Here is a 56,252-nt window from a genome sequence, read left to right on the forward strand (position 1 = left end):
CGGTGGTACCGGGCGCTCGGGGCGTGCGAGGGAGACGCCGGCCACCGCCGGACGCTGGGTCGGTATCGGGTCCTCGGCGGGCGGGGCGGGATCGGGGTGGGGTTGAGGGTCGAGTTGGGGTTCGGGGTCCGGATCGTGCACCCGGGGATCTCGTGCCGCCCTGATCACCAACGGTTCCAGGAAGACCGGAGTGGGCGACTCCTGATAGGCCTCGGGTCCCTCCGACCTCTCGGGCTCCTCCACCAACCGCGTTTCCACCGACCCGAGTTTCTCGGCCTCCGTCGGAAACGCGACCGGGGTCAGCGCCTCCTCCACCTCCTCGAGCCCCGGACGGACCGACGGCTCCTTCTCCAGGAGCGCGGCCAGTACCTCCCGCAACGGGCCTGCGGCGGGCGGGAGTTCGGGCTCCTCGTAGAGCACCGCGTGCAGGGTGGCCAGGGTGGTGTCGCGGGAGAACGGTGAGCGGCCGGCCAGCGCCGCGCAGAGGGTCGCGCCGAGGGACCAGATGTCCGAGGGCGGTCCCTGCGGGCGGCCGGAGATCCGCTCGGGTGCCATGTAGTCGGGCGAGCCGACGAGCATGCCGACCATGGTGAGCGCCTTGGCGTCCTGGATCGCGGCGATACCGAAGTCGGTGAGCACGACGCGTCCCGCACGGCTCTCGACGAGTACGTTGCCGGGTTTGATGTCCCGGTGCAGGACGCCTCCCGCGTGCACCTGCCGCAGGGCCGCCACCAGCCCCAGTCCGATGCGGGCGGCCTCGCGCGGGCCGACCGGGCCGTCCTCGGCCATGATCCGCTCCAGCGAGCGGCCGGCCACCAACTCCATGACGATCCACAGGCGTTCGCCCTCGTCCACGACGTCGTAGACCCGTACGACGTTGGGATGGTCGATCCGCGCCGTGGCCCTGGCCTCGCGCAGGGTGCGTTCGCGGCGGGTGCGGGTGTCCTCCGGGTCGAGGCCGTCGATGCGCATCTCCTTGACCGCGATCTGCCGGTCGAGCATTTCGTCGGCGGCCCGCCACACCCGCCCCATTCCCCCCTGGCCGATGCTTTCGACCAGTCGATAACGCCCGGTCACCAATAGCCCCGGAGTTCCGCCGTCCCTCAAGTTCCCCGTATTCCCCGGCAATCCGCTGCACCCCCACAATGGTCACACTTCATGCCGTACCAGCATAGTGCGGAGAAATCTTGTGGTACCTCTTCAAGTACTGCGAATTCAGGCGCAGTCCCAGGGGGACACAGGGGAACACAAGGGGGACGAACATGGGTTCTCGTCGCGCGACGGCCATCGCGACGGCCATCACAGGATCGCTGCTCACGGCATCTTTCTCGGCGGTGATGATCCTTTCCTTCACCGCTGCGGCGGACGACCAGGGACCGGGAAGCAGCAAAGGCGGAAAGGCGATGGACGCGGCACCGGCGGGTGTGAAACTGACCACGCTCCTGCCGGAGAGGATTTCTGTCGACAACAGTTCGAAAAAGACGGCGATCACCGCCACGGTGAAGAACGAGGGGACCAAGGAGAGCGGCGAGCTCAATCTCCTGGTCGTCGGTTTCGACGGCCTCAAGGTCAATGGCGTGCAGGGTTGTTCGGCGATCGCCGCAAAGGATCTACCGCCCGGTTCGAACAGCGGATTCAAGTGCTCCGTCGGCACGCTCGCCGCGGGCAGGTCGAAGTCGTACGCCGTCGACGCGACGTACGACCTGAGCAAGGCCGGGAAGATCTGTCTGCCGGTGATGTCCGCCGACGGCAAGAAGACGTTCTGGCAGCAGGGCCCGGTCCCGTTCGGTACGACGAACCCGTCGCCGAACGCCCCGGCCACCCCGTTGCTGCTCGGCACCGACAACAAGCCGGTGGCGCCGGGCGGCGACACCCTGCCCAAGACCGGCGTCGGCAGTGACGTACTGCCGCTGGGCGCGGCCGGTGCGGCACTGATCGCGGCGGGCGCGGCGGGCCTGTACTGGTCCCAGCGACCGCCGAGGCGGCAGGCCCGGCGGGGCTGAGCGGAACGCGGACAAGGGAGGGCCGGGCGGCGGGAGCACCCGGCCCTTCCTGTTGGCATCCCTCGGAAAGCCTGACGGCACCTGTCAGGTTATGGAGCCAGCATGACCGCATGAGCCAGCACACGCAGCCTCTCACCCTCCACCCCACGGACCCCGGCTACGACGCCGAACTCGCCGGTTTCCAGACCGGGTTCGCCCAGCGCCCCGCCGTGGTCTTCGGCGCGGCCTCGGCCGACGACGTGATCGCCGCCGTACGGTACGCGGCCGGCGCGGGGCTGCCGGTCGGGGTGCAGGCCACCGGGCACGGGCTGCCGGGTGGATCGGAGGGTGGGGTGCTGATCACCACGCGGCGGATGGACGGGGTACGGGTCGATCCCGGGGCGCGGACGGTCCGCGTCCAGGCGGGCGTGCGGTGGGCGCAGGTAGTGGCGGCGGCGGAGCCGTACGGGCTGGCCCCGTTGAACGGGTCGTCGCCCAGCGTGGGTGCCGTGTCGTACACGCTCAGCGGTGGACTCGGCATCCTGGCAAGGGAGTTCGGGTACGCGGCCGACCATGTGCGCTCCCTCGACGTCGTCACCGCCGATGGCCGACTCCGGCGAGTGACACGGAAGTCGGAGCCCGAGCTGTACTGGGCGCTGCTCGGTGCCGGGCATTCCTTCGGTGTCGTCACGGAGTTGGAGATCGACCTCGTCCCGGTGCGGACGCTCTACGGCGGTTCGCTCGCCTTCGACGGGCGGGAGGTGGATCCGGCGGGCCTGCTGCGGGCGTACGAGGAGTGGACGCGGACCGTGCCGGACGGGCTGACCTCGTCCTTCGCCGCCGTACCGTACCCGGACGTCCCGGCGCTGCCGCCGCACCTGCGCGGGCGGTACGTCCTCTCCGTGCGGGTCGCGTACACGGGACCCGACGGTGATCAACTCGTCGCGCCGCTGCGGGAGTTGGGGCCGGTGCTCACCGACTCGTTGCGGGAGATGCCGTACGCCGAGAGCCACACGATCCACAGTGATCCGCCCGAGCCGCACGCGTACTACGGCGACAGCGCGGTACTGAGCGAGCTGGATGCCGAACGGGTGGGCGAGGTGCTGGCCCTCGTCGGGCCTGACGCACCCGGTATGTGTGTCGTCCAGGTCAATCATCTGGGCGGGGCCCTCGCGAAGTCCGCGCCGAACTCGGTGCCGTACCGCGAAGGGCGTTTCCTGGTACGGCTGTTGGCGGTAGGCGACCGTACGACCGCGCGCGCCCGGCTCGACCCGGCCTTCGCGCTGCTCGCGCCGGTGACGCTCGGCCGGGCGCTCAACTTCGCCTTCGGGGCCGGGGATCGGACCGAGGGGCTGTACGACGCGGAGACGCGGAAGAGGCTCGCCGCGTTGAAGTCGGAGTACGACCCGGCGAACCTCTTCCGCAGGAACTACGGTCCCTAGGACCTGTCCGGCGGATCATGCCGCAGACGCGGGGCGTGGCACGCGCTGATCAGGCACCGTCGCTTTTCTGCGACCTGCTCCGCCGGACAGGTCCTACCGCTGCTTGTTGACGAACTTCCACGCGGTCGGGGTCGCGCCCATCGCCAGGGCCGCCTTCAGGGCGTCGCCGAGGAGGAAGGGGGTGAGGCCGGCGGCGATCGCGGCGCTCGTCGAGAGGTCGAGGCTGACCGCGAGGTACGGGACGCCGACGGCGTAGATGATCGCCTCGCCCAGGATCATCGTGCCCGCCATGCGCAGGACCGAGCGGTCGGCGCCGCGGCGGGCCAGGGCGCCGACGGCGGCGGAGGCGAGCAGCATGCCGACGATGTAGCCGAAGGAGGCGCCGCTGCCGTGGGTGCCGCCGGCGAACCACGGCACGCCGGCCAGGCCGAGCAGCGCGTACAGCGCGAGCGAGAGGAAGCCGCGGCCGGCGCCGAGGGAGGTGCCGACGAGCAGCGCGGCGAAGGTCTGGCCGGTGACCGGGACCGGGGAGCCCGGCACGGGCACGGAGAGCTGGGCGGCGAGGCCGGTGAGCGCGGCGCCGCCGAGCACGAGGGTGATGTCCCGGACGCGGGAGGCGGGCAGCAGATCGGCGAGGACCTGTCCGGGGCGGGCGGTGGCGACGGCGGTACTCAAGGGGAACTCCGCAGGTTGACGGGGGGACGGCAGGGGACTCCGTGACGCTATCCCAGGGGCCTCGGGCCGATCACCGTCAGCGCTCGACAAAGGGTTCGGCGCGGACTTGGTGGGCTCCGGACAAAGGATGCCCGTTACACACGCTCGGGCGTGATGACCGTCACGCGGACCCCGTGCCGTCTCGCACACCGGTCACCGTCTGGGCAGCGGTGCACCGTTTTGCTAGCTTCGACCGCATGGTTGCCCAGGCCCGGAACTTCGCGTCGCGTCGCTATGTCGACCTGCGACGCCAGGCCGCGGCGACCTGTTACCGCCCCTGAGGCGGGCGGAGCGGATCCGGTGCGCCTCGACATCCCCACGGCGCACTGTCGGACCCGTTCCCGAGGAAGATCCCCATGCCCCGTAACGCGGCACCTCTTCTACGCTCCCCCGTACCCCGCGCCGCCGACAGCGACCGGCGGCGCACCAACGCGAGTGTCATCCTGCGGTCCGTGCTGGAGCACGGGCCGGTGGCCCGCTCCACCATCGCCCGGCTGACCGGGCTGTCCCCCGCCTCGGTGACCGACTACTGCGCCCACTTCGCCGGACTCGGCCTGATCCATGAGTCGGCCACACCCGAACGATCGCGAGGTGTGGGCCGGCCCCATGTGCCGGTCGACCTGGACGACTCACGGTTCATCGTGGGCGGGGTCCATGTGGCCGTGCCCTATACGACGGTGGCCCTGCTCGATCTGCGGGGCCGGGTGCTGGCCGAGCGACGCATCGGACACGACACCACCGACCCCTCACGCGTGCTGGAGCGGGCCGCCGAAGGGCTGGACGCGCTGCTCGCGGACGCGTCCGGTGCCATTCCGCTCGGTGTCGGCGTGGCCGCCGGCGGCTGGGTCGACCGGGACTCCGGGACCATCGTCGACCATCCCCTGCTCGGCTGGCGGGACGTGCCGGTGCGCGAGATCCTCGGCACCCGCACCGGGCTCCCGGTCCATGTGGACGGCCACGCAAGGGCGTTGGTGAACGGCGAGCGCCTCTTCGGGCGGGCCCGGGGCAGCCGCAGCGTGCTGCATCTCTTCGTCGGCAATGTGGTCGACGCGGCCTTCGCCACCAACGACGAGGTGCACCACGGTCCCCGCTCGCAGGCCGGTGCGATCGCGCATCTGCCGCTGCGCGGCGGCACCGAGCCGTGCGACTGCGGCCGGGTCGGCTGCCTCCAAGTGGAGCTGAGCGAACGGACGTTGTGCCGGAAGGCCCGGGAGGCGGGGATCGTCGACGGGGTGAACCCGACCCATGTCGTGGCCGCGGCCGAGCGCGGAGACCCGGTCGCCGTACGGCTGTTGACGCAGCGGGCGCGGATGGCCGGGCGGGCGGCGGGGCTGCTGCTCGACATCCTCAACCCGGAGACGGTGGTCGTCACCGAACTCGGCGTCATCCACCGCGAGGACTGCCTGCGCGCGCTGCGCGAGGAGGTCGGTGACGCGCGGGCGTCGGCTGTCGTACCGACGAGTTTCCCGGATTCCGTGCTGGCCGTGGCGGGTGGTTCGGTGATGCTGGACGTGCTGTTCCGGGATCCTTTGAGTGTTTCACAGGCGACTATTTAATTCAGAAACTCGGAATGTTGACAGGAGGCGCTCATGACCGAGAACATCCTGTTCATGAGCCTGCAGATGAGTTGTCGCACTTCTTGTTGCTGACCCGTTGACGCGCCCCTGGCGCCGGTCTCATCCTGCCCGCATTTCGTTCTCCGGCTTTCTCCTGCCGTGAATCCCGCGCGCATTCCCGCGTTCCCGTGACTTTTGATCAGGGAGTACTCCCATGCCCAATTCCCGTGCGCCCGGCCTCGACCGGCGGCTCTTCCTCACCTCCGTGCTCGGTGCCGCCGCGGGCATCGCCGGCCTCAGCGGCTGCGCCACGAGCAGTGCCGCGGCCTCGAAGTCGGGGGCAGGTCTGTCCGCCCCGCTCGCCGAGAAGGTGCCGTCCGGCACGAGCCTGAAGATCTCCTCGTACCTCAACACCCAGCAACTCCAGTTCAAGCTGGCGAAGTTGCCCAAGTTGCCGTTCACCGTGTCGAGTTGGGTGAACATCGGGGCCGGTCCCGATGTCATCAACGCGTTCCGCGCCAAGTCCCTGGACCTCGCCAACAACGCGGGCATCCCGCCGATCCAGGCGCACTACCAGGGCTTCGACGCGAAGATCGTCGCGATCAACATCACGCGCAAGCCCAACTATCTCTTCGCCACCAAGCCCGGCAGCGACATCCGCACGGTCGCCGACTTCAAGGGCAAGAAGCTCGCGTTCTCCCAGGGCCAGGCCCAAGGCGTCGTACTGCTGCGGGCGTTGAAGGAAGCGGGCCTGAAGTACGACGAGGTGAAGCTCGTCCCGCTGACCAGCAACCAGTTCCTCACGGCCCTCCAGTCGGGCCAGGTCGACATCGCCCCGCTCGCCAACAGCCAGGCACCGGCGTACCTCAAGCAGTACGAGGCGAAGGGCGCCCACGCCATCACCACCGACGTCGTGGACCTGCTCAACCTGCTGTGGGCGCCGGCCTCCGTGCTGGCCGACTCCGCGAAGGCCGCCGCGATCGCCGCGTACATCCCGCAGTGGGCGCAGGGCCAGGTCTGGCAGTACGAGAACCCGGACACCTGGAACGAGGAGTTCTACGTCAAGACGCAGAACCTGACCCTCGCCCAGGCCAAGTCGGTCACCGCGCTCGCCAACAAGCCCTTGTTCCCGCCGAGTTGGGACGAGGCCGTCAAGTGGGAGCAGGAGACCGCCGATCTGCTGGCGGAGGGCGGCTTCGTGAAGGAGTTCAAGGTGGACTCGCTCTTCGACCGGCGCTTCGAGTCCATCGCGGCGAAGGCCGTCCCGGCGGAGTACCGGAAGTGACGGCCATGACGACCACGACAACGACCGTGCCGGTGACGGCTGTCGAAGAGAAGACGGCTGCTGTACGGCGGCGCGGGCGGCGCCGCGGCCTCTCCCCCGGCAAACGCCTCCCCGCCTCCCGGATCATCGGCCCCGCGCTCTTCTTCGCCCTGTGGGCCGTCGCCTCCGCCGCCGGGCAGCTGGACCCGGCCGCGATCCCGGCGCCCTGGACGGTACTGCGGACAGCCGGCCGGCTGTGGACGTCCGGCACGCTGCCCACCGACGTGCTGACCTCCCTGGAACGCGCCGCCTACGGCTTCGCCCTCGGCCTCACCGCCGGAGTCGTCCTCGCCCTGGCCGCCGGACTCAGCCGGGTCGGCGAGGCCCTGATCGACGGGACCGTGCAGCTCAACCGGGCCATCCCCACCCTCGGCCTCATCCCGCTGTTCATCCTCTGGCTGGGCATCGGCGAGACCTTCAAGATCGCCATCATCGCGATCGTCGTCTACATCCCGATCTACCTCAACCTGCACGCCGCGCTGTCCGGCATCGACCACCGCTATGTCGAACTCGCCGAGGTCCAGGGCCTGTCGAGGCTCCAGTTCATCCGCCAGATCGTCATCCCCGGCGCCCTGCCCGGCTTCTTCGTCGGCCTGCGCCTCGGAGTCACCGGCTCCTGGCTGAGCCTGGTGGTCCTGGAGCAGATCAACGCCACCAGCGGCCTCGGCTACATGATGTTCCAGGCCCAGAACTACGGCCAGTCCGACGTCATCCTCGTCGGCCTGCTGATCTACGGCGTGTTCGGCCTGGTCTCCGACAGCGCGGTCCGTCTCGTCGAACGGAGGGTGCTGTCATGGCGCCGCACACTCAGCAGCTGACCACCGCGCCCGCCGTCCGACTCCGGGGCCTGACACGGTCGTTCGACGGCCGTACGGTCCTCGACGACATCGACCTCGACCTGCCCGCCGGACAGTTCACCGCGCTGCTCGGGCACAGCGGCTCCGGCAAGAGCACATTGCTGCGGGCCATCGCGGGCCTCGACCACGAGGTGGTCGGGAGCGGTCAACTCACCGCCCCCGAACGGGTGTCGGTGGTCTTCCAGGACTCCCGGCTGCTGCCCTGGCGGCGGGTCCTCGACAACGTGCTGCTGGGAACGGACGGCAAGGAGGCCGCCGCGAAGGGCCGCGAGGCCCTCGCCGAGGTGGGCCTCGCCGGCCGCGAGCGGGCCTGGCCCAACGAGTTGTCCGGCGGTGAGGCGCAGCGGGCGGCACTCGCCCGGTCGTTGGTGCGTGAGCCCGAACTCCTGCTGGCCGACGAGCCGTTCGGCGCGCTGGATGCCCTGACCCGGATCCGGATGCACGTGCTGCTGCGCGAGCTGTGGGAGCGGCACCGGCCCTCGGTGTTGCTGGTCACGCATGACGTGGACGAGGCGATCGTGCTCGCGGACCGGGTGCTGGTGCTGGAGGAGGGGCGGATCGGGTTGGACCTGGCGATCGACCCCGAGGTGCCGCGGGCGGAGTACCGGGAGCGGTTGTTGGCGGCGCTCGGTGTGACGTCGGACTCGCGGTGACGGTCGGCTGCGCGGTGACTCCGTCGGCTGCGTAGTGACCGTGCGCTTCGCAGTGACCGTGCGCTGCTCGTGCCGCCCGGGGGCTGCGCCCCCAGACCCCCATCGGCCCTGAAGGGGCCTCGTTCTCAAACGCCGGACGGGCTGGTTTGTGCCGCCCGCATTGAAAGGCACCGGAACACTCACCCAAAGGACCTGGCATGCCCCGCCGTCTCCACCTCAACGCCTTCCTCATGAACACCGGTCACCACGAGGCCTCCTGGCGCCTCCCCGAGAGCAACCCCTACGCCCACGTGGAGCTGGACCACTACATCCACCTCGCCCGGATCGCCGAGCGCGGCACCTTCGACTCGCTCTTCCTCGCCGACGGACCGCAGTTGTGGAGCAACCTGGCCCAACGCCCGGCAGGCGCCCTGGAACCCCTCACCCTCCTCACCGCACTCGCGACGGCGACCGAGCACATAGGTCTGATCGCCACCGCCTCGACCTCCTACAACTCGCCCTACAACCTGGCCCGCAAGTTCGCCTCGCTCGACATCATCAGCGGCGGCAGGGCCGGCTGGAACATCGTCACCACCGCCGGTGCCGAAGCAGCCCGCAACTTCGGGCTCGAGCACGAGCCCGCGCACGCCGAACGCTACGCACGCGCCGCGGAGTTCCTCGATGTGGCGCTGAAGCTCTGGGACAGCTGGGAGGACGACGCGATCGTCGCCGACAAGGCGGCCGGAGTGTGGGGCGACGACGCGAAGATCCATCCCCCGCGCCACCAGGGGACGTACTTCAGTGTCGAGGGAGCGCTCAACGTCCCCCGCTCGCCCCAGGGTTACCCCCTGCTCGTGCAGGCGGGTTCGAGCGAGGACGGCAAGACGTTCGCGGCCCGCTACGCGGAGGCGGTGTTCACCGCGCAGCAGACCCTGGCCGACGCGCAGGCGTTCTACACGGACCTCAAGTCCCGTACGGCGGCGGCCGGTCGGGACCCCGAGCACATCAAGGTGCTGCCCGGCATCGTCCCGGTACTCGGCTCGACGGAGGCCGAGGCACGGGAGAACGAGCGATTGCTCGAGGACCACATCGTGTACACGCACGGCGTGGACCGCCTGGAACACCTGCTTCAACTACCGCCCGGCACCCTGGAGCTGGACGCCCAGCTCCCCGCCGACCTGCCGCCCGAGGACGCCATCGAGGGCGCGAAGAGCCGTTACACCCTCGTCGTCGAACTCGCCCGCCGCGACCGGCTGACCGTACGGCAGCTGATCGGCCGGCTCGGCGGCGGACGTGGGCACCTCACCTTCGCGGGCACACCCGAACAGGTCGCCGACGCGATCGAGACCTGGTTCACCCAGGGCGCCGCCGACGGCTTCAACATCATGCCGGCGGTCCTGCCCTCCGGCCTCGACGCCTTCGTCGACCACGTCGTCCCGCTCCTCCGCTCCCGCAGCCTGCTCCGCACCGAGTACGGCCCCCGCACCACCCTCCGGGAGCGCTACGGCCTCCCCCGCCCCGCCAACCAGTACACCCAACCCGCCTACGCCTGAAGGGACTTCACCATGTCCATCGAGATCCAGAAGGTCACCGCGCACATCGGCGCCCGCGTCTCCGGCGTCGACATCAACAAGCCGCTCGACTCCGAACAAGTCACGGCGATCCGCGAGGCCCTCAACATCCACAAGGCCCTGGTCTTCGACGACGTCCACCTCGACGACGAGGGCCAGGAGGCCTTCGCCCGCCACTTCGGCGACCTGACCACCGCGCACCCCACCGTCCCCGCTGTCGACGGCGCCCCGAACGTGCTGCCCGTCGACAGCGAGCGCGGCCGGGCCAACCACTGGCACACGGACGTCACCTTCGTCCTCAACCCGCCCCAGGCCAGCACCCTGCGCTCCATCACGGTCCCGCCGTACGGCGGCGAGACCCTGATCGCCAGCTCCGCCGCCGCCTACCGCGACCTGCCCGAACCCCTCCGCGCCCTGGCCGACACCCTGTGGGCGGAGCACACCAACGACTACGACTACGCCGTACCGGACGAGGAGATCGACGACGAAAAGGCCGCCCAGCGCGCCCAGTTCACGTCGATCAAGTTCCGCACGGTCCACCCGGTGGTCCGCGTGCACCCGCTGACCGGCGAACGCGGCCTGTTCATAGGCGGTTTCGCGCAACGCGTCGTAGGCCTGTCGAAGGATGAATCCCGCAAGATCCTCGACCTCCTCCAGGCATACGTCACCCGCCCCGAGAACATCCTCCGCCACCGCTGGTCCCCGAACCAGCTCGTCCTGTTCGACAACCGCATCACCCAGCACTACGCCATCGACAACTACGACGACCAGCCCCGCCGCCTCAACCGCGTGACCGTCGCCGGTGACGTCCCGGTCGGCATCGAGGGCAAGGAGAGCTACTCGATCGAGGGCGACGCGTCGCACTACACGTCGGTGGCCGAATAACCACACACCCGAACCCGAGCCGGATCCGATCCCGCCCCCGAAACGCCCCCGCGGTCCACCCGCGGGGGCTTCTTGTTGCTAACCTGCACTTGCAAGTAGGTTGCAATAAGAGTCCCAGAGGTCCGGAGGGGATCGATCCGTCATGCCCGTCTACACGCTGCCCGACCTGCCCTACGACTACTCCGCGCTCGCCCCCGTGATCAGCCCCGAGATCATCGAGCTGCACCACGACAAGCACCACGCGGCCTACGTCAAGGGAGCCAACGACACGCTGGAGCAGCTGGCGGAGGCACGCGACAAAGAGCAGTGGGGCTCGGTCAACGGCCTGGAGAAGAGCCTCGCGTTCCACCTCTCCGGCCACATCCTGCACAGCATCTACTGGCAGAACATGACCGGCGACGGCGGCGGTGAACCCCTGGCCGCGGACGGGGTCGGCGGCCTCGCGGACGCCATCACCGAGTCCTTCGGCTCCTTCGCCGGCTTCAAGGCCCAGCTGACCAAGGCCGCAGCCACCACGCAGGGTTCGGGCTGGGGCGTACTCGCCCACGAACCGCTCAGCGGCCGCCTCATCGTCGAGCAGGTCTACGACCACCAGGGCAACGTCGGCCAGGGCTCCACCCCGCTCCTCGTCTTCGACGCCTGGGAGCACGCCTTCTACCTCCAGTACAAGAACCAGAAGGTCGACTTCATCGACGCCATGTGGGCGGTCGTCAACTGGCAGGACGTGGCGAGGCGTTACGAGGCGGCGAGGTCCCGCCAGACGATCCTGTCTGTCTGAGAACGTCCTGCCTCGTGATCGTCTTCTCACCTTTCACGCGGGCAGGCGGATGAGAAGGCGGCCCCCGCGAGGACGTGACTCGCGGGGGCCGCCGTCCTCAATCTGCCGCGCTACACGGCACATTGAGCGACAACAGAGCGAACTCCCCATCCCCCACCCGAAGTTCACTCACCGCCGCGTTCCGCAGCCGCGGGAACACCCGCCGGTAGTCACCCAGCGGAATCGACAGCGCCCGGCACAGCACCAGCCGCAGCAGGGTGTTGTGGGCGACGACCAGCACCCGCCCCCCGGAGTGCGCGGCGGCGATGCGCCGCAGCGCGGCCAGCCCGCGCGTCGCCGCGGCCGTCGGATCCTCGGCCCCCGGGAACGGACACGCCGCCGGATCGGCCCGGAAGGCCTCCGCCGCACCGGGATCCTCCGCCGCGAACTCCGCGAGCGTACGGCCCTCCACCACCCCGAAGTCGCATTCGCGCAGGCCGGGTTCGGTGTGGGGGGTGAGGTGCAGGGCGCGGGCGGCGGGCGCCGCCGTCAGCACAGCCCGGGACAGCGGGGACGTCCAGATCGCGTCGACCGGATGCGCCGCGGCCCACCGGCCGAGGTCTTCGGCCTGAGCGACCCCCGCCTCCGTCAGGGCAACGTCACTGATGCCGGCGTAACGGTTCTCGGCGTGCCAGACGGTCTGGCCGTGGCGGGCCAACAGGAGGGTGGCGCTCATGAGTCGGGGGTTTCCTGGTTCAGGCGGGAGCGGGTGTGGGTCGCGATCGGGGTCGGCAGCCAGCCCCGGTTCTCCAGTTCGTCCACCAGCCGAGCGTACGGCTCGACGAAGCGGGCCGTACGAGACGGACGGGGTTCGAGGACCGTACGGATGCGGACCATACGGTCGGCCGTATCCGTCAGGCTGAGGCCCGTTCCACCGTGCGCCGCCAACACCGCCATCCCCAGGGCCGGTTCGACCTGTTCCGGCACCCGGGCCGGGCGGCCGAGGATGTCGGCGCGGAGCTGGTTCCAGTACGCGCTGCGGGCCGCGCCGCCCGTGAAGGTGAGCGGCCCGCCTATCGGGGCGCCGAGATGGTGCAGATAGTCGAGGCACAGCCGCTCGGTGAACGCCACGCCCTGGAGCACCGCCGCCCAGCCGTCCGCCTCGGAGGCCGGGGTGCCAAGGACGAAGGCGGTGGCGTCCGGGGCGAGAAAGGGGAACCGTTCGCCGGGCGAGGCCAACGGATATGTGACGACGCCCGACGGTTCGTACGCGGCCGCCAGTCTGTCCATCTCCACCGGATCCACCCCCGCCCCCGCCCCCGTCGGCAACGCGCCCGCCCCCACGCTCGACGCCCCGCCCGGCAGCCAACTCCCGTCCGGCGCACGGTGGTTGTAGACCACCCCGGCGGTGTCCCGGACGGGCCTCGCGGACGCCCCCTTGAGGACCAGCGTGGTGCCGAGCACCGAGTTCCAGGAGCCCTCGTACAACGCCCCCGAGGCGATCTGGGCCGCGCAGCCGTCCGTCATCCCGGCGACGACCGGCGTACCGACGGGAATGCCCGTCGCTTCGGCGGCGGCCCGGCAGACGCCTCCCAGACGCGTACCCGGCCGTACGACCTCCGGCAACACGTCGCCCAAATAGGCCAGTCGAGACGGCCAGTCCTCGCCCTCCACGTCATAGCCCGTCTTGAGGGCATGACTGGAGTCGGTCGGAACCGTCCCGCCGCCCGTCAACCGAGCGGTGATGACATCAGGCTGATGGGTGACCAGCCCCCTCCCGTACACCTCCAACAGCCACAACACCTTCGGCAGCGCCCAACTCGTCTGCATTCCGACCCGCGCCGCCTCCGCCACCGCGCGCCCGTCGTCGTACATCACCCCGGGCGTCAGCGGGCGCCCGTCGCCGTCCGTCAGCAGCACGGTCCCGGAGGTACCGCACACCGCGAGCCCACCGAGCCGTACGCCTGCCGCCTCCTGCCCCGCCAGGGCGGCCCTGGACGCGGCACACACGGCCTCCCACCACTCCCCCGGATCCTGCTCGTGCCGCACCCCGTCCCGACGTCCGGCCAGCGGAGCGGTGCCGGCGCCGAGGACCCGCCCGTCGCCGGTGACCAGCAGCGCGCGGACGCTCTGCGTCCCCAGGTCGATCCCGAGCCACGCCCCGCCGTCACCCTCGAACATCATCCGGACCTCCCACAGGGGTTACGCATTCGGCATTCCCCGTTCATCGTGGCAAAGAGGGAGGGAGCCCCACGATGACCGAGACCCTGCGTGTCGTCGCCGCCGGTGACCATTTCGTCCTGCCGTCGCTGATCACTTCCGCGATCGCCGAGGAACTGCGCGAACACCCTTTTTCTGTAAGCGAGTTGAAGCTCGGCTGGCCCCTGGAACCCTTCGGCCAGGTCGCCGAGGTCGAGGAGGCGAGCGACGCCGAGGACGAGCTGATCGAGGCCCTGCGCAGCAATGGCGGCGCACAGGTGCTGGTCACCCAAATGGGGCCGGTCACCGAACGCGTACTCTCAACCTGCCCCGATCTCCAACTGGTCGTGGTGTGCCGGGGCGGACCGGTCAACGTCAACCTGGACGCGGCGAAGACCCACGACGTACGGGTGTGCTTCGCACCCGGCCGCAACGCCGCCGCGACCGCCGAGTTCACCGTGGGCATGATGCTGGCCGCACTCCGCCGCATCCCCCAGGCGCACGAACTCCTTGCCGGGCAAGGGAGTTGGGAACAGGGAGCCACCTACTACACCTACGAGCACAGCGGGTTGGAGCTGGAGGATCTGCCGGTCGGCCTCGTCGGATACGGCGCCGTCGGCAGCCGCGTCGCCCGCGCCCTCTGCGCCTTCGGCGCCCGTGTGATGGTGTACGACCCTTATGTGCACGGCGAGATCCACGGACTGCGCGTCGCGACGCTGGACGAACTCCTGCGCCGCTCCCAGGTCATCACCCTGCACGCCCGCCTGACCCCCGAGACCCGCGGCCTGATCGGCGCCCGCGAGCTGGCACTGCTGCGCCCCGGCGCGGTCGTGGTCAACGTCGCGCGGGGCCCCCTCCTGGACGAGGAGGCACTGTGCGAGGCCCTGGAGAGCGGCCGGCTGTCGGCAGCAGCCCTGGACACCTACACCCACGAGCCACTGCCCACCGCGTCACGCCTGTTCGGCCTGGCCGACCGGGTCGTAATGACTCCACACCTGGGCGGTGCCTCCCGAGCCGTAGCCGAAAAGGCGGCGCGAATAGCGGCAGAAGAGGTCGGCCGCTGGGCACGAGGGGCTTCTCTCGCACACCAACTCCGTTGAGGGCCCACCAAGTTGGCCTGTCCCCACGCCACCGGCCGAGAGGGAGCCGTAGGGGCGCGCCGGTGTCGAGAGGCCCAGCGCGCGGAGGCGCGCAGCGCCGAGCACGGTGGGCCTCTCGACACCGGCTTGAGGCGCCCCGAAGGCGACCGAACCAAAAGAGGTGCGCGCGCACGGCGCCTTCTCAACACAGCCCGACTTGAGCATCACTACTCAGCAGGGGGTCACCTATGTATGTCGGAATCGATGTCGGCACCTCCACCGTGAAAGCAGCCGCCTTCGACAGCACCGGCCGTCAAATCGCCGTAGCCTCCCGCCCGGTGGAGCTGTCGATGCACGGCGGGTTCGTCGAGCAGGACATGGACGAGGTGTACTCCGCCGTGGTCGCCGTACTGGACGAACTCACCGCAGCCACACCCGACCCGATCGAACTGGCCGGCCTGACCGCCCAGGGCGACGGCGTCTGGCTGGTCGACAAAACAGGCCGCCCCGTGCACCCGGCCGTGTCCTGGATGGACGGCCGGGCACACGAACTCCTCGACCAGTGGCTGGCGGACGGAACCTTCGAGACGGTGTTCCGCCGAACCGGCAGCGCGATGTTCCCGGGATGTCCGGGCCCGGTGCTGGCCTGGTTCGAAGCACACGAGCCGAAAGCTCTGGACACCGCAGCACACGCCCTGTTCTGCAAGGACATGGTCTTCCACCGCCTCACAGGGGCACCGCCGGGCACCGACGTCTCGGACGCGTCCATGCCATTCCTCGACCCAAAGACCCGCTCGTACGACAACGGTGTCGTAGAACTCCTCGGCCTGACCCGCCGCCGGCGCCTGCTGGCCCCGGTCAGCGACCCGATCGCAACGGCGGTAACCCGCGGCGAAGGACTACCGGCAGGCACCCGCATCGCGAACGGCCCCTACGATCTCCCCGCCTGCGCGCTCGGCGCGGGCGTGACGGAACCCGGGGACGGCCTCCTCATCGTCGGCACCTGCCTCGCCAGCCTGGTCGCGACCACCGACCTCGACCTCTCCGGCGAGCCGGCCGGCCTGTACATCTCCCTGGACCGCCCGGGGCACTGGCTGCGCGCGATGCCGGCGATGGTCGGGACAGCCGCCCTGGACTGGGTGCTGTCGACAACGGGCGTCCAACACGACGAGGTGGACGCCCTACTGACCGCGACCCCGCCCGGAGCGAACGGCGTACGGGTGCTGCCGTACTTCGCGCCGTCCGGTGAGCGCGCCCCTTTCGTCGAGCCCCGTCTCCGCGCGGAACTGACCGGTGTCTCCCTGGAGTCGACGCCCGCCGATCTGATCCGGGCGACCTGCGAGGGCATCGGGTACGCGGCCCGGCACTGTCTGGAGGCGGCGGGTCTGACGGGTTCCCTCGCGGTGTGCGGCGGCGGTACCCGCAGCCCCGCCTGGATGCGGCTCCTCGCCGATGTCCTGGGCCGGCCGCTGCGCGTGGTCGAGGGCGAGGTGGGGGCGCGGGGCGCGGTGCTCGCGGCGGCGGAGCGGTACGGGGTTCCGCTGGACGCGGCGGTCTGGACGCGGCCGACGGAGGTGGTCGAGCCGGACGCGGGGCGGGCGGCGTACTACACGAAGGGGTTCGCGGAGCATCTGGCACAGCTGGCCGAGGCGCGGCAGCGGGCCCGCGCCTGACCCGGCCCCTCCTGACCCGGCCCCTCCTGCCCTGGGCCGGCCGGGCCCGGTTCGGGCTGCGCCCCGGGCCCGCGGGCGCTTACGCTCGCAGGGCCGGGGCGCCGGGTGGCCGGGGCCGTCTCGCGTGGAGGTTGGACATGGTGCACAAGTGGTGCCCCGGGTGCCGGGGCCCGCTGCGGGAGTTCCGAGACCTTGACGACAAGGAGAAGGCGTTCGTCCGCGAGCAGAAGAAGGACTTCGCCCCCGAGGCGTACATACGCTGCGCCGTCCCTGGTTGCCGGCGCTTCCAACGGCACCTCAACTGGCAGGACGGCGGCTACTTCCCCAAGCCGGAGGAGTGACCTAGAGGTTGCTGAAGTCCGGCCCCTTGGTGCGCGAGCGCTTGATCTCGTAGAACCCGGGGACGGAGGCGACCGCGACGGTGCCGTCCCACAGGCGCGCTGCCTCCTCGCCCTTGGGGGCGGGGGTGACGACCGGGCCGAAGAAGGCGATCTGCTCGCCGTCGGGGCCGGGGACGGCGATGACGGGGGTGCCGACGTCCTGGCCGACCTTGTCGATGCCCTCCTTGTGGGAGGCGCGCAGTTCGGCGTCGAACTCGAAGTCCTCCTGGTCGGCGTAGTCGATCAGGTCGGCGGGCAGGCCGACGTCCGCGAGCGCGCCGGCTATGGCCTCGACGGTGGGGCCCTCGCCGTTGTTGTGGATGCGGGTGCCGAGCGCGGTGTAGAAGGGGCCGAGGACGTCCGAGCCGTGCTTCTGCCAGACGGCGGTGACCACCTTGATCGGTTTCCATGCCTTGGTGGCGAGCAGCTCGCGGTACTCCTCGGGCAGCTCGTCGAGCTTGGGCTCGTTCAGCACCGCGAGGCTCATGATGTGCCAGCGGACCTCGATGTCGCGGACCTTCTCGACTTCGAGCACCCACCGGGACGTCATCCAGGCCCAGGGGCACAGCGGGTCGAACCAGAAGTCCACGGGGGTCTTGGCGGTCTCAGACATGACGCTCCTCGGAATACGGCCGTTTCCCCACGGCAACACCGCCCCTCGCCACCTCATTCCCGGGTGCCCGCGGTCAGGGGCGCATGGCAGGATCGGCCCTGACCACACAGCGATGACCAACAGCGATGACCATCCGAGGGAGTGCCCCCGTGCCCGGTGAGAATCTGTCCCGCGACGAGGCCCGGGAGCGGGCCGCACTGCTGTCCGTCGACGGGTACGACGTGTCCCTCGACCTGCGCTCGGCCGTGGGGGACGACGCGGGCGAAGGCCCTCGTACGTTCCGCTCCGTCACCACGCTCCGCTTCCGCTGCGCCGAGCCGGGTGCGACGAGTTTCGCGGACCTGATCGCGCCGGGCGTGACGGCGCTGTCGCTCAACGGCAAGGACCTCGATCCGGGCGAGGTCTTCGACGGTTCCCGGATCCAGCTGGAGGACCTGGCCGCGGAGAACGAGCTGATCGTCGACGCGCAGTGCGCGTACTCCCGTACCGGCGAGGGCATGCACCGCTTCGTCGACCCCGAGGACGGCGAGATCTATCTCTACACCCAGTACGAGCCGGCCGACTCGCGCCGGGTCTTCGCCAACTTCGAGCAGCCGGACCTCAAGGCGCCGTTCCGCTTCGAGGTGCGGGCGCCGGAGGGCTGGACGGTGTGGAGCAACGGCGCGGGCGAACTGGCCGACGGCGTATGGAAGTTCGCGGAGACGAAGCCGATCTCGACGTACATCACGGCGTTCCTGGCGGGCCCGTACCACTACGTCACGGACTCCTACTCCCGTACCTTCGCCGACGGTACGACGCTGGAGATCCCGCTCGGCGCGATGTGCCGCAAGGGTCTGGCGCCGTACTTCGACTCCGACGACGTGTTCCTGGTGACGAAGCAGGGGCTGGACTTCTTCCACGACCACTTCGACTACCCGTATCCGTTCGGGAAGTACGACCAGGCGTTCGTGCCCGAGTACAACCTCGGCGCGATGGAGAATCCCGGACTGGTCACGTTCCGCGAGGAGTTCATCTTCCGGGGGAAGGTGACGCGGGCGTCGTACGAGAGCCGGGCCAACGTCATTCTGCACGAGATGGCGCACATGTGGTTCGGCGACCTGGTCACCATGGAGTGGTGGGACGACCTGTGGCTGAAGGAGTCGTTCGCGGACTTCATGGGGGTGTTCGCGAGCGTCGGCGCGACCCGCTTCACCGACGCGTGGATCAGCTTCGCCAACCGCCGCAAGGCGTGGGCGTACCGCGCGGACCAGCTCCCCTCCACGCACCCGATCACCGCCGACATCCGCGACCTCCAGGACGCGAAGCTCAACTTCGACGGCATCACGTACGCCAAGGGGGCTTCCGTACTGAAGCAGTTGGTGGCGTACGTCGGCCAGGACGCGTTCCTGGAGGGCGCGCGCCGCTACTTCAAGCGGAACGCGTACGGCAATACGCGCCTCGGTGATCTGCTGTCGGTGCTCGAGGAGACGAGCGGCCGGGACATGGCGTCCTGGTCGCGGTCGTGGCTGCAGACGGCCGGGGTCAACTCCCTCACTCCGCAAGTGGTGTTGGACGTGGAGGGCGGCCGGATCGCCGAGTTGACGGTGCTTCAGGAGGCGGCCGAGTCGCACCCCTCGCTGCGCCCGCACCGGGTGGTCGTGGGCCTCTACCGGACGGAGAACAAGCGCCTCGTGCGGTACGAGCGTGCCGAGGTCGATGTCGACGGCCCGCGGACGGTCGTAGTCGAACTGGCGGGTGCGGACGCGCCGGAGCTGGTGCTCGTCAACGACGAGGACCTGACCTACGCCAAGACCCGTTTCGACGCGGTGTCGTTGGCGACCCTGCGGGACCGGCTCGGGGCGCTGACCGACCCGATGGCGCGGGCCCTGTGCTGGTCCGCGCTGTGGAACATGACGCGGGACGCGTTGCTGCTCGCGCCGGACTTCATCGACCTGGTGATGCAGTTCGGGCGCCGGGAGACCGACATCGGTGTGCTGCAGATGCTGCACGCGTGGGCGAACTCGGCGCTGGTCAACTACTCGCCGCCGTGGTGGCGGGAGACCGGCGCGAAGCTGCTGGCGCACATCGCGGAGCGGGATCTGCGGGATGCCGAGGCCGGCAGCGAGCAGCAGCTTGCCTGGGCGCGGTTCTACGCGTCGGTGGCGTCGGCGCCGGAGGAACTGGCGTTGCTGCGGGGCCTGTTGGACGGTACGGAGAAGATCGACGGTCTGGTGGTGGACCAGGAGCTGCGCTGGGCGTTCCTGGAGCCGCTGACCGCGCACGGCGTCGCCGACGAGTCCGTGGTGGCCGCCGAGCTGGCCCGGGACGACACCGCGTCCGGCAAGCGCCACCAGGTGCGCACTCTCGCCGCCCGCCCCTCGGCGGCGGTCAAGGCGCAGGCGTGGGCGCAGGTCGTGGAGTCGGACGCGCTGTCCAACGCGTTCGTCGAGGCGACCATCGCCGGCTTCGTGCAGCCGTCGCAGCGGGAGCTGCTGGCGCCGTACGCGGAGAAGTACTTCGCGGCGATCGAGCGGGTGTGGGAGGAGCGGTCGATCCAGATCGCGATGGATGTGGTGAAGGGTCTGTTCCCGGCGTTCCCGACCGCCGAGGACGGCCCGGCGACGCTGGCCGCGACGGACGCGTGGCTGACCTCCCACGAGGACGCGGCGCCCGCCCTGCGGCGGCTGGTGCTGGAGGCGCGGGACGATCTGGCGCGGGCGCTGCGGGCGCAGGAGGCGGACAACGGGGGCCGGGGCGATCAGGACTGACGGGCTGATCGTTGGCCTGTGATTCGCCGCTCCGTGACCGTTACTGAATACAGGTAATCGCAGCCGTAACCCCTGGTCCACCCCATCCGGACCAGGGGTTTTCGGCGCCTACTCGGCATCCGAACACCCGTCCTTTAGTACCGCCTTGTCCGGATTTGTCGACGAGCGTGTAACAGCGGTTAGGGAGCGGATCCGGCGCGGGAAACCCCGGGTCATGAACCACAACACCCCGCTCTCCCCCCGCCCCCTCAGCCACCTCTCCGAGGTGCACCGCCGGGTTCTGACGACGGCTCAGCTCCGCGCCCACGGCGTCCCGGCCGCCGAGGTGAACGAGCAGTGCCGTCCCGACGGCCCCTGGCAGCAGCTCCTCCCCGGCGTCGTCCTGCTGCACCCCGGTCCGCCCACCGGCGAGGAGCGGCTGCACGCGGTGCTGACGTACGCGGCGCGGGAGCGGACGGCAGGTGTCCCGGTCCAGCCCGGCGCGGAGGAGCCGCACCGGCCGACGTACGGCGAGACGATGGTCACCGGCCTGGCCGCGCTGGCCCTGTACGGCTTCACCTCGGCCGGGCCGCTCGCCTCCCTCGACCACATCGACGTCCTCGTCCCCCGGATGCGCCGGCTGCGCTCCACGGGCTGCGCCCGCATCCTCCGCACCCCGGCGCTCCCGGCCGCGCGACAGGTGAAGGGCGTACCGGTCGCCCCGGTGCCGCGGGCCGTCGCGGACGCGGTGGCCGGGCTGTCGGACGCGAACGCGGTCCGCCGACTGCTCACCGAGGCGGTACGCGGCGGTCACTGCGAACCGGCCGCGGTGGTACGGGAGTTGAACGACGCGAAGCTGTTGAGCCGCCCGCACGTGGTGGACGCGGTGGACTCGCTGCTGGCCGAGGGCCGCGCGATCGCCGAGGACCGCCTCTACCGGATGGTGAGCGAGTACGGCCTTCCCGACCCGGTCTGGAACGTCGACCTGCGGCTGCCCGGCGGCCCGCACCTGGGCGGCCTGGACGCGTACTGGCCCGAGCAGGCGGTCGCCGTGGAACTGGACACCCGCGCACCGCGCCAAGGCCATCGGCAGGACGACGACGCGCTGTGGTCGGAGTACGCCCGCAAGCGCGAGCACCTGGAGCGGCTGGGCATCACGGTCGTCCACATCACCCCCAGGAAGCTGCGTGACGGACTTGAGCAGCAGGCGGCGGTGGTCCGTACGGCACTGATGGCGGCGGCGGACCGCGATCCCGCCGCGTATGTCGTGGTGCTGCCCCGGTAGTGACGGACCGGGACGGCATCAGGAGGGGAGAGGAGGGGCCACCGGGGGGTCGGTGGTCCCTCCTCGTGTCTGGTCAGAGGGGTTCGGGGAGGGGTGGCGGGCTCGCGCTGGTGGTGGTGTGACTCGTGTGGAGGCCGTCCAGGAGGGCGGCGTAGGAGGCGATCATGCGCGTACGGCTGAAGCGTTCGCGGCTGCGGGCGTGGGCCTTGGCGAACTCGGCACGGCCGATGACCGCCTCGGTCCAGGCCGACGCGACGGCCTCCGGGTCGGGGGGCGTGATGATGCCGTGCCCGGCGACGATGGAGGCGCTGTCGCCGATGTCGGTGGCGACGGGTACGGCCCCGCACATCATGCCCTCGATGAGGCAGAGAGGCGCGGCCTCGCCGAAGGACGAGGTCAGCGCGACGACGTCGGACCCGGCGTAGACGGTCTCCATGTCCCGCCGCACACCGAGGAGATGAAGCCGCGGGGCGAGTTCCTGCCTGTCTCCTCCGAAGGCGGCGTCGATGTCGGCGGCGAGGGCGGGCTGGTTGTCGCCGGTCATGCCCGTGCCGCACATGACGACGTGGCCGGCGGGTTCGCGTCGTAGCCACTCGTGCGCGGCACTGAGGAAGAGCGGGATGTTCTTCATGGTGGCGTAGCGGGCGGCGAACACCACGACGGGGGCGGTGTCCGGAATCCCCAGGGAGGCGCGGAAGGCGAGCCGCCGGGCGGGGTCGGGCCGGAAGCGCAGCAGATCGACCCCGTTGGGGATGACGTGGAGGACCTCGGGCGGGATGCCGGCGGCCTGGTAGGCGTCGCGGGTGGACTCCGCGCAGCAGACGCAGGCCACGACCTTGCCGTCGGCGATGGCGGCCTTCAGTTCGTCGAGGGCGGCGCCCTGGTGTTCGGGGTCCGAACGGTGCAGGCACACGACGACCGGCCGGCGCGGCAGGCCTCCCTGGTTCAGCAGCGAGAGCGGCTGCTCCTTGAGCGACAGGACGACGTCGGCGTCGGCGAGAGCGCGGGCCGCGTCGGCGAGCTCGGGCCCGGTGAAGCCGGTGCTGACCTGCCCCTCACCACCGCCGAAACTACGGCCCAGGGTGGAGACCCCGACCCCGGCCGCGGTCAGCTGCTGGTAGCAGGCATCGTTCTCCATGGTCTGCCGGGTCGCTTCCCGATGGACTTCGCCGTGGATGCTCAGCACCGAATGATGCTGACCGCCCTCCACCAGTCCCAGAACGACGTCGCTGTGGACGATTCGGGCTCCTCCGGAGAAGAAGCCCTCGTAGACCGACAGCACGTGCAGTTCGTGTCTAGCGCGCACACGACCACCCGCCTTGCGTATGAATCGAGCCATCCCCGTGAACAGCGGGTTAGCCGTTATGAGGCGGCACGGACATTTCGCATGAATGAACTGGGCGTCTCGTGTCTGAGTCCGGTTGGTTATCCCGGGGTCAATTGGTGGCGCGCTCGAAGAACACGGGGCCTCCCGGCGACTCCGGGAGGCCCTGTCAGGCCGCCGTGCGTTCCGCGAGCGTCCGCCTGCGCAGTGCCGTTCGCTGGATCGCCGGCGGGGCGTACGCCATGTCGAGGGTGCCGACGTCCGTGCCGGGTGGGACCAGCTCGTCGATCCGGTCGAGGAGTTCGTCGGGCAGGACCGTCTCCGCGCCTGCCAGCAGGTCGTCCAGGTGGGCCATCGTGCGGGGACCGATGATCGCCGAGGTGACGCCGGGGTGGGCGATCGCGAAGGCCATGGCCAGGTGGGTCGGCGACAGGTCCGCCTTCTCGGCGAGGGTGATCAGCCGCTCCACGACGTCGAGCCGGCGCTCGTCGCCGAGGTACTTGAAGCCGTACGCGGCCCGGCGGGTGTCGACGGTCCGGCCCTTGCGGTAACGGCCCGTGAGCTGGCCGCCCGCCAGGGGGCTGTAGACCAGCGTGCCCATGCCGTAGCGCTCGCAGACCGGGAGGACCTCGCGTTCGATGCCCCGGTTCAGGATCGAGTACGTCGGCTGTTCCGTGCGGAAGCGGGTCAGGCCGCGTCGCTCCGCCACCCACTGCGCCTCGACGATGTCCGACGCGGGGAAGGAGGACGTGCCGACCGCCCGCACCTTGCCCGCGCGCACCAGGTCGGTGAGGGCGGAGAGGGTTTCCTCGACGTCCGTGTCCGGGTCGGGGCGGTGGATCTGGAACAGGTCGACGTGGTCGGTGCCCAGGCGGCGCAGGGAGTTCTCCAGCGCTCGCACCAGCCAACGCCTCGAATTTCCGCGCTCGTTGGGGTCGTCGCCCATCGGGAGGTGCGCCTTCGTGGCCAGTACGACGTCGTCGCGGCGGCCCTTCAGGGCCCTGCCGACGATCTCCTCGGACTCGCCCCGCCCGTAGAAGTCGGCGGTGTCCACGAAGTTGATGCCCGCGTCCAGCGCCCTGTGGATGATCCGGACGGAGTCGTCGTGGTCGGGATTGCCGTCGGCGCCGAACATCATCGCGCCCAGGCAGTAGGGGCTGACCTTGATACCGGTGCGGCCCAGTGTGCGGTAGTGCATGGCTCTCCTCGGGAGGACAGGTAAGCGGAACAGCGTTCCGGAACACCATACGGAACGCCGTTCCGCTTACGCAAGCCAAGCCCTACAGCTCAGCCCTACTTACCGCAGAACTCCCCCACCACCACCGCCCCCGCGTCCCCCGACCAGTCCCCGTTGAAGTTGAACGCCAGCGAATGGCGGCCGTCCGGCGTCGCCACCACCACCGAGGACGAGCCGTGGATACCGCCGTCGTGGCCCCAGAGATGGACACCGCAGGGCAGCTTGATGTCGGAGATGCCGAGGCCGTAGCGCGTGGTCGGGCTGTCGCCCGCCGGGACCGTCGTCTGCATCTCCTTCAGCTGCCTGGCCGGGAGGAGCTTTCCGCCCAGCAGCGCGCCGTAGAAGCGGTCCAGGTCGGCGGAGCTGGAGATCATCTCGCCCGCCGACGACGCGATGGACGGGTTCAGCTTCGTGACGTCGTACGTCGGGCCCGTCGTCTCCTCCGCCAGCTTGCTGTAGGCGTGGCTGCTCGGGCTCGGCATCGTCACCTTCGTGCCGGGGAGTGAAGTCGCCCTCAGGTGAAGGGGGTTGATGATGCGGTCGCGGATCTCCGTCGCGTACGAGCGGCCGGTGACCTTCTGGACGACCATGCCGGCGAGCACGTAGTTCGTGTTGGAGTAGTGCCACGAGGTGCCCGGCGCGAAGTCCGGCTTGTGGGACATGGCGATCGCCACCAGGTCGGCCGGGGTCTTCGTGTCGTAACGGTGCTGGAAGAAGCCGTCCTTGGTGAAGTACGCGCGGCCGAAGTCGTCGTCCTGCGTGTAGTTGTAGATGCCGCTGGTGTGGTTCAGGAGCTGGCGGACGGTGATGTGCGCGCCGTCGTTGCCGTTGCCCTGGACCACGCCAGGCAGCCACTTCTCCACCGTGTCGTCGAGCGACAGGCGGCCCTCCGCCTCCAGTTGGAGCAGCACCGTCGACACGAAGGCCTTGGTGATGCTGCCGACCCGGTAGCGGTCGTCGGCCGAACGCGGCTTGCCGGTGCGGAGGTTGCCCACACCGGCGGTCGCCGACCAGGTGGTGCCGCCGTCCCGCACGGTGGCCGTGACGCCGGGTACGCCGTCCTGCACGGCTGCCTGGATCGCCTGCCGGGTCGCCGCGTGGTCCCCTCCGGCGGGTGCCGCCATCGCGGGACCGGCCACTGCCACCGACAGCGCCACCGCCGTCGCACCCATCACTACCGCACGAACTGCCATGTCTTCCCCCTTCGTTGAGCCCTGTCCAAGGCTCGGTCGGGGGGAGGGACACAGCCGCGCGATACGAAGGTTGCTCCGCCGTACGCCAGTTGAGTGAGTTTCAGCCCTTCTTGAGGATCAGCTCGGTGTTGCGGTCCTTCGCGTCGCCGCCCAGGACCGTGCTGGAGCCCGGCGCGTTGTAGGAGAGTTCGCGGTAGAGGGCCGCGAGGCCGGTCTGGGTGAGGTCGGAGAAGTCGGTGCGGTGCGGGGCCGCGGACTCGATGAGCGTGGTGAAGAGGGAGAGCGTGCCGTCCTTGTTGTCCACCAGCTCGATGACCCGGGCGAGTTGGGGATAGTCGACGTGCGAGGCGGTGGAGATCTCCCAGAAGCTGCGGCCGTCGGGCGCCGAGTGCGGGGTGATGACGTTGCGGTGGATGTGGCCGTTGACCCAGGCCAGCACGTTCGGGTGGCTGCCGAGGAGGGAGACGACCGCGTTGCCCTCGTAGCGGCGCTCGGTGGGGTGCGCCGGGTCGGGGCGGGTGTTGTCCATCGTCTTGCTGGTGTGGTGGCTGAAGATCACCGCGTACGAGTCCTTGTTGTCGCGCAGTGTCTTGTCCAGCCACCTCAACTGCGTCGCCCCGATGGACCCTTCGTAGTGGCCGCCCGCGTCCGTGGTGTCGAGGCTGATGCCGATCACGTCGTCGGCGATACGGAACGCGTAGTACTGCGTGCCCGCGTCGACGTTCGCGGAGGAGTAGCCGTGCCCGACCGGGCCGAGGCCCTGGTAGGCCGGGTCGAGGTGGGCCTTGAGGTACTCGGCGGAGGTGTAGGGGGCGCGCTTCTCGTCCGGCGTGATCGAGCGCATGGAGCGCGCGTGGGCCTTGAGGAAGTCGCGGTAGCCGGAGCCCTTGGGGTCCTTGGCGTCCCGGATCGAGTTCTGCAGCTTCTTCGCCTCGGCCGCCGTCGCGGTCATCAACTTCTTGCCGCCGATGGCGAGTTCGGTGAGGTACGGGTCCGCGTGCGAGCCGAAGCAGCCGAGCGGGAGCGCGTCGTGGTTGCCGACCGTCGAGTACCAGGGCAGGTTGAGGCCCGGGCTGCGGACCTCGCGGATCGCGGCGGCCAGGAAGCCCTTGAGATGCGGGAAGCCGACCAGCTTGTCGCCGTCGCGGAGCGTCGAGTCGGGCTGCCAGTACAGCTTGAGACCGCTGTTCTGGACGCCCTCGTAGTGGCGCGGGTCACCGGTGTTGGGGGTGAACCGGCCACCGCTCATGATCTTCATGAACCATTCCAGCTCGGACTTGGCGTTGTTGTCCGTGTTGTCGCCGGTGGTCATCACGAAGTGCAGCGGGGAGCCGGTCACCGGAGCGCCGCGCAGCGCGTTGACCCGCTCGACCAGCGAGATCCCGCCCTGCACGGTGAGCGCCTCGTGCGGGCGCCAGGCGTGCTTGTCGGTCGAGCGCAGGTACTCCAGGCGCAGCGGGTGCTGGCTGTCCATCAGGTGCAGGTCGGTGAACTGCACGAACGACGCGAGTGCCGTACGGCGGCCCGCGCGCCCGGACTTGGCGGCGGCGAGGTCGGCGCGCACGACGCGCTTCCAGCCGGCGCCGTCGCCGAGGCGGCGGTAGCCGGAGTGGGTGCGCGGGGCGGCGACCGTGGCGAGGGTGGTGCCCTTGGTGTACGGAGCCAGGGGTGCGGCCGGTGCCACGCGGGAGTGCGCCACGGGCGCCTCGGCGGCGGCATTGGAGGCGTTGGTGGCGTCGGTCGTGGCGGCCTGGCTGTCGGTGGGCCGTAGGGCGTAACCCACGCCCGCGGAGACGGACACGGCCGCGGTGGCGGCGAGGACGGTACGGCGGTTGACCCCCAGCGCGGAGCTGGCGACAGAGCGTGTGCGCGACATGGCGCGATCTCCCCGAGTACGAACTGCGTCGGCAGTGGTCGCGGGTGTTCGCGTCGACCGGTTTTCGATCGCGGTCGCGAACTGCCCGCTCGTACTGGATGCTTGGCATCGGGGATGACCTGCGCGTAAACGAGGCGGCAACGTGTAGCGCCGATCACCGTACGTGGATCTTGGCGCCCCCTGTGCGTTCGTGAACGCTCGTCGAGCCGCCGGGAGGCGGCTACTCAGCGTTCATCTGCCGGGGTACTGAAGCTATTCCGGGACGCGTTCGACCCGTCCTACGGCCGGCCGCTCGCGCCACAGCCGCAGCGCGATGTCGATCAGCGGGACCCGGCGCAGGGCCGACACGTCGTCCAGCGGGTGCCAGGCGGCCATGTCGGTGGAGCCGCCGATCTCGTTGCGGAGCTCGCCGCCGACGATCCGGGCCTCGTACACGAGTCGGAGGCCCTGGTGGTCGACCTTGCGTCCGTAGCTCCAGGGAAGGACGTGGTGGTTGGAGTCCATGCCGAGGAGGCCGGTGACCTCGATGTGGTAGCCGGTCTCCTCCTCCAGCTCGCGTACGACCGTGTCGTTGGGGTGCTCGCCGTGGTCCATGCCGCCGCCGGGTAGGACCCACTCGTATCCCCCGCCGTCGGCGGGCGAGCGGGCCAGCAGGAGTTGTCCGTCCCGGACGCAGACGGCGTAGGCGGCGACCCTCAGCTTTTTGCGCATCTGGAGACGTTAGGTGGTCTGTGGGAAGGGCCGCAATGTGAATTCTTTCGGGTGCCGCGCCGTTGGGGCCGGTCGCGCCCGCGCGGCGGGGTTGGGTTGGCCGGGGAGTATTCGGGGGGCGACCAGCGCAGGGGGAGTGCGGCGGGGGTCTCTATGGCCTCGGTGAGGGTGAAGCGGACTCTGCGTTCGCCGTTCTCCGCGAACTCCGTCCTTGCCTCGCCGGTTAGTTGGAGGGTCGTGCCCGTCGTCCAGTCGAGGAAGAGGAGGCCCGCGCGCGGGTCGGCGAGGATGTTGCCGAGGCTCAGGAACATCGCGTTGCCCGGGTAGTCCGGCCAGATCAGCTCTCTGGGTGAAACGGCTTGTACGAAGCCGGGGTTGCCGCCCCGGTGGCTGGCGTCGGCGCCCTGTTCGTGGACGGTGGCGAGGAAGAAGGTGTCGGCCGCCGCGATGAACTCGGCCTGGGTCGAGGTCAGTTCACGGCCGTGGCGGGCGGCGGCCGGCACTCGGTCCGCGAGCGTCTCGTACGACTCTCTCCGCTGGATGTATTTGGGGCAGTTGGAGAACACCCGCTCCGCCTCGATCGCGAACCCCCGTGCGGTGGACCGGAGTCGGCCGTCGACTCGCATACGGCGGCGGGTGCGGGGGTCGAGGGCGATCGTGCCGACCGTCAGGTCCCGTGCGTCGGTGAGGGCCGGGGTGAGGGGGTCGGGCGGGCGTGTGCCGCCGGTGACCGAGATCTGGTGGGGGCCTGTCGCCCGTACGAAACCGGGTGGGCCGGTGAGCGGGGAGGCCCAGACCCGGTCCGTCGCCGGGTCGGCGGCGCCCAGGATCAGGAGGGGCTGGAGTTCGAGGAAGGCGGCGGCCACCGGCTTGATGCCCTGGCCGATGATCTGGCCGACGTGGTCGGCGATGTCGCGTACCCCTGCCCGGTCCTGCACGGCACGGGATCCCGCGTGGTACGTCTGCATGGCGGCCATGGCTAGAAGAAGCCGCAGGTCGGGGCTTCGGCGTGTGGGGCCGGGGCGTGTTCGGCGCCGCTCGGCACGGAGATCTCCAGGCGGGTGCCGTCGGGGTCGTGGAAGAAGATGCCGCCGGAGGCCGCGCCCTCGCGATGGGCGACCACGCCCTCGTACGCGAAGTCGGCGCCGTAGGCCTTGAGTGCCGCCTCGTAGCGCTCGACCTGCTCGACCGAGTCGGCCGCGAAGGCGAGGTGGTGGAGGCCTGCGTGGCCGGCGCCGTACGGGCCCTGCGCCTGCTGCCAGAGGGTGAGGACGGGGTGGTCGCCGCCGTCGCCGAGGTACGCGTACCGGCGGTCGTCGTCCTCCTTGCCCTCGGCGAGCAGCGTGAAGCCGAGGACGTCCCGGTAGAAGGCGAGCGAGCGGTCGAGGTCAGTGACGTTCAGGCCGATGTGGCCGGCGTGCAGGGTCATGAAAAAGCCCTCCTCTGATCTAACCGTTGTCGATGACGTTAATGGTTAGAATCGAGAGGGTCAACCGGTCACGTACTCTTGACCGGTTAGATCAGAAGGGACACCTCCGTGACCACCACCCCCGACCCCCGCCCGCTCCTCGGCGAACCGCTCGCGCTCGATCTGCTCAACACGCGGTGGATGAAGGACGGGGTCGTGCAGGATCTGCTCTCCGGCTCCCGCGGGCTCGCGGTATGGCTCGGCTCGGCCGGGCTCGGCGAGCGGTTCGAGGCGAACCCGATCACCCTGGCGCACACCAAGATCGCGCGCGACGCGCTCCGCGCGGTGGTGGACGGTTCGCTCGCACAAGGCGCGGAGAACCTCGACCTCGTCCTCGACCAGGGACGGATCCGGGCCACGCTCACCGCCGACGGCCCCGGCGAGATCCCCGAGTTCGACGACCCCCGCTGGGGACCGGGCTGGCTCGCCGCGCGCAACTACCTGGAGTTGCTCGCCGCCGCCCCCGACCGCATCCGCCGCTGCGCCCACGAGGCGTGCATCCTGCACTTCTACGACACGTCGAGGAACGGCACCCGCCGCTGGTGCTCGATGGCGGCCTGCGGCAACCGCGCGAAGGCGTCCCGCCACTACACGCGCGTCAAGGAGTCCTGAACCCCCACCCGGATATGGGGTTTTCCCCATACATCCATATCGATTCGGTCAACACTTCCCAAACAACTGTCCCTTGGGTAAAGCTGTGCGCTCGTCCGGCACTGGATTCTTCACCTACAAGGGATGCCGATGACCCTCACCCCCAAGAGACGCGTGGCCCGAATAACCGCGGCCGCCGGTCTCGTCGCCGCGCTCTCCGCGGCCGGGCCGATACCCATGGCCTTCTCCGCCGACGCCCCGTCCACCACCGCGCCCACGGACGGGACCGTCAAGTCCGCCGCCGCGAAGCTCGGTTCGGACGACGCCGATCTGCTCGCCACGGCCAAGGCCGACGGCGACAAGAACGTCACGATGATGATCGCGACCGCTCCGGGCCAGACCGAGCAGGTCGCCGACCAGCTGGACGCGGTCAAGGGCGGCTCGGTGGGCCGTACTTACGACAAGCTCGGCTACGTCCGCGCCACCGTCCCGACGGGCAAGGCCGATTCGGCGATCGCCGCCGCCGCGAAGCTGTCCTCCGTCCACGCGATCGACCTGCGCCAGGAGATCGCGCTCGACGACCCGACCCCGAGCGCGGACACCGCGAAGGGCGCCGCCACAGCGACGAAGACCGTCACCTACTCGGGGCCCAGCAAGACCACCCCCGCCGAGAACCCGTACAACCCGTCCTTCGAGACGGGCGCCGTCGACTTCGTGAAGAAGAACCCGAAGGCGGACGGCCGCGGCATCACCATCGGCATCCTCGACTCCGGCGTCGACCTCGGCCACCCGGCCCTGCAGAAGACCACCACCGGCGAGCGCAAGATCGTGGACTGGGTCACCTCGACCGACCCGATCAACGACGGCGACCAGACCTGGCGCCCGATGATCACGCCCGTGGCCGGCCCGACCTTCACCTACGGCGGCTCGACCTGGACGGCGCCGACGGGGTCGTACGAGATCAGCACGTTCAGGGAGTCGTACACCACCGGCGGTGACGCGAAGGGCGACGCGAACCGGGACGGTGACACCACCGACTCGTGGGGCGTGCTCTACGACCCGGCGGCCGGCACGGTGACGGTCGACCTGAACAACAACCACGACTTCGGCGACGACACGCCGATGAAGCCGTACAAGGACGGGTACCAGATCGGCTACTTCGGTACCGACAACCCGGCGACGGACGTCGTCGAGCGGCAGCCGTTCGTGGTGCAGATCCGCAAGGACGTACCCATGGACCCATACGGCGGGTCGTGGGTCGGCAAGACCGCCGACTTCGTCAACATCGGCGTCATCGAGTCCGAGCACGGCACCCACGTCGCCGGTATCACCGCGGCGAACGGCCTGTTCGGCGGCAAGATGAACGGCGCGGCCCCGGGCGCGAAGATCGTCTCCTCGCGCGCCTGCACCTGGACCGGCGGCTGCACCAACGTGGCGCTCACCGAGGGCATGATCGACCTCGTCGCCAACCGCGGTGTCGACATCGTCAACATGTCGATCGGCGGTCTGCCCGCGCTGAACGACGGCAACAACGCGCGCGCCGAGCTGTACACGCGGCTCATCGACACCTACGGCGTGCAGCTCGTGATCTCGGCCGGCAACTCCGGTCCGGGCGCCAACACGATCGGCGACCCCGGCCTGGCCGACAAGGTGATCTCGGTCGGCGCGGCCATCTCCAAGGAGACCTGGGCCTCCAACTACGGCTCGCAGGTGGAGCGGAAGTACCAGCTGCTGCCGTTCTCCTCGCGCGGCCCGCGTGAGGACGGCGGCTTCACGCCGACGCTCGTCGCGCCCGGCGCCTCGATCAACTCCACCCAGACCTGGCTGCCGGGCTCCCCGGTCGCCGAGGCGGGCTACACCCTGCCGGCCGGCTACTCGATGCTCCAGGGCACCTCGATGGCCTCCCCGCAGGCCGCGGGCGCCTCGGCGCTGCTGCTGAGCGCCGCCAAGCAGAAGCACATCGCCCTCACCCCGGCGACGCTGCGCACGGCGCTGACCTCAACGGCCCATCACATCAAGGGTGTTCAGGCCTACGAGGAGGGCGCGGGCCTCATCGACATCGTGGACGCGTGGGAGTCCATCAGGGACGGCGCCACCGCCCACGAGTACGCGGTCAAGGCTCCCGTCGACACCGCGATCGACTACGCGCTGAAGACCCCGGGCTTCGGTACGGGACTCTACGACCGCGAGGGCGGCCTCAAGGCCGGCGCGAAGAAGACGTACGACGTCGTCATCACGCGAACCACCGGTGCGGACAAGGCCGTTCGGCACGAGCTGAGCATCGCGAACAACGCCGGCGGCACCTTCCGGATCGTCGGCTCCGACGAGGTCAAGCTCCCGCTGAACCAGCCGGTGACCGTCAAGGTGCAGGCGGCGCCGAAGAGTTCGGGCATCAAGAGCGCGATCCTCGAGGTCGACGACCCGAAGACCGAGGGCCTCGACAAGCAGATCCTCGCCACGGTCGTGGTCTCCACTCCCGTCAACTACACCTTCTCCAAGTCGAGTTCGGTGCAGCGCAACAGCACGCAGTCGTACTTCGTGACCGTCCCCGAGGGCGCCAAGGCCTTCGAGGTCGCGATCAGCGGGCTGAAGGACAAGAGCCAGACGCGGTTCATCTCGATCCACCCGTACGGCGTTCCGGTCGAGGACACCGGCACCCCGTACTGCTACAACAACTACCTCGACGGCAACGGCTGCAAGCCCGACGTGCGCTCGTACGCCGACCCGCAGGCCGGTGTCTGGGAGATCGAGGTCGAGTCGCGCCGCACCTCGCCGCTGCTCGACAACCCGTACAAGCTGGACGCCACCGTGCTCGGCGCGGCCTTCGACCCGGAGACCGTGACCGTGCCCGAGGCCAAGGTCGGCGTCCCGGCCACCGCCTCGTGGAAGGTGACCAACAAGTTCGCGGCGCTGGACGGCACGCTGAAGGGCGGCCCGCTCGGTTCCTCGCTGACCGCGCGGCCCACCATCACCGAGGGCGTCACCCAGACCACCACGGTCGACGTGCCCGCCGGCGCCACCTCGCTGGACGTGTCCATCGGCAACGTCTCGGACACGGCGGCGGACCTGGACCTGACGGTGAAGAACGCCGCCGGTACGGTCGTCGGCCAGTCCGCCGACGGCGACTCGGAGGAGGCGGTCTCGGTCGCCAACCCGGCCGCCGGGACCTACACCGTCGAGGTCGCGGGCTACTCGGTGCCGTCCGGGTCGACCGCGTACGACTACCTGGACGTGTTCTACTCGGCCGCGCTCGGCACGGTCACCGTCGACGACTCGACGCCGGTCAAGCTCGCGACGGGCGCCTCGGCGACCGTCTCCGGCAGCGTCACCGCCCTCGCGGCGGCTCCGGCGGGCCGTGAGTTCTTCGGCCGGGTCCAGCTGGTCAACGCCCACGGCACGGTCGCGGGCCTGGGCAGCGTGAAGATCGAGAAGGTCACGTCGTAGCACCACGTACGACAACAGACGGGGCGGGCGTCCGTGCGGGCGCCCGCCCTTCTCGCTGTCAGCCGGTCGGGCAGGCGCCCGCGCCCGTACCGGCGCCGGTGAGTGCCCCGACGATCGCGGCACGGTCCGCGGCGACGGCGTCCTCGCCGACCACCCAGAGGGTCGCCGTGTGCGCGCCCTTCGGGACTCCGACCAGCACATGCTGCCCCTTGCGCGGCGCCGGGCTCGCCCCGGCGGACAGGACGACGCTGACGTCGGCCGGGCCGCTCGCGGGCCGGTAGGAGCGGGTGACGGCGACCGTGATCCGTTTCCGCGGGTCCGAACCCGGCTGTACGCCCGTCACGGTCCCCTCGACGAGGAGGCTGGAGCAGGCCACGTACAGCTCCGGGTCGGACAGCGCGCCCGGGGCACTGGAGCCCCCGCCGGAGCCGCCCGCCGCCTTGGACCCGGAGTCCGCGCTGCTGCTCCCCAAGGAGTCGGCGCCCCCGTTGTGCGCGACCAGCCAGGCGAGCCCGGTGATCATCCCGACCACCACCGCCATCGCGAGCGTGCCGTAGGCGAGGGCGCGCAGGCCCGGATGGCGCCGCGGTCGCACCTCGAGCGTGCTGCGCACCTTGGGCGCGGGCCTTTCCGCGGCCAGGGCCTCCCCGATGATCCCCAACTGCTCGCGCAGCAGCGCCACATCGGCCGTCGCGGCCCGGTGCTCCGCCAGGTAGGCGGCGTCCGCGCGGGCCGCCTGAGGCACCGGCTCACCCGTGATCGCGGCCATCAGCGCGTCCACGCCGTCGTACTCCTCGTTCTGCGTGGCCACGTCACACCACCTCGTCCTCGTGCAGGCGGTCGCGCAGCGCGCGGACCGCCGTGTGCAGCCTGCTCTTGACCGTGCCCTCCGGGATGCCCAGCTCGTGCGCTATGGAACGCACCGGCAGATCGGCGAAGAAGCGGAGGACGAGGACCTGGCGCTGCTGGTCGGGCAGTTCGTCCAGGCCCTGGGCCACCGCGAGGGACAGGACACTCGTGTCCTCCCCGGAGGGGTGCGCGAGTTGGCGGAGGGAGGCCAGCCGCTCCCCCACCCGCTCCTGGCGGCGCCTGGCCCGGTGCCAGTCCATGGCGAAGTTCGAGGCGACGACCGCCGCCCACGCCGAGACGTCGCGCGGTGCCTCGTCGCCCTTCGCCGCGCGCTCCAGCAACCGCAGCCGTACCTGCTGGACCCCGTCCGGCAGATCCGCCTGCGGCACCCCGCCGAGCGCGAGCACCGCCCGCACCCGCCGTTCCTGGGCCGCGTCCAGCGGATCATCGCCCTCCCGGACCCGACGGGCCTTTCTGCGCAGCACAAGCCACCCCCTTCCCGCGTTTCCTCTACGACGCCGCAGCGCACGGAAACGTTCGGAGACGTAGGTCACACTGGCAAGGGCCGTGTCCCATTCCTCGGGCATGCGGGGCAAAGAATTGGACAGGTGGACCCGGGGCGGCCGCATGATGGAAACGCCGCAGATGTACAGGAACAGGTGAAGGAGTCGCTGTGAGGGTCGGAATCGTCGGAGCCACCGGTCAGGTCGGCACGGTCATGCGCAGGATCCTCGTCGAGCGGAACTTCCCGACGACGGAGTTGCGTCTGTTCGCCTCGGCCCGTTCGGCGGGGACGGTCCTCGACGGTGTGACGGTGGAGGACGCGGCCACCGCCGACTACTCCGGCCTCGACATCGTGCTGTTCTCGGCGGGCGGCGCGACCTCGAAGGCGCTGGCCGAGAAGGTCGCCTCGCAGGGCGCGGTCGTCATCGACAACTCCTCCGCCTGGCGCAAGGACCCGCAGGTCCCGCTGGTCGTCTCGGAGGTCAACCCGCACGCGATCGTGGACCGCCCCAAGGGCATCATCGCCAACCCGAACTGCACGACGATGGCCGCGATGCCGGTCCTGAAGCCGCTGCACGCGGAGGCGGGGCTGGAGGCGCTGGTCGTCGCCACGTACCAGGCCGTGTCCGGTTCCGGTGTGGCCGGGGTGGCCGAGCTGCACGGGCAGGCGCTGAAGGTCGTCGGCGACGCGGACAAGCTCACCCACGACGGCAGCGCGGTCGACTTCCCCGAGCCGCAGGTCTACAAGCGGCCCATCGCCTTCAACGTGCTGCCGCTCGCGGGCTCGATCGTCGACGACGGCCTGAACGAGACCGACGAGGAGCAGAAGCTCCGCAACGAGTCCCGCAAGATCCTGGAGATCCCCGAGCTGAAGGTCTCCGGCACATGTGTCCGGGTCCCGGTCTTCTCGGGCCACTCGCTCCAGGTCAACGCCCGTTTCGCGCGCCCCCTCTCCGTCGAGCGCGCGACGGAGATCCTCGGCGGCGCCCCGGGCGTGGCCCTCTCCGACATCCCGACCCCCCTCCAGGCCGCCGGCCAGGACCCGTCCTACGTCGGCCGCATCCGTGCCGACGAGACGGTCGACCACGGCCTCGCCCTCTTCGTCTCCAACGACAACCTCCGCAAGGGCGCCGCGCTCAACGCGGTACAGATCGCGGAGCTGGTGGCGGCGGAACTCCAGGGCTGACCCGGTCTTCCTCGCCCCCGCCGCCCCTACCCGTCCCATCCTCCTGGGGCTCCGCCCCAGACCCCGCTCCTCAGACGCCGGAGGGGCTGAACCTTCAGCCCGTCCGGCGTTCGAGGTGCGCAGGGCGCTACGCCCTGCGCACCTCGAAGAAGAAACACCCGTACTCGACGGCCCGGACGTGGACAACAACCACGGACGGGTCGTCGAAGGCCCTGCGGAAGGCCTCGTCGTCGAGGGTGTCCACCAGCTCGCCGCCGAGGATGTGGCCCTCGGCCGAGTAGCGGCGCAGCACCCGGTGGGCGTCCGCGAAGGGGTACCCCGAGCCGGCCGCAGGCCCCCCGCACTCCTCCGCGTGGACGAACACCGGCCCCACCTCGTCGTACGCCCCCGCATCCGCCGCCCAGCGGCGCACTGGGGCGTACGAGACGAGGGCGATCCGCTCGCCCGGCTCGCTGCGGCGCAGGCAGCAGCGGAGCGGAGCGCCGCCCTCCTCATCGAGTACGGGAACCATTCCGCGGCCCGCATCGTCAGCAGAGCGCAGCTCCTTCAGGACCGTGGGGTCGATGGGTCGTGCCGTGTACGTCGTCATGACTCCAGGCTCGCGCCCGTCCGCCCCACTGACCGGCGGGATACGGACATCGCGTTCCGGTCAGGTCCCGTGGAAGGATGGCGCAACCCACACATAACGAGGAGATGACCGCGTGCCTGGCACAAACCTGACTCGCGAAGAGGCGCAGCAGCGGGCGACGCTGCTCACCGTTGACTCGTACGAGATCGATCTCGACCTCTCCGGCGCGCAGGAGGGCGGGACCTACAGGTCCGCGACGACGGTGCGCTTCGATGTGACGGAGGGCGGCACCGAGTCCTTCATCGACCTGGTCGCCCCGGCCGTCCACGAGGTGACGCTGAACGGCGACCCGCTCGACCCCGACGAGGTCTTCAAGGACTCGCGGATCGCCCTGGCCGGGCTGTTGGAAGGGCCGAACATCCTGCGCGTGGTCGCGGACTGCGCGTACACCAACACCGGTGAGGGACTGCACCGGTTCGTCGACCCCGTCGACCAACAGGCGTACCTCTACACCCAGTTCGAGGTCCCGGACGCGCGCCGCGTCTTCGCCAGCTTCGAGCAGCCCGACCTCAAGGCCACCTTCCAGTTCACCGTGAAGGCGCCGACCGGCTGGACCGTCATCTCCAACTCCCCGACGCCCGAACCCCGGGACGACACCTGGGTGTTCGAGCCGACGCCCCGCATCTCGACGTACATCACGGCGCTCATCGTCGGGCCGTACCACTCCGTGCACAGCGTGTACGAGAAGGACGGGCAGTCCGTCCCGCTCGGCATCTACTGCCGGCCCTCGCTCGCCGAGTACCTCGACTCGGACGCGATCTTCGAGGTGACGCGGCAGGGCTTCGACTGGTTCCAGGAGAAGTTCGCCTACGCGTACCCCTTCAAGAAGTACGACCAGCTGTTCGTCCCGGAGTTCAACGCGGGCGCGATGGAGAACGCCGGTGCCGTCACCATCCGGGACCAGTACGTCTTCCGCTCCAAGGTGACCGACGCCGCCTACGAGGTGCGCGCGGAGACGATCCTGCACGAGCTGGCCCACATGTGGTTCGGCGACCTCGTGACGATGGAGTGGTGGAACGACCTGTGGCTGAACGAGTCGTTCGCCACGTACACCTCCATCGCCTGCCAGGCGTACGCGCCGGACTCGCGCTGGCCGCACTCGTGGACGACGTTCGCCAACTCGATGAAGACCTGGGCCTACCGGCAGGACCAACTGCCGTCCACGCACCCGATCATGGCCGAGATCCGCGACCTGGACGACGTCCTCGTCAACTTCGACGGCATCACCTACGCCAAGGGCGCGAGCGTGCTGAAGCAGCTCGTCGCCTACGTCGGCATGGACGAGTTCTTCGCGGGCGTACAGGCGTACTTCAAGCGGCACGCGTACGGCAACACCCGCCTCTCCGACCTGCTCGGCGCGCTGGAGGAGACCTCCGGGCGTGACCTGAGCGCCTGGTCGAAGGCGTGGCTCCAGACGGCCGGCATCAACATCCTGCGCCCGGAGATCGAGACGGACGCGGACGGTGTCATCACCGCCTTCGCGATCCGCCAGGAGGCCCCGGCCCTGCCCGCCGGAGCCAAGGGCGAGCCGACGCTGCGCCCGCACCGGATTGCGGTCGGCCTGTACGAACTCGACGAAGAGACCGGCAAGTTGGTGCGCGACGAGCGCGTCGAGCTGGACGTGGACGGCGAGTTGACCGCCGTACCGCAGCTGGTCGGCAAGCGCCGTCCGGACGTGGTGCTGCTCAACGACGACGACCTGTCGTACGCGAAGGTCCGCCTCGACGAGCAGTCCCTCGCGTTCGTCACCGAGCACCTCGGCGACTTCGAGTCCTCCCTTCCCCGCGCCCTGTGCTGGGCCTCGGCCTGGGACATGACCCGCGACGCCGAACTCGCCACCCGCGACTACCTCTCCCTCGTCCTCTCGGGCATCGGCAAGGAGTCCGACATCGGTGTCGTGCAGTCGCTCCAGCGGCAGGTGAAGCTGGCGATCGAGCTGTACGCCGACCCGGCCGCCCGCGAGGCGCTGCTCACCCGCTGGACGGACGCCACGCTGGCGCACCTGCGCTCCGCCGAGGCGGGCAGCGACCACCAGCTGGCGTGGGCCCGCGCGTTCGCGTCCACGGCCCGTACGCCGGAGCAACTCGACCTGCTGGACGCCCTGTTGGAGGGCACCCAGACCATCGAGGGCCTGGCCGTCGACACCGAGCTGCGCTGGGCGTTCGTCGAACGCCTCGCGGCCGTGGGCCAGTTCGACGAGACGGAGATCGCCGGCGAGTACGAGCGGGACAGGACGGCCGCCGGTGAGCGCCACGCGGCGACCGCCCGTGCCGCCCGCCCGACCGAGGAGGCGAAGGCGGAGGCCTGGGCGCAGGTCGTCGAGTCCGACAAGCTCCCCAACGCCCTTCAGGAAGCGGTGATCTCGGGCTTCGTCCAGACCGGCCAGCGCGAACTGCTGGCGCCGTACACGGAGAAGTACTTCGCGGCGGTCAAGGAGATCTGGGACGCCCGTTCGCACGAGATCGCCCAGCAGATCGCGGTCGGCCTCTACCCGTCGATCCAGGTCTCCCAGGACACCCTGGACCGCACGGACGCCTGGCTGACGGCGGCCGAGCCCAACGCGGCCCTGCGCCGCCTGGTCTCGGAGTCCCGCTCGGGCGTTGAGCGCGCCCTGAAGGCCCAGGCCGCGGACGCGGCTGCTTCGTAGTCACTTCCGCTACGGCCATGAGGGCGCCCGGCGTGAAGCCGGGCGCCCTTCGCCGTCACCCCGGGAACATCCCGCCGGTGACGTTGACGAACGTGCCGGTGATGCTCGCCGCGTGGTCCGAGGCGAGGAACACGGCGGTCGCGGTGATCTCGGCGAGGGTGGGGTTGCGGCGGGTCATGCGCAGGCTCGACAGGTGACCCAGGATCCCCTGGATCGCCGCCTCGTTGAGGTCGGGGTTGACCTTGCCGAGCTTCTCGATGGTGAGCGTCTCGGGGATGCCGGCGGCCCAGATCCCGACCGCGCGCACCCCGCGCGGGCCCAGCTCCATCGCCAGGTTGCGCACCAGGCTGTCGGTCGCCGCGTCGGCGGGACCGGTGCCGCCCATCATCGGACTGCCGTGCGCGGAACCGCTGTTGAGGGTGAGGACGACACCGCTGCCCCGCTCGGCCATGCGGCGGGCGGCGGCGCGGGCGGTGATGAAGTTGGCGCGGGTGCCGTTGACGACCGGCGCCAGGAAGTCGTCGACGGGCATGTCGGTGATCGGCAGGCCCTGCACATCACCGCGCGAGACGAGGTTGAAGGACACGTCCACGTCCCCGACCCGGGCGAGGTGTTCCTCCACGGCCGTCTCGTCGAGCGCGTCGACGACGGCCACCTCGGCGTCCTTGAGGCCCGTTTTCCCGATGTCGGCGGCCACGGCCTCCAGCGTCTCCCGGGTGCGTCCCACGAGGTGGACGCGGGCGCCCTCGGCGGCGAAGGCACGGGCGACCGCGCCGCCGATCGAGCCTCCGGCGCCGTAGACGACCGCGGTCCTGTCGGTGAGCAGCATGGTGAACTCCTTGTGGGTCAGGTGTCGTTCGAGTCGGCTGTACAGACGCACGCGGGGTCCACCACTCATCGGTCACAGCCGCAGGGGCAGTCCGAAGGCCGGGAAGAGGTGCGGTTCGAAGGAGGTGATCTCCACGATCCGGTCGTCCGCGCCGAAGCGGAGCACGTCGAGAACTTGAGCCCGGTAGACGGTCGTTCCGGGCCGTCGGACGTAACCCCCGGCCGCGAGCTGCCCGTTGGCGCGTGCGGGGAGGTGGCGCCAGTGGCCCAGGAACATGGGCGAGTTGGCGTCGAGGCTGACGCTCAGGAACTCCACGAGCGCGTCACGGCCGGTGAACCAGAACGGGTTCGGCGGCATGGTGAGGGTGACGTCCTCGCTGAGCAGCGCGGCGACCTCGGACAGGTCGAGGCGTTCGGCGGCGGCCATGTACCGCTTGACCAGGGTGCGTTGGTGCTCGGTGGGTCCGTCGGCCGTCCAGTCCGCGCGCCGGCCGGGGAGGTGGTCGCGCAGGGTGGGGCGGGCGCGTTGCAGCGCGCTGTTGACCGAGGCCACGGTCATGTCGAGGGCCTCGCCGGTCTCCACGGCGGTCAGCCCGAGCACGTCCCGCAGCACCAGCACCGCGCGCTGACGCGGCGGGAGGTGCTGGACGGCGGCCAGGAAGACCAGTTCGAGGGTCTCGCGGGAGACGGCGGCGGCCTCCGGCTGCTCCTCGGCGGACGGCAACTCGTCGTCGGGATAGGGCTGTAGCCAGGTGATACGGGCGGGCGGCTCCCCGCCGCCGTGGTTCATGCCGGGCAAGGGCTCGTACCGCTTGGGGCGGCGGGCCGTACGGCGCTGGAAGTCCAGGCAGGCGTTGGTCGCGATGCGATACAGCCACGTACGGGCACCGGCCCGCCCCTGGAAGGTGTCCCGGGCCCGCCAGGCCCGCAGGAACGTCTCCTGCACCAGGTCCTCGGCATCGTCGTACGACCCGGTCATGCGGTAGCAGTGGACCTGGATCTCACGGCGGTGGGACTCGACGAGCGCGGCGAAGTCGCCTTCGTCGAGCGGGACTTCCGTAACGGCCGGACGAGTGACGGATTCCTGAGCGGTGTCGCGCGCCGTCCGCGCCACCCGCCGCAACCGCGCGACGGACGACGACAGTTCCGTCACCCCGGAGTAGAAGACGGAGGGCGGCTGAGGCACCAGCTCCTCCACCTGCCGGCCGATCTCCTTGATCAGGCCGTGCACACTTACTCCGCCGCTCCCCTGCCGCTCCCGGTAGGCCTTCTGCCGGCAGGCGGCGGAGCAGTAGACGGAGCGCCGACCGGTACGGCCCGTCTGCGCGGTGAGCGGCTTGCCACAGCTGGGGCAGGATGCATCGGCCACGGGCGCCTCCGGCGTTGCGTCACGGCGTTCCCGCGTGACGCTACCTCCCGGACGGAAACGGCAGGGGTACGCGCCCCGATCTGCCCGGCGATCGTCGCCCCGAACGCCAGCGCCATCCCGGCCATCTGCAACGGCGTGAGCGCCTGTCCGAGCGCCGCCCAGCCGACGACGGCCGCGGTCAGCGGGGAGAGCGGGCCGAGGAGGGTGACCTGGGTGGCGGAGAGCCGGCCGATGCCGCGGAACCAGAGCCAGTACGCGACCGCCGTGTTCGCCAGCGCGAGATACAGATAGCCGCCGACCGCCCGCCCGTCGAGCGCGGGCGGCGCCCCCTCGGCCAGGAAGGCGACGGGGGCTATGAGCAGGCCCCCGGCCGTGAGCTGCCAGCCGGTGAGGGCGAGCGGGCCGACGCCGTCCGGGCGGCCCCACCGCTTGGTGAGCACGGTGCCGGTGGACATCGAGGCCGTGGACGCGAGGGCCGCGAGCACACCGACCGGGTCGAGCGCACCGGCCGCCTTCAGTACGACGAGGCTCACGCCGAAGGCCGCGAGGGCACCGGTGAGCACGCTCCGGGCCGTGGGCCGCTGCCCCAGCAGGACCGCCGAGAGGCCCACGACGATCAGCGGCCCGATGGAGCCGACGACCGAGGCCATGCCACCGGGGAGCCGGTACGCGGACAGGAACAGCAGCGGGAAGAAGGCGCCGATGTTCAGCGCGCCGAGCACGGTCGCCTTCCACCACCAGGCACCGCGCGGCAGCACCCGGGCCAGCGCGAGGAGCACGAGACCGGCGGGGAGCGCGCGCATCAGGCCGGTGAAGAGGGGGCGGTCGGGCGGGAGGAACTGGGTGGTGACGGCGTAGGTCGTGCCCCAGGAGACGGGGGCGAGGGCGGTGAGGACGATGGTGGCGGAGCGGTTCATGCCATCTCCTTCATAAGTAACTTGCCGCTAATTAGCTTAGCTGCAAGCAACTTTCCGTCAAGTTACTTTCTTGCGGGCGACCCGTCCACCGGCCGATACTCGACGCATGAGTGCACGCCCCGAGCAGCGCAAGGACCCCGTCGACGCGATCGTCGAGCAGTGGGCGGTGGTGCGGCCCGACCTGGACACCGCCGCGATGGAGGTCTTCGGGCGGATCTTCCGGCTCTCCCGGGCCATGGGCGACAGCATGGAGAAGGCGTACGCGCCGCACGGCATCTCGCGCGGCGAGTTCGACGTCCTCGCGACCCTGCGCCGGGCCGGTGAGCCGTACACCCTCTCGCCGCGCGAGCTCTCGGCGACGCTGATGCTCACCACGGGCGGCATGACCGGCCGCCTCGACAAACTGGAACGGGCCGGCCTGCTCCGCCGCTCCCCCGACCCGCACGACCGGCGGGGGCTCCAAGTGACCCTGACGGAGAAGGGGTTGGCGCTCATCGACGAGGCGGTGGGGGCGGGGCTGGCGGCCCAGCAGAAGGCCCTGTCCGCCGCCCTCGACGGGGAACAGGTCGGACAACTGGCCGATCTACTGCGGGAGTTGCTGAACGGGACGGCGGCCGCCGCGCGGGAGTGACACCGCTTCGAGGAGCCCGCCGCGTCAGGTGCTTCGCTCGCCCGGCCGCCGGGGCGACTGCCCGTACGCGCCGCGGTAGGCGCGGCGGAAATGGCTGGGGTCGGCGAACTGCCAGCGTGCCGCGATGTCGGCGACGGTGAACGGGCCGCCCGGAAGGCCGAGTTCGCGGCGGGCGCCTTCGAGACGGCGGCGGCGCACATGGGCCATGACGGACTCGCCGTCCGCGAAGGCCCGGTGGAGGGTGCGGACGGAGACGTTCAGCGCCCGGGCGATGGCGGCCGGGGTCAGGTCCGGGTCCCTCAGCCGGCTGTCGGCGTAGGCGACGGCCGCGGTCCGCAGTGACGGGGGCGGGACCGCGACGGGTGCGCGGGTCCGGATGAGTCCGGTCAGCAGCACGGCCATCGCCTCGCCGGCCGCGTGCGTGGCCTCCGGGCCGAGCCGGCCCGCGAGGGACCAGGCGGCGTCGAGATGGGCGAGGAACAGCCGGGACTCCGGGGCCGTGGCGGGAGCGACGGTCAGGGCCGGCAGCCGGGTCCCGTACAGATGGTCGAGCAGACCGGACCTGGGCAGGACGAGCACCCTGCAGTCGGTCGGTGCCGTGTAGGCGAACTGCCAGTAGGTGTGCAGGTCACGGATGCAGAGGGTGCCGGGGCCCAGGTCGGCCCGCCGGCCGGTGTCCTCGATGCGCAGGCTTCCGCTCCTGATGACGTGGACGGCGACGAGGTCGGCCCGGCCGTCGGTGCTCCCGCTGCCCGAGATCCCCTCGATGGGGTCGCTGAACTGCCTGCTGACGGCGACCTCGCCGACCAGCCGGCGTTCCACCCGGGTGCGGTGGACACCGCGGGTGCGGTCCGCGGGCAGCCGCAGCTGCCGTATGTGGGCGAGGTGACCGAGTCCGCGCTGCCACTGGTCGTGCAGCAGGTCCTGGCGGTGGGGATGGCGCAGCGGCACGTCGATGGACGCCCGCTGCCGCCACTCCGCCGCCCCGACCACCTGCGTCCCTGTCACGTGTGTCCCCCCGTCGTGGCACCGATGTTCCTTCCGGCGCCTCGCTACCGCTTTCTAGTCTGCTGCGGACACGATGACCTGCTTCCGGCCGCCGCGGCCACCCACGGCATCGTGGCCGCCGTCGATTCCCGCACCAGAGTGGAGCCCCGCCGTGAACCTGTCCCCGTCCGCCCCCTCGCCGGCCGATGAGGCCGGTGTCCGCGCCGAGTTGACGGAGGCCGCCGCGAAACTCGTACCCATCCTCGCCGGGCAGGCCGAGGAGGGCGAGCGGTTGCGCCGCGTGTCGGACGACGCGGCCCGTGCCCTGCGCGAGGCGGGGATGCTCCGCCTCGCCACCCCGCGCGCCCTCGGCGGCTTCGGAGCCGGGGTGCGGACCACCATGGAGGTGACGGCCGAACTGGCCCGTGGCGACGCCTCCGCCGGCTGGATCGCGAACATCTACACCGGGGGCGGTCTGGTCGCCTCGCTGATGGACGACCGGGCCCGTGCCGAGGTCTGGGGCCAGGACCCCGACGCCGCCGTCGCCGCGTCGCTCACCCCCGCGGGCTCCGCAGTCACCACCGAGGGCGGCGATCTCGTCGTGTCGGGCCGGTGGGGCTGGGCCTCGGGCATCCAGCACGCGAGCTGGGTGGCCCTGGCGATCGCGCCGGGCGCCGCCGACCAGCCGCCGTCGATCGCCCTGGTGCGGGTCGAGGACCTCACGGTCGAGGACACCTGGCACGTGGCGGGCATGGCCGGCACCGGCAGCAACACCGTCGTCGCCGACCAGGTGACCGTGCCGGCCCACCGGACGCTGAACATGGGCGCCGTCCTGGCCGGCGCGTACGCCGGCCGCCACGAGGGCGAGCCCCGCAACGCCGTGGCGGTCGCCTCCATGCTCGCCCTGACCGTCGTCGCGCCCATGCTCGGCATGGCCCGGGCCGCCCTGGACCTGACCCTCGCGACGGCCGCCCGCAAGCCCATGTCCCTGACGGTCTACGAGCGCCTCGCCGACTCACCGAGCGTCCAGCTCGCCGTCGCCGACGCCGCCTCCCTCGTCGACACCGCCCAGTTGCACGCGTTGCGGGCCGCCGACGACCTCGACCGCGCCGCCGCCGAGGCCCGGCAGCTCACGGTCGCGGAGCGCGCCCGGATCCGCATGGACACCGCGGTCGCCGCGATCCGCAGCCGCGAGGCGGTGGACCGCCTGGTCTCCGTGTCCGGCGCGAGCACCTTCGCCCTGGCCAACCCGCTCCAGCGGATCTGGCGCGACCTGGGCACCGCCTCACGCCATGGCGTCGTCAACCCCGATCTCGGCCGGGAGATCTACGGCCGCAGTCTGCTCGGCATCGCCGAACAGCCCACGTTCATCATCTGACCGCCGGGAGAACATGCCGAAGGCGCCCGCCTCACCGCTGTGGGTGATGCGGGCGCCCTTCGGAAAAGGTGAGGTCAGGCCTTCGTGCCGGTGGCGGACTTGGCCTTCGGCGCACGGTCCTTGGACTTGTCCAGCGCCAGGACCAGGCCCGCGATGATCGCGAACAGGGCCAGCGGGATCAGGACATAGAGCCCCAGCGTCTCGGCGACGCTCAGGCCGTTGCCCGGGTCGTCGCCGTCGTCGCGGGTGAGCGCGAGCGCGGGGGACGTCATGAGCAGCATCATCAGCGTCGTACCGGCAACCAGGGCACCGGCGCGCAGGGCGTTCTTCTTGTCCACACCGCAAAAGTAGCGAACGCCCGAACGAGCCGCGCGCCCGGGGGTGCCGTATGGGGCGTACGGGCGTCACGGGCCCCCTTCCGCACCCCCGCCCGAGCCCGTTTCCGCACCCGCCTCCAACCCCGCCCGCAGCACATCCACCAGCGCGTGCAGCCTCGGCGACGCGGCGAGTTCCTCCAGCGTCACGGGACGGCCCTCCGCGTCGGCGATCGGGAGGCGCCAGTTCGGGTACTGGTCCCAGGTGCCGGGCAGGTTCTGCGGGCGGCGGTCGCCGATCGTGTCGGGGAGCCAGACGCCGATCATGCGGGCCGGTGTGCGGAGCAGGAAGCGGTGGACGGCGTGGATCTCCGCCTCCTCCTCGGACGCGGGCCGCCCGCCGCCCGTCGCCGGTTCGTAGAGACCGAGCCGGGCCAGCAGGGCCAGCCACTCCCCCACGTCGGTGGCGGCCTCGACGCGCTCCTCCTCCACCGGGCGGGTCAACAGGCCCAGCCGGTACCGGAGTTCGACGTGTTCGCCGGTGAGGCGGGCCGCGGTGGGCGGCAGGTCGTGGGTGGTGGCGGTGGCGAGGCAGTCGGCGCGCCACCTCTCGGGCGCGAGGGGGCGGCCGTCGCCGTCCCAGTCCCGTTCGAACCACAGCACCGACGTGCCGAGCACCCCGCGCTCCTGCAACTCCTCGCGCACACCCGGCTCCACGGTCCCCAGGTCCTCGCCGATCACCACGGACCCGGCGCGCGAGGCCTCCAGGGCGAGGATCGCGAGCATGGCCTCGGCGTCGTAGCGGACGTAGGTGCCCTCGGTGGGCGGTCCGCCCTGGGGGACCCACCACAGGCGGAACAGGCCCATGACGTGGTCGATGCGCAGGGCGCCGGCGTAACGGAAGAGCGCGCGGAGCAGGCGGCGGTAGGGGGCGTAGCCCGACTCGGCGAGGCGGTCCGGGCGCCAGGGGGGCAAACCCCAGTCCTGGCCGAGGGAGTTGAAGGCGTCGGGGGGCGCGCCGACCGACATGCCGGACGCGAAGTGGTCCTGCTGCGCCCAGGCGTCGGCGCCGTCGGGATGCACCCCCACGGCGAGGTCGTGCACGACTCCGAGCGGCATGCCCGCTTCGCGTGCGGCCCGCTGGGCGGCGGTGAGTTGGGTGTCGGTGAGCCAGGCGAGGCGGGAGTGGAAGTCGACGCGGTCCATCAACTCGGCGCGGGCGCGGGCGGTTTCGGGCGAGCGCGGGTCGCGCAGACCGACGGGCCACCTGCGCCAGTCCGAGCCGTGCACCTCGGCGAGGGCGGACCAGGTGGCGTGGTCCTCCAGCGCCTCGCCCTCGCGGGCGAGGAAGTCGGCGTAGGCGGCCCGCCGTCCGGGCCCGAGGGGGACCTGGCGTACGAGTTCCAGCGCCTCCCGCTTGAGCTCCCACACGGCGTCGCGGTCGATCAACGCGCCCTTCTCCAGGACGGATTCGCGCAGCCGCGCGGCTCGTTCGAGGAGTCCGCGCACCTGCTCGCGCTCCTCGACGTAGGCGAACTCGGGGACGTCCTCGACCCGCAGATACACCGGGTCGGGGAAGCGGCGCGAGGACGGGCGGTAGGGCGAGGGGTCGGTGGGGGCGCCGGGCACGGCCGCGTGCAACGGGTTGACCTGCACGAATCCGGCGCCGAGCGCCCGCCCGGCCCAGGCGGTCAGCTCGCCCAGGTCACCGAGGTCGCCCATGCCCCAGGAGCGCCGGGAGAGCAGCGAGTAGACCTGCACCATCAGTCCGTACGACCGTCCGGCGGGCGTCGGCAACCGGTCCGGGGCGATGACGAGATGGGCCTCGGCGCTGCGGCCGTCCGGGGCGGTGGCGGTCAAGTGGTGGACGCCGGGCGTGAGTCGGTCAACGCCTGTCCGGGTCTCGCCCTGTTCGGTCTCGATGTGCAGCCGGGTGCCCTCGGGCAGCGCGTCGAGCGCGGCGGGGGTGCCGCCGTGCCGGCCCACGACGGTGGGCGGCAACAGCCGTCCGGCCAGCTCCTGTTGGCGGGCGGCGAGCGCGGCGCGTACCGCCCGCGGGGTGCTCGCGTCGACGCCGAGGGCGGCCAGTACGGCGACGACGGCGCCGGACGAGGCCGGGACCGCGCGGTCCGGGGAGGGGCTGTAGGCGGTGGCGACGCCGTGCAGTTCGGCGAGCCGGGACAACTCCTCGCCGAGGGCTTCGGCCGGCCGGGGTGCTGTCATCTAGGGCCTCGTCGAGTCCGGGTCGGCGAACACGGCGGACTCGCTGGTGAGCGGGGCCGTGTCGGCGAGTGGCGGCTCGCTGGTGAGGGGTTCGGCGTCGGTCAGCGGGGGTTCGCTGGTGAGCGGGGTCTCGGCCCAGGCGCCCTCGGAGTCGACGTGGAAGAGCTCGGGTTCGAGGTCGGCGGACGGCTCCGCGACGCGTTTGGAACGGGCCGGGAGCGGAAGTGATGCCGATGCGGCCACGGTGGCCTCCTTGTCGGGATGGTCGGGTCGGGCGACGGTCCGGTTACCGCAGCCCTACCCAGTGGGCGCGACGGCAGACCTCCAGGTTGGGGTACGGGCGGCACCGTGGCCACTCCCGTACCGGACACCCGTACGTTTCCCGCTGATCACTATTCACTCAGTACATGTATCCAGTGCATACTGATGTCCATGAGCACCCGCCACATCCTGCTGGGCCTGCTCGCCCAAGGACCGAGCCACGGCTACGACCTGAAGCGACGCCACGACGAACGCTTCCCGCAGGCCCGCCCGCTGGCCTACGGGCAGGTCTACACGACCCTGCAACGCCTGGTCCGGGACGGTCTCGCGGAGGTCGACGGCACCGGCTCGGACGGCGGCCCGGAGCGGACGGCGTACCGCTCGACGGCCGAGGGTGCGCGTGAACTCGCGCACTGGGCGGGGGAGATCGCGCCGCCCGCGCCCTTCGTGACGAACGAGATCTTCGCCAAGGTCGTCGTCTCGATCCTGTCCGGCGGCGACCCGGAGGCGTATCTGCGGGCCCAGCGCGCCGCCCACATGGAGCGGATGCGCGAACTCACGGCGCTCAAGACCGCCAAGGGCGCCGACCTGGCGACCGTCCTCTCGGCGGACTACGCCCTCAACCACCTTGACGCGGACCTCCGTTGGATGGCGACGACGGCGGCCCGGCTGACCACTCTGACCGCGGAGGTCGACACAGCATGAGCGACATCGGGGGTACGGCGGCGCCGCTGCTCGCGGCCCGGGACCTTGCCAAGGCGCACGGCAGGACCCGGGCGCTGGACGGCGCCTCGGCCGACCTGGCGGCCGGCGAGATCCTCGCCGTCACGGGGACCAGCGGCAGCGGCAAGAGCACCCTGCTGCACTGCCTGGCCGGGATCGTCCGCCCGGACGAGGGGACGGTGACGTACGCAGGAGAACGGCTGGACGAGCTGCCGGAGAAGCGGCTCAGCGAGCTGCGGCGGACCGAGTTCGGGGTGGTCTTCCAGTTCGGGCAGCTGATACCCGAGCTGACGGCCGTCGACAACGTGGGCCTGCCCCTGCTGCTGGCCGGGGCCGGCCGCGCCGAGGCGCGGCAGCGGGCCGGTGAGTGGCTGGAGCGGTTCGGGGTGCGCGGGCAGGCCGAGCTGCGGCCGGGCGCGCTGAGCGGCGGCCAGGCCCAGCGGGTCGCGCTCGCCCGGGCCCTGGTGACCGGCCCGAGGATCGTCTTCGCGGACGAACCGACCGGCGCGCTGGACTCCCTGGCGAGCGAGCAGGTGATGACGGCACTGGTGGGAACGGCCCGCGAGTCGGGTGCGGCGGTCGTGCTGATCACCCATGACGCGCAGGTCGCGGCCTACGCGGACCGCGAGATCCGGCTGACGGACGGGACCGTGGCGCGGGCGGGGGTGACGGCGTGAAGTCGTTGCTCGCCGATCTGCGGCTGGCCTGGCTGCTCACCCGGGGGTCCGACCGCCGGGAGTGGTGGCGCGTCCTGCTCACCGCCGTCGGGGCGGCCCTGGCGACCGGCCTCGGGCTGGTCGTCGCCGCGCTGCTGCCCCTGAAGGGGCACCACACCGTGTCCGTGGGCGGCGGGCTGCTCGACCGGGCCGATACCCGGATCGGTGTGGTCGCCGCACTCCTGCTGCTGTTCGTCCCGGTGCTCGGCTTCCTGGGCCAGTGCGCCCGGGTCGGCGCGGTGCACCGCGACCGCCGGCTCGCGGCGCTGCGGCTCGCCGGGGCCACTCCCGGCCAGACCCGGCGGATCGCGGCCCTGGAGTCGGGACTGGCCTGTCTGGCGGGCTCGGCGGTGGCCACGGCCTTCGCCGTACCGGCCCTGCTGCGGCTGTGGCACAGCCCCGTCCCCCTGGCCTGGGCGGGCATCGCCGCGGTGGCCGTAGGAGTGCCGGTGCTGGGCGCGGCAGTGAGCGCGCTGGTGCTGCGCGGAGTGGTGGCCTCTCCCCTGGGGCGGATCCGGCGGCTGCGGCCGGCCGAGGGTCCGGGGCGGCTGTTCCGAGTGGCGACGGCGGTGCTGGCACTGTCCGTGGTGTACATCGTGACCACCCCCTTCCACGACGTGCCCTTCGAGTTCGCCCTCACCCCGCTCACGGTCGTCGGCGTGTGTCTGCTGATCGGTGCCGTGGCGGTGTGGCTGACCGGCGCATCGGCCCGGCAGCTCGGCGAGGGCGTGGCCGCCCGCGCGCAGCGCCCGGCGGTACTGATCGCGGCGGAGCGACTGCGCGACGACCCGTGGGCGGCGGCCCGTACGCATGCCGCGGTCCTGCTGGTGACGGTCGTCGGCTCCGGCTTCATGGGGATACGGCAGGTGCTGCTCTCGGTCCTGCGCGACGAGGCGGACCAGTACGCGGAGGGCATCGGCTTCTACGAGAACGGCCTCAACCTCGTCGGCCTCGCGCTCCTCTTCGCGCTCGCCCTGGTCCTGGCCGCGCTCGCCGTCGGCACCGCCGAGTCCGTCGCCACCCGGCGCCGCGGCCTGGCCGCCCAGGTGGCGGCCGGGGTGCCGTATCCGGTGCTCGCGCGGGCGACCCTGCTGGAGACCGCCGTACCGCTGGCACCCGCGCTCACGCTGGCGGGCCTCGGCGGCACGACGATCGGCGTCTGGTACGGCGCCGCCGCCTCGGAGCACACGGCGATCCCGGTGCCGTACGACGCGCTGCTGGTCCCGGTCGCGGTGTACGCGGCCTGTCTGCTGGCGGCGGCCACGTCACTGCCGCTGCTGCGCCGCTCGGTGCGTCCCGGCGAGCTGCGCTACGCATGACGGTCCGCCCCGGGAGCACAGGGGACTCCCGGGGCGGACCGCTCCGTACCGTCGTACGGAACCGGGTGTTGCGGGGTACAGCGGGGTACACAAAAGCCCGGATCGTCAGGCGGAGATGCCGTCGATCCGGGCCATCGCGTCCTCCGCGCCGTATGGCTGCAGGTACGGCAGCCAGCGCGGGTCCCTGTGCCCGGTCCCGATGATGCGCCAGGCCAGGCCGGTGGGTGGGGCGGGTTTGTGGCGCAGCCGCCAGCCGATCTCGAAGAGATGTCGGTCGGCCTTCGTGTGGTTGCAGCGGCGGCAGGACGCCACCACGTTGTCCCAGGCGTGCTTGCCCCCGCGGCTGCGCGGAATGACATGGTCGACGCTGGTTGCGACGCCACCGCAGTACATGCACCGGCCCCCGTCGCGCGCGAAGAGCGCCCGCCGGGTAAGAGGAACGGGCCCCCGATAGGGAACCCGCACGAATCGCTTGAGCCGGACCACGCTGGGTGCGGGGACTGTGACGGTTGCGCTGTGCATATAGGCGCCGGATTCCTCCAGGGAGACAGCCTTGTTCTCCAGGACGAGGACGAGCGCGCGGCGGAGCGGTACGACGCCGAGTGGCTCGTACGACGCGTTGAGGACCAGGACATGCGGCACGGATGCCTCCTTGTGCGTCGGCGGCGCGTGGCTCGCGCCGGGACGATCTGTAGTCAGTCTCCCCTCATGCCTGGTGGAAGCGCCACCATGTCCCGGTAACGGGCTGGGAGTGTTTTCGACCACATGTGATCCGTCCCCGGGACGGCCGTGGGTTCGTCCCACCTGTTCTTTCCCGGTTGAACACAGCCTCTCCCCCGAATGCGGCAACGATCCTCACGCGTTGCCCCGATAGTGTGGTGGATCCGCCCCTACGGTGACCTATTCGTGACCTAGACCGCGTGTACGAAGACGTGTACGACGTGTAAGACCTGACCGCAGCGCCGGGGGCGGACCGCAGCACCTGGAGGTACCTGCCGTGTCCTTGTCCGCCGTCCTACTGGCCGCCGCCTCGCCGTCGCCGTCCCCGAGCCCCTCGGAGACCACGGTGACCGTGCCCTCGCTCCAGGACGCCCAGGAGAGCGCGACCAACGCAGCGAGTTGGGTCGAGCAGAACTGGTCCACCTGGCTGGCGATCGGGCTGCGGGTGCTGCTGATCCTGGTGATCGCGGCGGTGCTGAGAATGACGGTGCGGCGGGCGATCACCAAGCTGATAGACCGGATGAACCGCACGGTCGAATCGGTGGACGGCACGGCGCTCGGCGGTCTCCTGGTGAACGCGGAGCGCCGCCGCCAGCGCTCCCAGGCGATCGGCTCGGTCCTCCGCTCGGTGGCGTCCTTCGTGATCCTGGGCACGGCCGCGCTGATGATCCTCGGCACGTTCGAGATCAACCTGGCGCCTTTGCTGGCGTCCGCCGGTGTAGCGGGCGTGGCGATCGGTTTCGGCGCCCGCAACCTGGTCACGGACTTCCTCTCCGGCGTCTTCATGATCCTGGAGGACCAGTACGGCGTCGGCGACCAGATCGACGCGGGGGTGGCCTCCGGCGAGGTCATCGAGGTCGGCCTCCGCGTGACCAAGCTGCGCGGCGCCAACGGCGAGATCTGGTACGTCCGCAACGGCGAGGTCAAGCGCATCGGCAACCTCTCCCAGGGCTGGGCCACGGCGGGCGTGGACGTCACCGTCAAGGCCTCCGAGAACCTGGACCGGGTGAAGGCGACGCTGGACGCGGTCTCGGAGCGCATGAGCAAGGAGGAGCCCTGGAACGAGCTCCTCTGGGGCCCCATCGAGGTCCTCGGCCTCGACAGCGTCCTCATCGACTCGATGGTCGTCCGCGTCTCGGCCAAGACGATGCCGGGCAAGTCGGTGGGCGTGGAACGCGAACTCCGCTGGCGCATCAAGCGCGCCTTCGACGAGGCGAACATCCGCATCGTGGGCGGGGCGACGGCGGACCCGGCGGACGATGTGGCGGACCCGACGGAGTCGGTCGCGGCCCCTTCGGTCTACTCCAACTCGGACTCGCCTCAGGTGGCGGCGACTTCGCCCATTTCTTCGCAGCGGCCTTCTACGCGCTAGCGGGCGGGGGGCGGGAGACCACGGGCGGGCCTCAACTCCCCGTCCGCTCCGCCCCCGTGTCGAAGAACCGCCCCACGTACTCATCCGCCGGCAACGCGCTCTCCCGCATGAGGGAGAACACCTCGGCGCCCTCCCCGGGCTCGCCGCCCATCCGGTAGGCCTCGGCGAAGTCGACGTACTCGACGCCGTCGAGGTCCGCGCAGTACTCGTGCGCCTCCAACTCCCCCCGCCCGATGGCCTCGTCGAGCGAACGGGCCCGCCAGAGGGTCAACCGCTCCTCGTAGACGCCGAGTTCGCGATGCCGGAACACGCATCGGACGCCGTACCAGGACAGTTCACTCATCGGCGTCGCGCCGGCCCAGGTGATCTCGAAGTACCTGACGCGTTCGTCCTGTCCGGCCGGCCGCATGCCCGCCGCCGTCATGACGCGGTGGGAGGCGGTGTTGTCGTGGTCGGCGTCGCCCTTCACGCAGGTGACTCCTTGCGCCCGCGCGAACCGCAGCAGCGCCCGGAGGGCCTCGGCGGCGTATCCCTGCCCCTGGGCCGACGGGACGAGGCCGTAGCCGATCGTGACGCTGCCGTCCTCGTCCACGGGTCCATGAAATCCGAGACCGCCGATCGCCCGGCCGTCCTCCCGCCGACGGATCTCGTAGTTGCCGAACGGCTGGGGATCACCGGTGTCCGCACAGATACCCAGGAAGCGCCTGGCGGCGAACACGTCCCCGCCGGTGGGGTATTCAGGCCCCCACCGATCACCGCCACCCGGCTCACCCGCAACCACTCGCTCGGCTTCACCGACGGTCATCGGGTGCAGCACGAGCCGCGCCGTCACAAGATCACTCATGGCAGCGAGGAGTATCACGCGGGGTGGCCGGGGCGCACGGAGATTGTCCGAGCCAGGCGGCCTGCAGCAGGCCCAGGGCCCCCCGCACCCCATCGCCTCGGCGAGCGACCGGGCCGCCACAGGGTCAACTGCTCTTCGTAGACCCCGAGTTCGCAACGCAGGAATACACACCGGACGCCGCACCAGGACTACTCTCTCGCTTGCTCCCGCACTCATCACCGCAGCGTGGTCGGCAAAGCACTGGCAAGCCGCTCCGTCTCGGTACGGGCCGCATCCGGGAGTCCGTCCAGCATGTCGTCCTGGAACAGCTCCCAGTGCCAGTCAGCCACCCGCAACCTCGCGGTGCGCGGCACGGACGATCTCCCCGGCCTCCCGGACGGCACGGTCGCGTACGGCGGGGTCCGTGCTGTTGATCGCCAGTTCGGTGGCGTGCAGCCGGCGGGCGGTTAGGGGGCCACAGCGCCGCCAACCGGCCGGCTGCGGGAGAGGCTTTGGCCTCCTGTGCCCTCCCCCAGTTCCGGGGTGGAGCCGAGGTGTTCGAATTTGACGATACGAAGCCGCTCCCTGGACGGGGGCTGCTCGTGTCGTCAGCGCTCAGCAGTTCACGTGGACTCGCTCGACGTAATTGCTGCCGTCCAGGGTCCGCTGACCCCCTGCCCAGACGTAATCCCACGTGCCGTTCACGTAATACACCGTGAAGCTGTTGCCGTGGGCCCGGGCGTAGTTGAAGTGGCCGTAGATCCAGTTGTCTCCACAGCCGTCCATGTTCCAGACGCCCCCGGAGGTGTCGTAAACGCAGGCCCGCCCGGGATCGCACTTGTAGGTCACGTACTGGGGATGGACGTCGGCGGCCGAAGCGGTGCTGGAGCCGCCGACGAGCGCGCCGATCCCAAGAGTGAGAGCCACAGCCGTACGGGTCACGTGCTTTTTGAGCAACTGCATCCAGAAGTCTCCCTGCCCGTGAGGACCTGCCTTTCGGTCGACCGGTGCAATTCACTGTGGTCGACCTCTTTGCGCCACACCGTAGGCACCGCTCCTGGATACCAGCCATCCTTTCGAACACCATCGAAGCGTGCGGTGCCCGCACCTTCGCGTGGGACCGGTTGACGACCTGCCGATGCTCAGTCGACGCAGAACTCGTTGCCCTCGATGTCCAGCATCGGGATGCACGACTCGTTCTCCTCGTCGGCGTACAGCGTCCGCACGTGGGTCGCGCCGAGCGCGACCAGTCGTGCGCACTCGGCCTCGAGCGCCGCGAGGCGTTCGGCGCCGACGAGCCCGGTGCCGACCCGGACGTCGAGGTGCACCCGGTTCTTGACGGTCTTGCCTTCGGGGACGCGCTGGAAGAACAGGCGCGGGCCGACGCCCGAGGGATCACTGCAGGCGGACCAAGCCCCCCGCTCCTCAGGAGGCAGGGTGCGGTTGAAATCGTCCCAGGTGGTGAACCCCTCCGGTGGCGCCGGCATGACGTACCCCAGCACTTCGCACCAGAAGCGAGCGACGCGCTCCGGTTCCGCACAGTCAAAGGTGACTTGGAACTTCTTGATCGCAGACATCGGCGCACCGTACCGCGTACCCGGAGACCCTGCCGCTCATTTCCCGGGCGGATCGGCTCCCGCCCTCCACCAGCCCCAGCCTCCCGGCCACCTGACACAACGCCACGAAAGACGCCCCCCGCCGCACACCCGAGACCCCCGTATAGGCCGCACCCTCACGAAGGTCCAGCAGCACCGTCCCCGCCGCCTCGTCGAACGTGACCGAGCCCCAGACCGTGTGCCTGCGGCGGCCCGGGCGCCACTGGAACCAGACCTCCTCGCGGCCCTTCTCCGCGGTGACGGAGGCGCGGTCGGACGCCTTCAGTTCGGTGCGCATCCGGTCGGGCCAGCCCACGGAGGGCCATAGCACGCGGAGTTGGCGGATCTGGCGGCGGGCGAGGGCGTCGGGGGTGAGGGGGATGCCGGCGGTGCGGGCTCGTCGCCGCAGTGACGGGCGTACCGCTGCGGCCCGTACAGCCCATACGACGTTGACGGCGGGCGTGCTCCCCGCCTCCTGCCGGTACTCGGCCAACACGCTCATGCCCGCACCCCTCTCGCCGTTCCCCATGTCCCGCGAACGCGGTTGATCAAAAGTCAGGATTCTGTGAGGTGGCTGGCAGGGCGGATCGGTTCCATCACGAATCGGCCTCGGCAGCGGAGTCGCAGCGGCCGAAAAGCGTCCAACAGGCCTCGCAATTGCGGCAGATCAGCCAAAACTCCGTCACCCGCTCCCACCTGGTGCTTTGGCCATCGTGACGAAGCCGTGATGCGATCACCTTCAC

The 56,252-nt window shown here is 70.8% G+C and carries 51 protein-coding genes and 1 pseudogene; 25 read left to right on the plus strand and 27 right to left on the minus strand.

The window, feature by feature from the left end:
- Nucleotides 1-1,077, minus strand: a 1,077-nt coding sequence (locus SSP08S_RS00400) for a serine/threonine-protein kinase (protein WP_500809278.1), incomplete at its 3' end; no start/stop codon positions are given.
- A gap of 185 nt (nucleotides 1,078-1,262) precedes the next feature.
- On the opposite strand from SSP08S_RS00400, the gene SSP08S_RS00405 reads away from it, so the two are divergent.
- Nucleotides 1,263-2,003, plus strand: a complete 741-nt coding sequence (locus SSP08S_RS00405) for an LPXTG cell wall anchor domain-containing protein (RefSeq protein ID WP_026178058.1) — start codon at nucleotides 1,263-1,265, stop codon at nucleotides 2,001-2,003.
- A 110-nt stretch (nucleotides 2,004-2,113) separates the two neighbouring features.
- Complete coding sequence (locus SSP08S_RS00410) at nucleotides 2,114-3,424, plus strand: FAD-binding oxidoreductase (RefSeq protein ID WP_019065588.1); 1,311 nt, start codon at nucleotides 2,114-2,116, stop codon at nucleotides 3,422-3,424.
- Between the two features lie 93 nt (nucleotides 3,425-3,517).
- Here SSP08S_RS00410 and SSP08S_RS00415 read toward each other — a convergent pair whose 3' ends face one another.
- Nucleotides 3,518-4,099 (minus strand): biotin transporter BioY, encoded by a 582-nt coding sequence (locus SSP08S_RS00415; protein WP_019065589.1) that lies wholly within the window; start codon nucleotides 4,097-4,099, stop codon nucleotides 3,518-3,520.
- 395 nt (nucleotides 4,100-4,494) lie between these two features.
- On the opposite strand from SSP08S_RS00415, the gene SSP08S_RS00420 reads away from it, so the two are divergent.
- From SSP08S_RS00420 to SSP08S_RS00450, 7 genes are all read left to right on the plus strand, one after another.
- Nucleotides 4,495-5,694, plus strand: coding sequence for an ROK family protein (locus SSP08S_RS00420; RefSeq protein ID WP_019065590.1), 1,200 nt, complete (start codon nucleotides 4,495-4,497; stop codon nucleotides 5,692-5,694).
- Between the two features lie 214 nt (nucleotides 5,695-5,908).
- Nucleotides 5,909-6,979 (plus strand): ABC transporter substrate-binding protein, encoded by a 1,071-nt coding sequence (locus SSP08S_RS00425; protein WP_019065591.1) that lies wholly within the window; start codon nucleotides 5,909-5,911, stop codon nucleotides 6,977-6,979.
- Nucleotides 6,980-6,984: 5 nt separating this feature from the next.
- Nucleotides 6,985-7,836 carry an ABC transporter permease gene (locus tag SSP08S_RS00430; protein WP_043259198.1) on the plus strand — a complete coding sequence of 284 codons (852 nt, stop codon included), beginning with the start codon at nucleotides 6,985-6,987 and terminating at the stop codon, nucleotides 7,834-7,836.
- Nucleotides 7,812-8,528 carry an ABC transporter ATP-binding protein gene (locus tag SSP08S_RS00435; RefSeq protein ID WP_019065593.1) on the plus strand — a complete coding sequence of 239 codons (717 nt, stop codon included), beginning with the start codon at nucleotides 7,812-7,814 and terminating at the stop codon, nucleotides 8,526-8,528. Before SSP08S_RS00430 ends, SSP08S_RS00435 begins: the two co-directional genes overlap by 25 nt.
- Nucleotides 8,529-8,725: 197 nt before the next feature.
- Nucleotides 8,726-10,060, plus strand: coding sequence for an LLM class flavin-dependent oxidoreductase (locus SSP08S_RS00440; RefSeq protein ID WP_019065594.1), 1,335 nt, complete (start codon nucleotides 8,726-8,728; stop codon nucleotides 10,058-10,060).
- A gap of 12 nt (nucleotides 10,061-10,072) precedes the next feature.
- Nucleotides 10,073-10,963, plus strand: a complete 891-nt coding sequence (locus SSP08S_RS00445) for a TauD/TfdA dioxygenase family protein (RefSeq protein ID WP_019065595.1) — start codon at nucleotides 10,073-10,075, stop codon at nucleotides 10,961-10,963.
- Between the two features lie 142 nt (nucleotides 10,964-11,105).
- Complete coding sequence (locus tag SSP08S_RS00450) at nucleotides 11,106-11,741, plus strand: superoxide dismutase (protein ID WP_019065596.1); 636 nt, start codon at nucleotides 11,106-11,108, stop codon at nucleotides 11,739-11,741.
- 97 nt (nucleotides 11,742-11,838) lie between these two features.
- On the opposite strand, the gene SSP08S_RS00455 is transcribed toward SSP08S_RS00450, so the two are convergent.
- Nucleotides 11,839-12,456, minus strand: coding sequence for a histidine phosphatase family protein (locus SSP08S_RS00455; RefSeq protein ID WP_019065597.1), 618 nt, complete (start codon nucleotides 12,454-12,456; stop codon nucleotides 11,839-11,841).
- Nucleotides 12,453-13,904, minus strand: a complete 1,452-nt coding sequence (locus tag SSP08S_RS00460) for an FGGY-family carbohydrate kinase (protein WP_019065598.1) — start codon at nucleotides 13,902-13,904, stop codon at nucleotides 12,453-12,455. The genes SSP08S_RS00455 and SSP08S_RS00460 overlap by 4 nt, the downstream gene beginning before the upstream one ends.
- 71 nt (nucleotides 13,905-13,975) lie before the next feature.
- On the opposite strand from SSP08S_RS00460, the gene SSP08S_RS00465 reads away from it, so the two are divergent.
- From SSP08S_RS00465 to SSP08S_RS00475, 3 genes are all read left to right on the plus strand, one after another.
- A complete protein-coding gene (locus SSP08S_RS00465) occupies nucleotides 13,976-15,019 on the plus strand; it encodes a 2-hydroxyacid dehydrogenase (protein ID WP_019065599.1) in 1,044 nt (347 codons plus the stop codon).
- Nucleotides 15,020-15,246: 227 nt separating this feature from the next.
- A complete protein-coding gene (locus SSP08S_RS00470; RefSeq protein ID WP_019065600.1) occupies nucleotides 15,247-16,671 on the plus strand; it encodes an FGGY-family carbohydrate kinase in 1,425 nt (474 codons plus the stop codon).
- A gap of 137 nt (nucleotides 16,672-16,808) precedes the next feature.
- Nucleotides 16,809-17,012, plus strand: a complete 204-nt coding sequence (locus tag SSP08S_RS00475; RefSeq protein WP_019065601.1) for a hypothetical protein — start codon at nucleotides 16,809-16,811, stop codon at nucleotides 17,010-17,012.
- 1 nt (nucleotide 17,013) lies between these two features.
- Here the strand turns inward: SSP08S_RS00475 and SSP08S_RS00480 are convergent, their stop codons facing one another.
- A complete protein-coding gene (locus tag SSP08S_RS00480) occupies nucleotides 17,014-17,664 on the minus strand; it encodes a mycothiol-dependent nitroreductase Rv2466c family protein (protein WP_019065602.1) in 651 nt (216 codons plus the stop codon).
- A 149-nt stretch (nucleotides 17,665-17,813) separates the two neighbouring features.
- Between SSP08S_RS00480 and pepN (SSP08S_RS00485) the strand changes: the two genes are divergently transcribed.
- Together pepN (SSP08S_RS00485) and SSP08S_RS00490 are read left to right on the plus strand one after the other, a co-directional pair.
- A complete protein-coding gene (pepN, locus tag SSP08S_RS00485) occupies nucleotides 17,814-20,411 on the plus strand; it encodes an aminopeptidase N (RefSeq protein WP_019065603.1) in 2,598 nt (865 codons plus the stop codon).
- A gap of 214 nt (nucleotides 20,412-20,625) precedes the next feature.
- A complete protein-coding gene (locus tag SSP08S_RS00490; protein WP_019065604.1) occupies nucleotides 20,626-21,675 on the plus strand; it encodes a hypothetical protein in 1,050 nt (349 codons plus the stop codon).
- A gap of 73 nt (nucleotides 21,676-21,748) precedes the next feature.
- On the opposite strand, the gene SSP08S_RS00495 is transcribed toward SSP08S_RS00490, so the two are convergent.
- The 7 genes from SSP08S_RS00495 to SSP08S_RS00525 form a co-directional block, all read right to left on the minus strand.
- A complete protein-coding gene (locus SSP08S_RS00495) occupies nucleotides 21,749-22,957 on the minus strand; it encodes a glycosyltransferase (protein ID WP_019065605.1) in 1,209 nt (402 codons plus the stop codon).
- Between the two features lie 211 nt (nucleotides 22,958-23,168).
- Nucleotides 23,169-24,197, minus strand: a complete 1,029-nt coding sequence (locus SSP08S_RS00500; protein WP_019065606.1) for an aldo/keto reductase — start codon at nucleotides 24,195-24,197, stop codon at nucleotides 23,169-23,171.
- 95 nt (nucleotides 24,198-24,292) lie between these two features.
- Entirely contained in the window at nucleotides 24,293-25,429 is a 1,137-nt protein-coding gene (locus SSP08S_RS00505) for a serine hydrolase domain-containing protein (protein WP_102133264.1), read from the minus strand.
- A gap of 100 nt (nucleotides 25,430-25,529) precedes the next feature.
- Nucleotides 25,530-27,305: a TIGR03767 family metallophosphoesterase gene (locus tag SSP08S_RS00510; protein ID WP_019065608.1), complete on the minus strand. Its 1,776-nt coding sequence runs from the start codon at nucleotides 27,303-27,305 to the stop codon at nucleotides 25,530-25,532.
- 252 nt (nucleotides 27,306-27,557) lie between these two features.
- On the minus strand, nucleotides 27,558-28,016 hold the full coding sequence (locus SSP08S_RS00515; RefSeq protein WP_019065609.1) for an NUDIX hydrolase: 459 nt from the start codon (nucleotides 28,014-28,016) through the stop codon (nucleotides 27,558-27,560).
- On the minus strand, nucleotides 28,001-28,984 hold the full coding sequence (locus SSP08S_RS00520) for a pyridoxamine 5'-phosphate oxidase family protein (RefSeq protein ID WP_078532300.1): 984 nt from the start codon (nucleotides 28,982-28,984) through the stop codon (nucleotides 28,001-28,003). The genes SSP08S_RS00515 and SSP08S_RS00520 overlap by 16 nt, the downstream gene beginning before the upstream one ends.
- Nucleotides 28,985-28,995: 11 nt before the next feature.
- Nucleotides 28,996-29,445 (minus strand): VOC family protein, encoded by a 450-nt coding sequence (locus SSP08S_RS00525; protein ID WP_019065611.1) that lies wholly within the window; start codon nucleotides 29,443-29,445, stop codon nucleotides 28,996-28,998.
- Nucleotides 29,446-29,553: 108 nt separating this feature from the next.
- Between SSP08S_RS00525 and SSP08S_RS00530 the strand changes: the two genes are divergently transcribed.
- Entirely contained in the window at nucleotides 29,554-30,096 is a 543-nt protein-coding gene (locus SSP08S_RS00530; protein WP_019065612.1) for a CGNR zinc finger domain-containing protein, read from the plus strand.
- A gap of 129 nt (nucleotides 30,097-30,225) precedes the next feature.
- Nucleotides 30,226-33,519 carry a S8 family serine peptidase gene (locus SSP08S_RS00535; RefSeq protein ID WP_019065613.1) on the plus strand — a complete coding sequence of 1,098 codons (3,294 nt, stop codon included), beginning with the start codon at nucleotides 30,226-30,228 and terminating at the stop codon, nucleotides 33,517-33,519.
- A 58-nt stretch (nucleotides 33,520-33,577) separates the two neighbouring features.
- Here the strand turns inward: SSP08S_RS00535 and SSP08S_RS00540 are convergent, their stop codons facing one another.
- Together SSP08S_RS00540 and SSP08S_RS00545 are read right to left on the minus strand one after the other, a co-directional pair.
- Entirely contained in the window at nucleotides 33,578-34,330 is a 753-nt protein-coding gene (locus SSP08S_RS00540) for a hypothetical protein (protein WP_019065614.1), read from the minus strand.
- A gap of 1 nt (nucleotide 34,331) precedes the next feature.
- Complete coding sequence (locus SSP08S_RS00545; protein WP_019065615.1) at nucleotides 34,332-34,853, minus strand: sigma-70 family RNA polymerase sigma factor; 522 nt, start codon at nucleotides 34,851-34,853, stop codon at nucleotides 34,332-34,334.
- Between the two features lie 188 nt (nucleotides 34,854-35,041).
- Between SSP08S_RS00545 and SSP08S_RS00550 the strand changes: the two genes are divergently transcribed.
- Nucleotides 35,042-36,058, plus strand: a complete 1,017-nt coding sequence (locus SSP08S_RS00550; RefSeq protein ID WP_019065616.1) for an aspartate-semialdehyde dehydrogenase — start codon at nucleotides 35,042-35,044, stop codon at nucleotides 36,056-36,058.
- Between the two features lie 127 nt (nucleotides 36,059-36,185).
- Here SSP08S_RS00550 and SSP08S_RS00555 read toward each other — a convergent pair whose 3' ends face one another.
- Nucleotides 36,186-36,647 (minus strand): DUF1203 domain-containing protein, encoded by a 462-nt coding sequence (locus tag SSP08S_RS00555; protein ID WP_019065617.1) that lies wholly within the window; start codon nucleotides 36,645-36,647, stop codon nucleotides 36,186-36,188.
- 112 nt (nucleotides 36,648-36,759) lie between these two features.
- Here SSP08S_RS00555 and pepN (SSP08S_RS00560) point away from each other — a divergent pair, with 112 nt between their 5' ends.
- Nucleotides 36,760-39,333, plus strand: coding sequence for an aminopeptidase N (pepN, locus tag SSP08S_RS00560; protein WP_019065618.1), 2,574 nt, complete (start codon nucleotides 36,760-36,762; stop codon nucleotides 39,331-39,333).
- 55 nt (nucleotides 39,334-39,388) lie between these two features.
- Here the strand turns inward: pepN (SSP08S_RS00560) and SSP08S_RS00565 are convergent, their stop codons facing one another.
- From SSP08S_RS00565 to SSP08S_RS00575, 3 genes are all read right to left on the minus strand, one after another.
- Nucleotides 39,389-40,162 carry an SDR family NAD(P)-dependent oxidoreductase gene (locus tag SSP08S_RS00565; RefSeq protein WP_026178059.1) on the minus strand — a complete coding sequence of 258 codons (774 nt, stop codon included), beginning with the start codon at nucleotides 40,160-40,162 and terminating at the stop codon, nucleotides 39,389-39,391.
- A 72-nt stretch (nucleotides 40,163-40,234) separates the two neighbouring features.
- Nucleotides 40,235-41,392 (minus strand): sigma-70 family RNA polymerase sigma factor, encoded by a 1,158-nt coding sequence (locus tag SSP08S_RS00570; RefSeq protein ID WP_019065620.1) that lies wholly within the window; start codon nucleotides 41,390-41,392, stop codon nucleotides 40,235-40,237.
- Between the two features lie 2 nt (nucleotides 41,393-41,394).
- Complete coding sequence (locus SSP08S_RS00575) at nucleotides 41,395-42,447, minus strand: EamA family transporter (protein WP_019065621.1); 1,053 nt, start codon at nucleotides 42,445-42,447, stop codon at nucleotides 41,395-41,397.
- A gap of 106 nt (nucleotides 42,448-42,553) precedes the next feature.
- Here SSP08S_RS00575 and SSP08S_RS00580 point away from each other — a divergent pair, with 106 nt between their 5' ends.
- Nucleotides 42,554-43,078, plus strand: a complete 525-nt coding sequence (locus tag SSP08S_RS00580; protein WP_019065622.1) for a MarR family winged helix-turn-helix transcriptional regulator — start codon at nucleotides 42,554-42,556, stop codon at nucleotides 43,076-43,078.
- A gap of 24 nt (nucleotides 43,079-43,102) precedes the next feature.
- Here SSP08S_RS00580 and SSP08S_RS58045 read toward each other — a convergent pair whose 3' ends face one another.
- Nucleotides 43,103-44,086, minus strand: coding sequence for a helix-turn-helix domain-containing protein (locus SSP08S_RS58045; protein ID WP_019065623.1), 984 nt, complete (start codon nucleotides 44,084-44,086; stop codon nucleotides 43,103-43,105).
- Between the two features lie 151 nt (nucleotides 44,087-44,237).
- Here SSP08S_RS58045 and SSP08S_RS00590 point away from each other — a divergent pair, with 151 nt between their 5' ends.
- Nucleotides 44,238-45,443 carry an acyl-CoA dehydrogenase family protein gene (locus tag SSP08S_RS00590; RefSeq protein ID WP_019065624.1) on the plus strand — a complete coding sequence of 402 codons (1,206 nt, stop codon included), beginning with the start codon at nucleotides 44,238-44,240 and terminating at the stop codon, nucleotides 45,441-45,443.
- A gap of 74 nt (nucleotides 45,444-45,517) precedes the next feature.
- Here SSP08S_RS00590 and SSP08S_RS00595 read toward each other — a convergent pair whose 3' ends face one another.
- From SSP08S_RS00595 to SSP08S_RS00605, 3 genes are all read right to left on the minus strand, one after another.
- On the minus strand, nucleotides 45,518-45,781 hold the full coding sequence (locus tag SSP08S_RS00595) for a hypothetical protein (RefSeq protein ID WP_019065625.1): 264 nt from the start codon (nucleotides 45,779-45,781) through the stop codon (nucleotides 45,518-45,520).
- 66 nt (nucleotides 45,782-45,847) lie between these two features.
- On the minus strand, nucleotides 45,848-47,980 hold the full coding sequence (gene malQ / locus SSP08S_RS00600; protein ID WP_019065626.1) for a 4-alpha-glucanotransferase: 2,133 nt from the start codon (nucleotides 47,978-47,980) through the stop codon (nucleotides 45,848-45,850).
- Nucleotides 47,981-48,223: a hypothetical protein gene (locus SSP08S_RS00605; protein ID WP_019065627.1), complete on the minus strand. Its 243-nt coding sequence runs from the start codon at nucleotides 48,221-48,223 to the stop codon at nucleotides 47,981-47,983.
- A 189-nt stretch (nucleotides 48,224-48,412) separates the two neighbouring features.
- Between SSP08S_RS00605 and SSP08S_RS00610 the strand changes: the two genes are divergently transcribed.
- The 3 genes from SSP08S_RS00610 to SSP08S_RS00620 are packed head-to-tail and all read left to right on the plus strand — an operon-like array spanning nucleotide 48,413 to nucleotide 50,999.
- Nucleotides 48,413-48,946 carry a PadR family transcriptional regulator gene (locus SSP08S_RS00610; protein ID WP_026178060.1) on the plus strand — a complete coding sequence of 178 codons (534 nt, stop codon included), beginning with the start codon at nucleotides 48,413-48,415 and terminating at the stop codon, nucleotides 48,944-48,946.
- On the plus strand, nucleotides 48,943-49,641 hold the full coding sequence (locus SSP08S_RS00615; protein ID WP_019065629.1) for an ABC transporter ATP-binding protein: 699 nt from the start codon (nucleotides 48,943-48,945) through the stop codon (nucleotides 49,639-49,641). The genes SSP08S_RS00610 and SSP08S_RS00615 overlap by 4 nt, the downstream gene beginning before the upstream one ends.
- A complete protein-coding gene (locus tag SSP08S_RS00620; RefSeq protein ID WP_019065630.1) occupies nucleotides 49,638-50,999 on the plus strand; it encodes a hypothetical protein in 1,362 nt (453 codons plus the stop codon). The genes SSP08S_RS00615 and SSP08S_RS00620 overlap by 4 nt, the downstream gene beginning before the upstream one ends.
- 105 nt (nucleotides 51,000-51,104) lie before the next feature.
- Here SSP08S_RS00620 and SSP08S_RS00625 read toward each other — a convergent pair whose 3' ends face one another.
- Complete coding sequence (locus SSP08S_RS00625) at nucleotides 51,105-51,641, minus strand: HNH endonuclease (protein ID WP_019065631.1); 537 nt, start codon at nucleotides 51,639-51,641, stop codon at nucleotides 51,105-51,107.
- A 355-nt stretch (nucleotides 51,642-51,996) separates the two neighbouring features.
- Here SSP08S_RS00625 and SSP08S_RS00630 point away from each other — a divergent pair, with 355 nt between their 5' ends.
- On the plus strand, nucleotides 51,997-53,091 hold the full coding sequence (locus SSP08S_RS00630) for a mechanosensitive ion channel family protein (protein WP_019065632.1): 1,095 nt from the start codon (nucleotides 51,997-51,999) through the stop codon (nucleotides 53,089-53,091).
- A gap of 352 nt (nucleotides 53,092-53,443) precedes the next feature.
- On the opposite strand, the pseudogene SSP08S_RS62825 reads toward SSP08S_RS00630, so the two are convergent.
- A pseudogene (locus SSP08S_RS62825) lies at nucleotides 53,444-53,935 on the minus strand (GNAT family N-acetyltransferase); the annotation flags it as partial.
- A 291-nt stretch (nucleotides 53,936-54,226) separates the two neighbouring features.
- Here SSP08S_RS62825 and SSP08S_RS61550 point away from each other — a divergent pair.
- Nucleotides 54,227-54,385 (plus strand): hypothetical protein, encoded by a 159-nt coding sequence (locus SSP08S_RS61550; protein ID WP_158697116.1) that lies wholly within the window; start codon nucleotides 54,227-54,229, stop codon nucleotides 54,383-54,385.
- A gap of 144 nt (nucleotides 54,386-54,529) precedes the next feature.
- Here SSP08S_RS61550 and SSP08S_RS58050 read toward each other — a convergent pair whose 3' ends face one another.
- From SSP08S_RS58050 to SSP08S_RS60625, 3 genes are all read right to left on the minus strand, one after another.
- Nucleotides 54,530-54,877, minus strand: a complete 348-nt coding sequence (locus SSP08S_RS58050; RefSeq protein WP_019065635.1) for a hypothetical protein — start codon at nucleotides 54,875-54,877, stop codon at nucleotides 54,530-54,532.
- A 179-nt stretch (nucleotides 54,878-55,056) separates the two neighbouring features.
- Nucleotides 55,057-55,491 carry a VOC family protein gene (locus tag SSP08S_RS00650; RefSeq protein ID WP_026178061.1) on the minus strand — a complete coding sequence of 145 codons (435 nt, stop codon included), beginning with the start codon at nucleotides 55,489-55,491 and terminating at the stop codon, nucleotides 55,057-55,059.
- Nucleotides 55,457-56,011: a hypothetical protein gene (locus tag SSP08S_RS60625; RefSeq protein ID WP_026178062.1), complete on the minus strand. Its 555-nt coding sequence runs from the start codon at nucleotides 56,009-56,011 to the stop codon at nucleotides 55,457-55,459. Before SSP08S_RS60625 ends, SSP08S_RS00650 begins: the two co-directional genes overlap by 35 nt.
- Nucleotides 56,012-56,252: the final 241 nt, after the last annotated feature.

This window comes from Streptomyces hokutonensis (assembly GCF_000376565.1).
In the GTDB taxonomy this organism is placed as follows: domain Bacteria; phylum Actinomycetota; class Actinomycetes; order Streptomycetales; family Streptomycetaceae; genus Streptomyces; species Streptomyces hokutonensis.

Excerpts from the sequence above, each read along its gene's own strand:
- SSP08S_RS00405 (WP_026178058.1), top strand. The coding sequence starts at position 1,263 with ATGGGTTCTCGTCGCGCGACGGCCATCGCGACGGCCATCACAGGATCG.
- SSP08S_RS00410 (WP_019065588.1), top strand. The coding sequence starts at position 2,114 with ATGAGCCAGCACACGCAGCCTCTCACCCTCCACCCCACGGACCCCGGC.
- SSP08S_RS00420 (WP_019065590.1), top strand. The coding sequence starts at position 4,495 with ATGCCCCGTAACGCGGCACCTCTTCTACGCTCCCCCGTACCCCGCGCC.
- SSP08S_RS00425 (WP_019065591.1), top strand. The coding sequence starts at position 5,909 with ATGCCCAATTCCCGTGCGCCCGGCCTCGACCGGCGGCTCTTCCTCACC.
- SSP08S_RS00430 (WP_043259198.1), top strand. The coding sequence starts at position 6,985 with ATGACGACCACGACAACGACCGTGCCGGTGACGGCTGTCGAAGAGAAG.
- SSP08S_RS00435 (WP_019065593.1), top strand. The coding sequence starts at position 7,812 with ATGGCGCCGCACACTCAGCAGCTGACCACCGCGCCCGCCGTCCGACTC.
- SSP08S_RS00440 (WP_019065594.1), top strand. The coding sequence starts at position 8,726 with ATGCCCCGCCGTCTCCACCTCAACGCCTTCCTCATGAACACCGGTCAC.
- SSP08S_RS00445 (WP_019065595.1), top strand. The coding sequence starts at position 10,073 with ATGTCCATCGAGATCCAGAAGGTCACCGCGCACATCGGCGCCCGCGTC.
- SSP08S_RS00450 (WP_019065596.1), top strand. The coding sequence starts at position 11,106 with ATGCCCGTCTACACGCTGCCCGACCTGCCCTACGACTACTCCGCGCTC.
- SSP08S_RS00455 (WP_019065597.1), bottom strand. The coding sequence starts at position 12,456 with ATGAGCGCCACCCTCCTGTTGGCCCGCCACGGCCAGACCGTCTGGCAC.
- SSP08S_RS00460 (WP_019065598.1), bottom strand. The coding sequence starts at position 13,904 with ATGATGTTCGAGGGTGACGGCGGGGCGTGGCTCGGGATCGACCTGGGG.
- SSP08S_RS00465 (WP_019065599.1), top strand. The coding sequence starts at position 13,976 with ATGACCGAGACCCTGCGTGTCGTCGCCGCCGGTGACCATTTCGTCCTG.
- SSP08S_RS00470 (WP_019065600.1), top strand. The coding sequence starts at position 15,247 with ATGTATGTCGGAATCGATGTCGGCACCTCCACCGTGAAAGCAGCCGCC.
- SSP08S_RS00475 (WP_019065601.1), top strand. The coding sequence starts at position 16,809 with ATGGTGCACAAGTGGTGCCCCGGGTGCCGGGGCCCGCTGCGGGAGTTC.
- SSP08S_RS00480 (WP_019065602.1), bottom strand. The coding sequence starts at position 17,664 with ATGTCTGAGACCGCCAAGACCCCCGTGGACTTCTGGTTCGACCCGCTG.
- SSP08S_RS00490 (WP_019065604.1), top strand. The coding sequence starts at position 20,626 with ATGAACCACAACACCCCGCTCTCCCCCCGCCCCCTCAGCCACCTCTCC.
- SSP08S_RS00500 (WP_019065606.1), bottom strand. The coding sequence starts at position 24,197 with ATGCACTACCGCACACTGGGCCGCACCGGTATCAAGGTCAGCCCCTAC.
- SSP08S_RS00505 (WP_102133264.1), bottom strand. The coding sequence starts at position 25,429 with ATGGCAGTTCGTGCGGTAGTGATGGGTGCGACGGCGGTGGCGCTGTCG.
- SSP08S_RS00510 (WP_019065608.1), bottom strand. The coding sequence starts at position 27,305 with ATGTCGCGCACACGCTCTGTCGCCAGCTCCGCGCTGGGGGTCAACCGC.
- SSP08S_RS00515 (WP_019065609.1), bottom strand. The coding sequence starts at position 28,016 with ATGCGCAAAAAGCTGAGGGTCGCCGCCTACGCCGTCTGCGTCCGGGAC.
- SSP08S_RS00520 (WP_078532300.1), bottom strand. The coding sequence starts at position 28,984 with ATGCAGACGTACCACGCGGGATCCCGTGCCGTGCAGGACCGGGCAGGG.
- SSP08S_RS00525 (WP_019065611.1), bottom strand. The coding sequence starts at position 29,445 with ATGACCCTGCACGCCGGCCACATCGGCCTGAACGTCACTGACCTCGAC.
- SSP08S_RS00535 (WP_019065613.1), top strand. The coding sequence starts at position 30,226 with ATGACCCTCACCCCCAAGAGACGCGTGGCCCGAATAACCGCGGCCGCC.
- SSP08S_RS00555 (WP_019065617.1), bottom strand. The coding sequence starts at position 36,647 with ATGACGACGTACACGGCACGACCCATCGACCCCACGGTCCTGAAGGAG.
- SSP08S_RS00565 (WP_026178059.1), bottom strand. The coding sequence starts at position 40,162 with ATGCTGCTCACCGACAGGACCGCGGTCGTCTACGGCGCCGGAGGCTCG.
- SSP08S_RS00575 (WP_019065621.1), bottom strand. The coding sequence starts at position 42,447 with ATGAACCGCTCCGCCACCATCGTCCTCACCGCCCTCGCCCCCGTCTCC.
- SSP08S_RS00580 (WP_019065622.1), top strand. The coding sequence starts at position 42,554 with ATGAGTGCACGCCCCGAGCAGCGCAAGGACCCCGTCGACGCGATCGTC.
- malQ (WP_019065626.1), bottom strand. The coding sequence starts at position 47,980 with ATGACAGCACCCCGGCCGGCCGAAGCCCTCGGCGAGGAGTTGTCCCGG.
- SSP08S_RS00610 (WP_026178060.1), top strand. The coding sequence starts at position 48,413 with ATGAGCACCCGCCACATCCTGCTGGGCCTGCTCGCCCAAGGACCGAGC.
- SSP08S_RS00615 (WP_019065629.1), top strand. The coding sequence starts at position 48,943 with ATGAGCGACATCGGGGGTACGGCGGCGCCGCTGCTCGCGGCCCGGGAC.
- SSP08S_RS61550 (WP_158697116.1), top strand. The coding sequence starts at position 54,227 with ATGTCGTCCTGGAACAGCTCCCAGTGCCAGTCAGCCACCCGCAACCTC.
- SSP08S_RS58050 (WP_019065635.1), bottom strand. The coding sequence starts at position 54,877 with ATGCAGTTGCTCAAAAAGCACGTGACCCGTACGGCTGTGGCTCTCACT.
- SSP08S_RS00650 (WP_026178061.1), bottom strand. The coding sequence starts at position 55,491 with ATGTCTGCGATCAAGAAGTTCCAAGTCACCTTTGACTGTGCGGAACCG.
- SSP08S_RS60625 (WP_026178062.1), bottom strand. The coding sequence starts at position 56,011 with ATGAGCGTGTTGGCCGAGTACCGGCAGGAGGCGGGGAGCACGCCCGCC.